Annotated in this window: 58 protein-coding genes (1 of these 58 running past the window's edge); 23 read left to right on the top strand and 35 right to left on the bottom strand. The window is 37.6% G+C overall.

Annotation, left to right across the window (positions count from 1 at the left end):
• From PSF86_RS04830 to PSF86_RS04820, 3 genes are all read right to left on the bottom strand, one after another.
• Positions 1-2,504, bottom strand: partial view of an efflux RND transporter permease subunit gene (locus PSF86_RS04830; RefSeq protein WP_277898928.1) — the 5' portion only. 646 nt of this gene lie to the left of the window's left edge; 2,504 of the gene's 3,150 nt are visible here — the first part of the coding sequence; it begins with the start codon at positions 2,502-2,504; its stop codon lies beyond the left edge, outside the window.
• Between the two features lie 160 nt (positions 2,505-2,664).
• On the bottom strand, positions 2,665-3,825 hold the full coding sequence (locus PSF86_RS04825; protein WP_277898927.1) for an efflux RND transporter periplasmic adaptor subunit: 1,161 nt from the start codon (positions 3,823-3,825) through the stop codon (positions 2,665-2,667).
• Positions 3,826-3,889: 64 nt separating this feature from the next.
• Entirely contained in the window at positions 3,890-4,486 is a 597-nt protein-coding gene (locus PSF86_RS04820) for a TetR/AcrR family transcriptional regulator (RefSeq protein ID WP_277898926.1), read from the bottom strand.
• 211 nt (positions 4,487-4,697) lie between these two features.
• On the opposite strand from PSF86_RS04820, the gene PSF86_RS04815 reads away from it, so the two are divergent.
• Positions 4,698-5,279, top strand: a complete 582-nt coding sequence (locus PSF86_RS04815; protein ID WP_277898925.1) for a DinB family protein — start codon at positions 4,698-4,700, stop codon at positions 5,277-5,279.
• Positions 5,280-5,312: 33 nt separating this feature from the next.
• The gene (locus tag PSF86_RS04810; RefSeq protein WP_277898924.1) at positions 5,313-6,599 is read left to right on the top strand and encodes a retropepsin-like aspartic protease; all 1,287 of its coding nucleotides are present in this window, start codon (positions 5,313-5,315) and stop codon (positions 6,597-6,599) included.
• A 6-nt stretch (positions 6,600-6,605) separates the two neighbouring features.
• On the opposite strand, the gene PSF86_RS04805 is transcribed toward PSF86_RS04810, so the two are convergent.
• The 3 genes from PSF86_RS04805 to PSF86_RS04795 form a co-directional block, all read right to left on the bottom strand.
• Positions 6,606-7,676 carry a hypothetical protein gene (locus PSF86_RS04805; RefSeq protein ID WP_277898923.1) on the bottom strand — a complete coding sequence of 357 codons (1,071 nt, stop codon included), beginning with the start codon at positions 7,674-7,676 and terminating at the stop codon, positions 6,606-6,608.
• Positions 7,677-7,880: 204 nt separating this feature from the next.
• Entirely contained in the window at positions 7,881-8,438 is a 558-nt protein-coding gene (locus tag PSF86_RS04800) for a DUF4251 domain-containing protein (protein WP_277898922.1), read from the bottom strand.
• Between the two features lie 124 nt (positions 8,439-8,562).
• Positions 8,563-9,021 (bottom strand): DUF4442 domain-containing protein, encoded by a 459-nt coding sequence (locus PSF86_RS04795; protein ID WP_277898921.1) that lies wholly within the window; start codon positions 9,019-9,021, stop codon positions 8,563-8,565.
• A 193-nt stretch (positions 9,022-9,214) separates the two neighbouring features.
• Between PSF86_RS04795 and PSF86_RS04790 the strand changes: the two genes are divergently transcribed.
• The 6 genes from PSF86_RS04790 (at position 9,215) to PSF86_RS04765 (ending at position 14,787) form a co-directional block, all read left to right on the top strand.
• The gene (locus PSF86_RS04790) at positions 9,215-9,685 is read left to right on the top strand and encodes a DUF4870 domain-containing protein (RefSeq protein ID WP_277898920.1); all 471 of its coding nucleotides are present in this window, start codon (positions 9,215-9,217) and stop codon (positions 9,683-9,685) included.
• Positions 9,686-9,801: 116 nt separating this feature from the next.
• A complete protein-coding gene (locus PSF86_RS04785; RefSeq protein WP_277898919.1) occupies positions 9,802-10,125 on the top strand; it encodes a PadR family transcriptional regulator in 324 nt (107 codons plus the stop codon).
• 12 nt (positions 10,126-10,137) lie between these two features.
• Positions 10,138-11,826 carry a PspC domain-containing protein gene (locus tag PSF86_RS04780; protein WP_277898918.1) on the top strand — a complete coding sequence of 563 codons (1,689 nt, stop codon included), beginning with the start codon at positions 10,138-10,140 and terminating at the stop codon, positions 11,824-11,826.
• Between the two features lie 61 nt (positions 11,827-11,887).
• The gene (locus PSF86_RS04775) at positions 11,888-12,595 is read left to right on the top strand and encodes a head GIN domain-containing protein (protein ID WP_277898917.1); all 708 of its coding nucleotides are present in this window, start codon (positions 11,888-11,890) and stop codon (positions 12,593-12,595) included.
• A gap of 119 nt (positions 12,596-12,714) precedes the next feature.
• Positions 12,715-13,725 carry a dipeptide epimerase gene (locus PSF86_RS04770; protein WP_277898916.1) on the top strand — a complete coding sequence of 337 codons (1,011 nt, stop codon included), beginning with the start codon at positions 12,715-12,717 and terminating at the stop codon, positions 13,723-13,725.
• A gap of 24 nt (positions 13,726-13,749) precedes the next feature.
• Positions 13,750-14,787, top strand: coding sequence for an aminotransferase class I/II-fold pyridoxal phosphate-dependent enzyme (locus PSF86_RS04765; protein WP_277898915.1), 1,038 nt, complete (start codon positions 13,750-13,752; stop codon positions 14,785-14,787).
• A 48-nt stretch (positions 14,788-14,835) separates the two neighbouring features.
• On the opposite strand, the gene PSF86_RS04760 is transcribed toward PSF86_RS04765, so the two are convergent.
• From PSF86_RS04760 to PSF86_RS04690, 15 genes are all read right to left on the bottom strand, one after another.
• Positions 14,836-16,359 carry a SusD/RagB family nutrient-binding outer membrane lipoprotein gene (locus PSF86_RS04760; RefSeq protein WP_277898914.1) on the bottom strand — a complete coding sequence of 508 codons (1,524 nt, stop codon included), beginning with the start codon at positions 16,357-16,359 and terminating at the stop codon, positions 14,836-14,838.
• A 12-nt stretch (positions 16,360-16,371) separates the two neighbouring features.
• Positions 16,372-19,374: a SusC/RagA family TonB-linked outer membrane protein gene (locus tag PSF86_RS04755; protein ID WP_277898913.1), complete on the bottom strand. Its 3,003-nt coding sequence runs from the start codon at positions 19,372-19,374 to the stop codon at positions 16,372-16,374.
• Between the two features lie 223 nt (positions 19,375-19,597).
• Complete coding sequence (locus tag PSF86_RS04750; protein ID WP_277898912.1) at positions 19,598-20,314, bottom strand: response regulator transcription factor; 717 nt, start codon at positions 20,312-20,314, stop codon at positions 19,598-19,600.
• 4 nt (positions 20,315-20,318) lie between these two features.
• Entirely contained in the window at positions 20,319-21,890 is a 1,572-nt protein-coding gene (locus PSF86_RS04745; RefSeq protein ID WP_277898911.1) for a sensor histidine kinase, read from the bottom strand.
• Between the two features lie 78 nt (positions 21,891-21,968).
• Entirely contained in the window at positions 21,969-22,556 is a 588-nt protein-coding gene (gene coaE, locus PSF86_RS04740) for a dephospho-CoA kinase (protein ID WP_277899597.1), read from the bottom strand.
• Positions 22,556-23,518 (bottom strand): CdaR family protein, encoded by a 963-nt coding sequence (locus tag PSF86_RS04735; protein ID WP_277898910.1) that lies wholly within the window; start codon positions 23,516-23,518, stop codon positions 22,556-22,558. The genes coaE and PSF86_RS04735 overlap by 1 nt, the downstream gene beginning before the upstream one ends.
• Entirely contained in the window at positions 23,518-24,519 is a 1,002-nt protein-coding gene (locus PSF86_RS04730) for a glycosyltransferase family 2 protein (protein ID WP_277898909.1), read from the bottom strand. The genes PSF86_RS04735 and PSF86_RS04730 overlap by 1 nt, the downstream gene beginning before the upstream one ends.
• Before the next feature lie 100 nt (positions 24,520-24,619).
• Complete coding sequence (locus PSF86_RS04725) at positions 24,620-25,438, bottom strand: enoyl-ACP reductase FabI (protein ID WP_277898908.1); 819 nt, start codon at positions 25,436-25,438, stop codon at positions 24,620-24,622.
• Between the two features lie 75 nt (positions 25,439-25,513).
• Positions 25,514-27,175, bottom strand: coding sequence for a DNA repair protein RecN (gene recN / locus PSF86_RS04720; protein ID WP_277898907.1), 1,662 nt, complete (start codon positions 27,173-27,175; stop codon positions 25,514-25,516).
• 301 nt (positions 27,176-27,476) lie between these two features.
• Positions 27,477-28,367: a type IX secretion system protein PorD gene (gene porD / locus PSF86_RS04715; RefSeq protein WP_277898906.1), complete on the bottom strand. Its 891-nt coding sequence runs from the start codon at positions 28,365-28,367 to the stop codon at positions 27,477-27,479.
• Positions 28,360-29,571 (bottom strand): bifunctional phosphopantothenoylcysteine decarboxylase/phosphopantothenate--cysteine ligase CoaBC, encoded by a 1,212-nt coding sequence (gene coaBC / locus PSF86_RS04710; RefSeq protein ID WP_277898905.1) that lies wholly within the window; start codon positions 29,569-29,571, stop codon positions 28,360-28,362. The genes porD and coaBC overlap by 8 nt, the downstream gene beginning before the upstream one ends.
• A gap of 3 nt (positions 29,572-29,574) precedes the next feature.
• Positions 29,575-29,898: a DNA-directed RNA polymerase subunit omega gene (locus PSF86_RS04705; RefSeq protein WP_277898904.1), complete on the bottom strand. Its 324-nt coding sequence runs from the start codon at positions 29,896-29,898 to the stop codon at positions 29,575-29,577.
• Between the two features lie 8 nt (positions 29,899-29,906).
• Positions 29,907-30,722, bottom strand: a complete 816-nt coding sequence (locus PSF86_RS04700; protein ID WP_277898903.1) for an outer membrane protein assembly factor BamD — start codon at positions 30,720-30,722, stop codon at positions 29,907-29,909.
• A 381-nt stretch (positions 30,723-31,103) separates the two neighbouring features.
• The gene (dapA, locus tag PSF86_RS04695; RefSeq protein WP_277898902.1) at positions 31,104-31,997 is read right to left on the bottom strand and encodes a 4-hydroxy-tetrahydrodipicolinate synthase; all 894 of its coding nucleotides are present in this window, start codon (positions 31,995-31,997) and stop codon (positions 31,104-31,106) included.
• A 1-nt stretch (position 31,998) separates the two neighbouring features.
• Positions 31,999-32,520 (bottom strand): DUF6913 domain-containing protein, encoded by a 522-nt coding sequence (locus tag PSF86_RS04690; protein WP_277898901.1) that lies wholly within the window; start codon positions 32,518-32,520, stop codon positions 31,999-32,001.
• Between the two features lie 67 nt (positions 32,521-32,587).
• On the opposite strand from PSF86_RS04690, the gene PSF86_RS04685 reads away from it, so the two are divergent.
• Both PSF86_RS04685 and PSF86_RS04680 read left to right on the top strand, forming a co-directional pair.
• Positions 32,588-33,352, top strand: a complete 765-nt coding sequence (locus PSF86_RS04685; RefSeq protein ID WP_277898900.1) for a 5'-nucleotidase C-terminal domain-containing protein — start codon at positions 32,588-32,590, stop codon at positions 33,350-33,352.
• A 4-nt stretch (positions 33,353-33,356) separates the two neighbouring features.
• The gene (locus PSF86_RS04680) at positions 33,357-34,262 is read left to right on the top strand and encodes a bifunctional metallophosphatase/5'-nucleotidase (protein WP_277898899.1); all 906 of its coding nucleotides are present in this window, start codon (positions 33,357-33,359) and stop codon (positions 34,260-34,262) included.
• On the opposite strand, the gene PSF86_RS04675 is transcribed toward PSF86_RS04680, so the two are convergent.
• Together PSF86_RS04675 and ligA are read right to left on the bottom strand one after the other, a co-directional pair.
• Complete coding sequence (locus PSF86_RS04675; protein ID WP_277898898.1) at positions 34,246-34,926, bottom strand: lysoplasmalogenase family protein; 681 nt, start codon at positions 34,924-34,926, stop codon at positions 34,246-34,248. The genes PSF86_RS04680 and PSF86_RS04675 overlap by 17 nt on opposite strands.
• Entirely contained in the window at positions 34,923-36,917 is a 1,995-nt protein-coding gene (ligA, locus tag PSF86_RS04670) for an NAD-dependent DNA ligase LigA (RefSeq protein ID WP_277898897.1), read from the bottom strand. The genes PSF86_RS04675 and ligA overlap by 4 nt, the downstream gene beginning before the upstream one ends.
• 470 nt (positions 36,918-37,387) lie before the next feature.
• Between ligA and PSF86_RS04665 the strand changes: the two genes are divergently transcribed.
• Positions 37,388-37,882 (top strand): RNA polymerase sigma factor, encoded by a 495-nt coding sequence (locus PSF86_RS04665; protein WP_277898896.1) that lies wholly within the window; start codon positions 37,388-37,390, stop codon positions 37,880-37,882.
• Positions 37,882-38,499 carry a DUF8845 family protein gene (locus PSF86_RS04660; RefSeq protein ID WP_277898895.1) on the top strand — a complete coding sequence of 206 codons (618 nt, stop codon included), beginning with the start codon at positions 37,882-37,884 and terminating at the stop codon, positions 38,497-38,499. Before PSF86_RS04665 ends, PSF86_RS04660 begins: the two co-directional genes overlap by 1 nt.
• Before the next feature lie 18 nt (positions 38,500-38,517).
• On the opposite strand, the gene PSF86_RS04655 is transcribed toward PSF86_RS04660, so the two are convergent.
• The 4 genes from PSF86_RS04655 to PSF86_RS04640 all read right to left on the bottom strand — a co-directional run bounded on the left by PSF86_RS04655 (position 38,518) and on the right by PSF86_RS04640 (position 41,080).
• Positions 38,518-38,970 (bottom strand): lipocalin-like domain-containing protein, encoded by a 453-nt coding sequence (locus tag PSF86_RS04655; protein ID WP_277898894.1) that lies wholly within the window; start codon positions 38,968-38,970, stop codon positions 38,518-38,520.
• Between the two features lie 96 nt (positions 38,971-39,066).
• Entirely contained in the window at positions 39,067-39,549 is a 483-nt protein-coding gene (locus PSF86_RS04650; RefSeq protein ID WP_277898893.1) for a YdeI/OmpD-associated family protein, read from the bottom strand.
• 27 nt (positions 39,550-39,576) lie between these two features.
• Positions 39,577-40,380 carry a lysophospholipid acyltransferase family protein gene (locus PSF86_RS04645; protein ID WP_277898892.1) on the bottom strand — a complete coding sequence of 268 codons (804 nt, stop codon included), beginning with the start codon at positions 40,378-40,380 and terminating at the stop codon, positions 39,577-39,579.
• 58 nt (positions 40,381-40,438) lie between these two features.
• Positions 40,439-41,080 carry an NUDIX hydrolase gene (locus tag PSF86_RS04640; protein WP_277898891.1) on the bottom strand — a complete coding sequence of 214 codons (642 nt, stop codon included), beginning with the start codon at positions 41,078-41,080 and terminating at the stop codon, positions 40,439-40,441.
• Between PSF86_RS04640 and PSF86_RS04635 the strand changes: the two genes are divergently transcribed.
• Positions 41,081-41,809 (top strand): peptidylprolyl isomerase, encoded by a 729-nt coding sequence (locus PSF86_RS04635; protein ID WP_277898890.1) that lies wholly within the window; start codon positions 41,081-41,083, stop codon positions 41,807-41,809.
• A gap of 309 nt (positions 41,810-42,118) precedes the next feature.
• Here PSF86_RS04635 and PSF86_RS04630 read toward each other — a convergent pair whose 3' ends face one another.
• Complete coding sequence (locus PSF86_RS04630) at positions 42,119-42,730, bottom strand: trimeric intracellular cation channel family protein (protein WP_277898889.1); 612 nt, start codon at positions 42,728-42,730, stop codon at positions 42,119-42,121.
• Positions 42,731-43,474, bottom strand: a complete 744-nt coding sequence (locus tag PSF86_RS04625) for an RDD family protein (RefSeq protein ID WP_277898888.1) — start codon at positions 43,472-43,474, stop codon at positions 42,731-42,733.
• Between the two features lie 31 nt (positions 43,475-43,505).
• Between PSF86_RS04625 and PSF86_RS04620 the strand changes: the two genes are divergently transcribed.
• The 8 genes from PSF86_RS04620 to PSF86_RS04585 all read left to right on the top strand — a co-directional run bounded on the left by PSF86_RS04620 (position 43,506) and on the right by PSF86_RS04585 (position 51,442).
• Positions 43,506-44,483 (top strand): stage II sporulation protein M, encoded by a 978-nt coding sequence (locus tag PSF86_RS04620; protein ID WP_277898887.1) that lies wholly within the window; start codon positions 43,506-43,508, stop codon positions 44,481-44,483.
• Positions 44,470-45,408 carry a hypothetical protein gene (locus PSF86_RS04615; RefSeq protein WP_277898886.1) on the top strand — a complete coding sequence of 313 codons (939 nt, stop codon included), beginning with the start codon at positions 44,470-44,472 and terminating at the stop codon, positions 45,406-45,408. Before PSF86_RS04620 ends, PSF86_RS04615 begins: the two co-directional genes overlap by 14 nt.
• Positions 45,409-45,415: 7 nt before the next feature.
• The gene (locus tag PSF86_RS04610; RefSeq protein WP_277898885.1) at positions 45,416-46,168 is read left to right on the top strand and encodes a DUF4129 domain-containing protein; all 753 of its coding nucleotides are present in this window, start codon (positions 45,416-45,418) and stop codon (positions 46,166-46,168) included.
• Positions 46,165-47,364: a DUF4350 domain-containing protein gene (locus tag PSF86_RS04605; protein WP_277898884.1), complete on the top strand. Its 1,200-nt coding sequence runs from the start codon at positions 46,165-46,167 to the stop codon at positions 47,362-47,364. Before PSF86_RS04610 ends, PSF86_RS04605 begins: the two co-directional genes overlap by 4 nt.
• A gap of 5 nt (positions 47,365-47,369) precedes the next feature.
• Positions 47,370-48,398: an AAA family ATPase gene (locus PSF86_RS04600; RefSeq protein WP_277898883.1), complete on the top strand. Its 1,029-nt coding sequence runs from the start codon at positions 47,370-47,372 to the stop codon at positions 48,396-48,398.
• Positions 48,399-48,544: 146 nt separating this feature from the next.
• A complete protein-coding gene (locus PSF86_RS04595) occupies positions 48,545-49,876 on the top strand; it encodes a DUF58 domain-containing protein (protein ID WP_277898882.1) in 1,332 nt (443 codons plus the stop codon).
• A 108-nt stretch (positions 49,877-49,984) separates the two neighbouring features.
• Positions 49,985-50,413, top strand: a complete 429-nt coding sequence (locus tag PSF86_RS04590) for a DUF2141 domain-containing protein (RefSeq protein WP_277898881.1) — start codon at positions 49,985-49,987, stop codon at positions 50,411-50,413.
• 87 nt (positions 50,414-50,500) lie between these two features.
• On the top strand, positions 50,501-51,442 hold the full coding sequence (locus PSF86_RS04585; RefSeq protein ID WP_277898880.1) for a LysR family transcriptional regulator: 942 nt from the start codon (positions 50,501-50,503) through the stop codon (positions 51,440-51,442).
• Between the two features lie 69 nt (positions 51,443-51,511).
• Here the strand turns inward: PSF86_RS04585 and PSF86_RS04580 are convergent, their stop codons facing one another.
• Both PSF86_RS04580 and PSF86_RS04575 read right to left on the bottom strand, forming a co-directional pair.
• A complete protein-coding gene (locus tag PSF86_RS04580) occupies positions 51,512-51,709 on the bottom strand; it encodes a hypothetical protein (protein WP_277898879.1) in 198 nt (65 codons plus the stop codon).
• A gap of 126 nt (positions 51,710-51,835) precedes the next feature.
• A complete protein-coding gene (locus PSF86_RS04575; RefSeq protein ID WP_277898878.1) occupies positions 51,836-52,204 on the bottom strand; it encodes a DUF805 domain-containing protein in 369 nt (122 codons plus the stop codon).
• Between the two features lie 156 nt (positions 52,205-52,360).
• Between PSF86_RS04575 and PSF86_RS04570 the strand changes: the two genes are divergently transcribed.
• On the top strand, positions 52,361-53,623 hold the full coding sequence (locus PSF86_RS04570; protein ID WP_277898877.1) for a D-alanyl-D-alanine carboxypeptidase/D-alanyl-D-alanine-endopeptidase: 1,263 nt from the start codon (positions 52,361-52,363) through the stop codon (positions 53,621-53,623).
• A gap of 2 nt (positions 53,624-53,625) precedes the next feature.
• Here the strand turns inward: PSF86_RS04570 and PSF86_RS04565 are convergent, their stop codons facing one another.
• From PSF86_RS04565 to PSF86_RS04550, 4 genes are all read right to left on the bottom strand, one after another.
• Positions 53,626-54,426: a TIGR00266 family protein gene (locus PSF86_RS04565; protein ID WP_277898876.1), complete on the bottom strand. Its 801-nt coding sequence runs from the start codon at positions 54,424-54,426 to the stop codon at positions 53,626-53,628.
• A 71-nt stretch (positions 54,427-54,497) separates the two neighbouring features.
• The gene (locus PSF86_RS04560; protein ID WP_277898875.1) at positions 54,498-55,403 is read right to left on the bottom strand and encodes a helix-turn-helix domain-containing protein; all 906 of its coding nucleotides are present in this window, start codon (positions 55,401-55,403) and stop codon (positions 54,498-54,500) included.
• A gap of 27 nt (positions 55,404-55,430) precedes the next feature.
• Entirely contained in the window at positions 55,431-55,697 is a 267-nt protein-coding gene (locus PSF86_RS04555; protein WP_277898874.1) for an Atu4866 domain-containing protein, read from the bottom strand.
• A gap of 105 nt (positions 55,698-55,802) precedes the next feature.
• Entirely contained in the window at positions 55,803-56,645 is an 843-nt protein-coding gene (locus PSF86_RS04550; RefSeq protein ID WP_277898873.1) for an SDR family oxidoreductase, read from the bottom strand.
• A 339-nt stretch (positions 56,646-56,984) separates the two neighbouring features.
• On the opposite strand from PSF86_RS04550, the gene PSF86_RS04545 reads away from it, so the two are divergent.
• Positions 56,985-57,518 carry a lipid-binding SYLF domain-containing protein gene (locus PSF86_RS04545; RefSeq protein WP_277898872.1) on the top strand — a complete coding sequence of 178 codons (534 nt, stop codon included), beginning with the start codon at positions 56,985-56,987 and terminating at the stop codon, positions 57,516-57,518.
• Positions 57,519-57,671 lie beyond the last annotated feature (153 nt).

The raw sequence follows: 57,671 nt of genomic DNA, 5'->3' as shown, positions 1-57,671 counted from the left end.
GTTAATGCAAGAGAAGGATATAAATTATACCGTGGTACCCGTGCCGGCCCCGAAATATTTTTTAGATCGCCAACGGCACTTAGCGGAATCATGTTTCCGTATTTGTTACGTACCCTAATATGCTCTAAATCCTCGGGCGTATATCTAAATTCGCCATCGGCCTGTGCCGTTACCCTAAAGGTTTTACCCTGCAAGTTAAAGTCGTTTACAAAGGCAGAGCCCAGATAAACTTCCAAGGCACTTGAAACTTCTTCAATGGGAACGCCCAATTTTTGAGCTTTTTCTTTATCAAGGTCAAAAAACAATTGTGGCGAACTGGTATTAAAAAATGTAAATACGTTTGTCATTGCGGGATCCTGGTTGGCCGCCCCCATGAGCTCGTAAGCCGATTTCAACAACTGTTCATTGCCTAATCCACCTCTATCCTGTAGCATCAGTTTAAATCCGCCGGCATTACCAATTCCCCGTACAGGAGGAGGTGGAATGACAATAACGTAAGCATCGGTCATCTTACTTAACGAACCACTTAAAGACTGTTGAATATCTTCATAAGAAACACCTTTGTCCTTACGTTCTTCAAAACTTTCCAATGCCGTAAAAATTACCCCGGCATTTGATGAATTGGTAAATGTTGCCGCATCAAAACCTGTAAATGCAACCGCATCCTTGACCCCTTCAACCTTAAGTACACTATCTATTGCCTTATTTACCACTTTGTCTGTGCGTTCAAGCGAAGATCCCGGCGGCAACTGTATTACTGCAATAAAATATCCTTGATCCTGCTCGGGAATAAACCCAGTGGGAACTTTATAAAAAGCATAAACCGTAAGTGCTATAAGCCCCAAATAAATAAGCATTACCCCATTTCTAATACCGATAAGCCTTGAGGTGAGATTTGCATATTTTACTGAAATCCAATCCATTGCCTGATTAAATTTATCAAAGAACTTGGATACAATTCCTTGAGCGGCCACATTGGTATGCCCTGCTGAATCGTCGTGCTTTTTCATTACTTTGGCAGCTATTGCCGGGCTTAATGTAAGCGACACAAAAACAGAAATCATGGTGGCTACGGCGATTGTAACGCCAAACTGGCTGTAAAACTGCCCACTTATTCCTTTTAAGAATATGGTTGGCAAAAACACGGCTACAAGTACGAGCCCCATTGCCACCAAGGCTCCACCAACCTCGTTCATTGTTTTTTGTGCGGCTTTTTTTACGCCCATGCCCTCGCTAAGGTTCCTTTCCATGTTTTCCACCACGACTATGGCATCATCTACCACAATCCCGATGGCCAATACCAATCCAAATAAGGTTAAACTATTGAGTGAATAACCCAAAGCCTGCATTACGGCAAAAGTTCCGATAAGGGAAACAGGAATTGCAAGGATCGGTATAATAGCTGCCCGCCAGGTTTGGAGGAATAATATAATTACCAAGACCACCAAAATTATGGCTTCGTAAATGGTTCCCCCGACTTCATCGATTGATTGCTGAATAAACTCCGTAGGGTTATAGGCTATACGGTACTCTATACCCTCTGGAAAATCTTTTGATGCTTCTTTCATGGTGTTGATCAAAGCATCGGCTGTTTCCAGCGCATTGGTTCCGGGACGCTGGAATACCGGTAAGGCCACGGCTGGATACTTGCTTAAATATCCTTTGGTAGCATAACTTGCAGAACCAAGCTCTACGCGGCCGATGTCTTTTATACGGACCAATTCTCCATCGTCTCCGTTTCTAATGATGATATTTTCAAATTCCTCTATTGAATTTAACCTTCCTTGAGTCTGGATATTTATTTCGAAGGCATTTTGCGTTGTTAAAGGCTGTTGGTTTAATGTACCTCCCGCAATTTGAACGTTTTGTGCCCTCAAGGCTGTTAACACCTCGTTTGGCGTCATGTCCAGGTTTGCAATCAAGTCGGGGTTTAACCATATTCTCATGGAATATTGGTCGCCCCCAAACATTCTTACCGCACCAACACCATCGATCCTTGAAAGTTTATCGATAATTTGAAAATTGGCATAATTGGCCAAATAGGTTTGATCGTATGTATTTTCGGGAGAAATTAAATGGATAACCAACATAAGGTCGGGCGCACTCTTTTGGGTGGTAATACCCAATCTCCTAACAGGTTCTGGCAACCGTGGCTCTGCAATGGCCACCCTGTTTTGTACCAGTACCTGTGCATTATCTACATCTACGCCTTGCTTAAAGGTTATGGTAAGTTCCATAACGCCATCGTTTGTTGCTTGAGATGCCATATACAGCATCCCCTCCACTCCGTTAATTTTCTGCTCCAAAGGTGTCGCCACCGTTTTGGAAATTGTTTCTGCACTCGCTCCGGGATAGGTTGCGCGAACCACAACCGTTGGCGGGGCAACTTCCGGGTACTGAGAAACCGGGAGCGAGAAATATGCCAATCCGCCAACTATCATTAAAATAATAGAGATAACGATCGACAATATTGGACGCTCTATAAAAGTATGCGTGAATTTCATGTTATTGTTTCTTTTTAATTTTTATTGGATTTTGGTAAAAAAAGAGCCTCCCTTGAATCAAAAAACATGATAAAAGGCTCTTTTATAAATAGTTGAAAAATATTCGTTGCTTTTGGGCCGAATACTTTTTAAACCATTAAATTATATGTGAACTAGAAATTTATTTATAAGCTACACTGGTAGAATCTTGTTGAACTTTAGACTTATCTTCAGACGGAGCTACCTTCATTCCCGGACGAACTTTTAAAAGGTTTCCGGTAACAATCCTATCGTCTGGGGTTAAACCTTCTTTTACAATTCTGTACTTCATTTTATAAAGTTTTCCAAGCTTGACAGGTTTTACGTGCACGGTACTATCTTCGGCAATTACATAGACTACCTTGTCTGACTGATTGGTGCTTATTGCTTCTTCGGGGATTAAAATAGCCGAGGAATTTCCTTTTATGAGCCTTAGCCTCCCGAACATCCCAGATTCTATTTTCAGGTCTGCATTGTCAAAAACAGCACGGCCTCTAATGGTTCCCGTATTCCTGTTTATTTCATTATCGACAAAGTCCATTACTCCCGTTCTACTGTATTTATCTTCTGTTGAAAGTTTTACGGTCACGGGCGTATTGCTTACACTATTTTGATTGATAAAGTCCTTTTCACTTCCTTCAAAATAAAAATGAATGGGAGCTATTTTAACAATGGTAGTTAAAGGAGTAGCATTGGCAATGCCACCGGTAACATAATTTCCTGCATCGATAAAATCGTCGCTTATTTTACCACTTATAGGCGCCTTTACTTCTGTGTAGCTTAAATTTAGCCTGGCCTGTTCCAATCGTGCGTTTGCCGCCATTAATTGTGCTTCGGCAGATTTGGCAATTTGTTTGCGCTGCTCTACTTCTTCCATGGAAACGGCACGGGAATCTTTAACCGACTCAATTCTATTGTAATCGCTTGTGGTACGGTTAAGGTCGGCTTCTGCCCTTAATTTTTCGGCCTCTGCCTGTTTTAGCTCTATGTAAAATGGTCTTTGATCGATTACAAAAAGGACCTGCCCTTTCTTAACGATATCGCCATCTTTAAAATTCACAGATTCTATATAACCATTAACACGGGAGCGCACCTCAACCCTTTCTGATGCTGCGAAACGCCCAATGTATTCATCCCAATTACCTACAGAATCCTGAATTGGATGAACAAAAGGGGTCTCCAACAAAGCCATGTTTCCATGTCCGGCCGCTTTAGAATCGCTACAGGAATGAAGCGTAAATGCTATTATTGCAAGCAAGGGAACCCCAAACATAATTTGCATTACTTTTCTTTTCTTTTTCATTTTTTGGATTTTTAGTTGTTTTTTAATTGTAATTGACCGGTCGTCTAGTAATAGTCAAAAAAAATTATTTTAAAATAAGGGTTTTCAAAAAGTATAAAAAATTGTTTAGTGGGTCTGCACATTTGTTTTCTTTCATGGAAGTAAGCATTCCTTTGTAAGCATCTTCAATAAAATCAACAATTTTACCAGCATCGATATTGGCATCAATACTGCCATCTTTTTGGGCTTCTTTAACTACATCAACAATTATTTGCCTTGTTTTTTGTTCTTCGTGTACAATGGTGGTCCTAATACTTTCGCTATGTTCTGCCATTTCGAGGCCTATGTTGCACCCCATGCATCCCAAAGAACAGTTTAACTGATCCCTAACAATAACAACTCTTTTGTTGTAATAATTAAAAAGCCTTTCTACCGCCGGAATATTTTCTTGGTTAAGAAGCTCTATGGTTGCAGCCCTTTTTAAAGAAAAATACCGTTGCAGTGCCCGAACAGTGAAATCCTCTTTTGATTTAAAATAAAAATAGAAAGACCCTTTAGGAACATCTGCGGCCGACACAATATCGTTTACGCTCGTTCCATTGTATCCTTTAGACCATAATATGTTCAGTCCTTTGTCTAAAAGATAGTCTGCCTTATCTATATTTTTAACTGTTGCTGACAACTATTTTAAATTTAAAGTGCAAATATATGACCAGTCGTCTAGTAAACCAAAATAAATGATGTTAAATTTATGTGAATTGATTATAATTAACTGACATATAGATAGTTAAAATAAATAATTGGTAAGGAATTTTAAATGCCATATTTTTATGGTGAATTTAATTTTGTGCTTCATTCTGCATAAAAACCAACATATATACAGCTATATCAAAATGAAAAATTACAGAAAAATAAACAGGGCCGAAAAGAGTGAATACCCCAGTTATTCTCAATACTATTTCGACTTGATCGCTACCAATGACAATATTTTAAACGATCTGCACGATAACTTTTTTAAAATTAAAGATTTTATTTACTCCCTTCCTACGGAAAAGCTAACATACCGTTACGATACCAATAAATGGACGATAAAGGAAATATTGGTCCATTTAATAGACGATGAGCGAATTTTTGCATACAGGGCATTGCGCTATGCCAGAAACGACGATACGCCTTTACATGGATTTGAAGAAAATGCATATGCAAGATATTCCAATGCAAACGAGCGTAGCCTGGACAATATTTTTGAAGAATATTGGAGCGTTAGGCTTTCTACCCTGTTACTTTTTGAAAACCTTCCCGAGGCATCTTTTTTAAGGGCCGGCAGTGCAATTGATATTGATGGGGTAATTAAAAACAAAAGAACGGTCAGGGCACTAGCCTACCATATTGCAGGCCACGAACTAAGCCATATAAAAATAATAAAAGAGCGTTACCTTAACCAAACCGTTGATGCCCTTCAAGTTTTATTATAATAAAATTTTAAAAATAAACACATACCACCAAATATGAAATATATATTCTTTTTATCCATAGCAATAGTTATATCCAACTGTACCAACCCCAATACAAAACAAGCAAATGCTTCAAAATTGTTTGTATCGCTAAACAAAATGGCAAAAGCCCATAACTATTTTGCACTGGAAGAAATGTATCATCAGCAAAAAAATAAATTACAAATACCCTATTCGTTGTATTTTGAAGCAATCCTGGCAAATGCATTCAACAAACCGCAGGAATCCAACAAAACAATAACCGCGTTTTTAAATGCATACCCTGAAAAAGACAGCCTTAGCAAGAAGATGCTACAAGCCGAGCTTATTAATCATATATATTTATCTGAATATGAAAAAGCGCTAAAAACCAATGAGGTTTTACAAAAAGATTATGTCACGAAATTGGATTCCCTAGAGCTGGCCGATTTAAAAAATACCCATAAAATATGGAGCGCTCTTAAAAATATAGCAAAACAAGAAGTTATTAAAAAAACAGCTGTAACGCTTCCCTTAAAAAAGGACATGGCAGGGCTTTCTACTATTTTAATAACATCCGGTGGAAAATCTATGGATTTTGTTTTTGATACCGGTGCAAACTTTTCTGTAATTCAAAAATCGGTAGCTAGGGAATTGGGTATGAAAATAATCCCGTCCAATTTCACGGTCGAAGCTGTTACCGGGCTGGAAGTTAAAAGTGACCTGGCCGTGGCAGACCAAATTAAACTTGGTGATATTCTACTAAAAAATGTAGTTTTTCTGGCTTTTAACGACACAGATCTATCTTTCCCGTCAATAGGTTACGAAATAAAGGGTATTATTGGTTTTCCGGTAATTAAAGACCTAGACGAGATTGAGATAAATAAAAATAATAACAACATTTTTATCCCAAAAAAAGCCAAGCATTATGGGTTGCACAATTTAGCCTTTGATGAATATATGCCCATTGTAAAAACCAAATACGGAGATAAGTCGCTGTATTTTAATTTTGATACCGGTGCCCAAAAAACAGCACTTTATGCGCCGTTTTACAACGAAAACAAAGCCGCAATCGAGCAAAATGCCAAAGAGACCATATTTAAAACGGGGGGTGCCGGTGGACATATAGAAACAAAAGGCTTTATTGTTAACAATGTTACGCTAGAAATAGGAAAGGCATCGGCCAGTTTGGACAGCCTCCAGTTGTTCCCAAACACAATAGGAACACAAAAAGTAGCATATGGAAACCTTGGCCAAGATTACATTCAGCAATTTAATACCATGATTATAAATTTTAAAGATGCCTCTTTGATATTTAAATAAAGGAGATTAACTCTCTTTATCTAATAAATATTTTGTATTTTTTTGATACAATTTCAAGCTTGATTCATGAAGTTTTTCTTTGGGAACCGCCAACCACCTATTGAAATCGGTAACATATGCCTCTCCAAAAATTTCTTCGGATAAATTTTTAATGATCCTGTAATTTGCATGCGGATGGGCATTTCTGGGATCGTTTTTAGCATTGTCCAGATAATAAGAAACACGGTTATAAAGCTCTTTGTCGCAATAAATCATTTCCACCAATTTACCGCGGTATTCCAGGTCTTTAGATGCTAAGCCGGGAAAGCGCTTATAGTCGTAAAAATGCTGGCCTTCGTGCTTTAAATATATCACCTTAAATTTTTCCGAGGTTTGGTCGTACCCCTTTGTTACACAATAAAGTGCTTCGTTGGTTGCCCATCCGCCGGGATAGCGTTCGCCCAGCCTTGAATATTCCATCCAGCCCAGTGATAGAAAATCCTTCATAAAATAAACCTGTACCTTTTCGGTATGATTTACCAAATCGATGGTAAAAACCTCGGGTTCCATTGTTTTCCACACTAAAAAATCATAAAATTTTCCTGCCTTTCCAAAGCCTGTACAATAATAGCCTCTATCTTCTATATATTTTTTATAAACCGGTTCTAAATTTTTTTCGGTTACTTTTCCATCGGCATAAGCATGAGATACATTTTCCTTGTTAAAAAAAGCTATCAATTCTTGCTTAAAAATACTATCGTTGTTTTCTTCCGGATGCAACAACCCATCTCTCCAATAACCCTGAAACAATTTATGCAAGGGGTTAAGCAATGTATCTTGAGTTGAAAAATAATCATCTGTACGGTCCATACCATATTTAAAACGGTCTTCAAATTTATTCTTAAACGCAATATCCTTTTCCCTGGTTACCGATAAAGAATCCAGATATGTTAATATGGCCGGCACATCGCCTTTAACGGCGGTTCCAAACAAAAACTCATAATTAATGGTGTCTTTGGCCTTTTGTGCTGTCCCTAAGCTTGGTTTAGTTGTTAAAGCAATAAAAAATATGTAGAGTGCTAAATGTTTTAATGTCATTGCGAATCCTTTTTATTAATAAAATTATATGGTCAATACAGCTTAGTATTGTTAAAAACCATTTCTATTATAAGGACTGCCTATTTTTTTAAATGTTACACTTTTACAGCCTTAAATATGCATAATGCTGTGTTTTATTAGAAGAAAAAAACGATTTTATCACCACAAGCATATTATACAAGGAGTTAATTAAAAAAGAAGTAATTATTTTTTATCAGGAAGTGGCATAATAGTACCCTGATAGCCTATCATATCCCTCTTTGAGCTGTTGACCGTAAGCGTTGTTTTTTCATTGTTGTAGACCATCAAGGTTACATTAAAAGACTCTGTATTGTTATTGGCCGAAAATTTAATCCTGTAATGTTTCTTGTTCTCGATGTATTCTATGTCCATATCTTTTACTTCCTGGTTAAATTTAATGGCCTCATCGTCGTTATAGCCACCGCCCATTTGACGTTCTCCAAAAAAAGGAAGGTATGCCTTGACCGAATCTCCTTTTACTTCCAGATAATTGGCATTTCCAGCAAGGTTTATGCGTTGGGCACTATTGCCTGGAGGCATAAGACCGCTATTGGCAATTTGCATCATACTGGAACTCATTGTAGGCATGGCCCATTGATTTTCTACCCTAAATTTCTTTTGATGGATAAGCGTATCTACCGCTGCCATTTCTGCTGAAGAAATTGCAGTATTCTGGGAACTGCCGCATCCAATAATTACAGATCCAATAACCAAAGTGCACAAAAACGATAGCGATTTCATAATAATTACATTTAATCTTGTATAACAAGATAAGGAATTTATTACAAATTTTGAAGATAAATCTTAGCTCAAACTAAAACAATATTACTATAAGGTAATTGGGATTTTGTTGTAATATGGTATGTTAACCCGGCTTCACCTTAACCGTCCATTCAAAATGAAAAGTAGAAACAATGTCGCCCATTTCATCTTTTCCAATAGATTTCATCCAGAAGGTTTGCCCCTCCCCCGTAGCCATAGTTTTTTCAATAGCCTGGTCGATTAAGTGCCCATCTTCACATATAAAAGTTATCTTTCCTTTGGCTTTTTTGGTAAAACTTGCCTTGTTATTGGCCACCAACATGGATATTTTTTTCTTTTCTTCCCTGATTTTACCAATTACAATGGCCCCGGTGGATAATTCGGCGGCCATACCCTGTACCGCCCAAAATATCGAGTTAAACGGATTTTGGTTAATCCATCGGTGCTTTACAGAGGTTACACAATTTTTATCGTCAATTTTAACTACCCTAACGCCACATAGCCATGCAGAAGGTAACTTTATCATTGTAAACTTGTTGAGTTGCGATGGTGTAATTTTCATTGGATTCTTTTTACAGGCCGTAATTTATTCATAAATATTGAAATTCCCTGCACCTTTTTAATCTTAAATTTTTGTTAAAAATTAGTACTATGTTTTGCATAATACCTTTTTTTAGATATATATTTGCAATAGAAATTAGTTGGTTATGTATAAACTGACAGAAAATTCATCAATCAAAAACTAAAAAACGAACATGGAAACATCCATAAGCAAACATGAAAAAAACGTATCGACAGTAATTCACCTGTCAACTTTTTCAAAATATTTTATCCCGTTCGGTAACTTTATAATTCCGTTACTTATATGGACATCAAATAAGGATAGGTTGAGTTTTGTTGACGAAAATGGCAAAGAAGCCATTAATTTTCAAATAAGCATTTTACTATATAGCATTGCGCTTGGAATTATTGTTATTCCCATTGTATTGTTTACAGCATGGGAATTTGTGGGCTTTGCCGATCTTTTGGAACACAACACACACGAGATAAATTTCAATTTCGAACATTTATCGGGCTTGGGCGTAAATACTCTTGTATTGATTGTTGCAGGCATGGCCGGGGTTGGACTTTTGCTTATGGACTTGTTTTGTACCATCATTGCAACTTTACGGGCTAATGATGGTATTGTATACCGGTATCCGCTGAGCATTAAATTTATAAAATAGAAAAGTATAATTTTAAATAAAAGCAACAATAAAATTCATCATCATCATCAATCCTAACGATATATATCGGGGGAAAATCAAAAAACGAACAGTTTAACAAAAAGTATCATGAAACCATGAATATAGAAAACACAAAAGCACAAATGCGCAAAGGGGTTTTGGAGTACTGCATCTTGTCTATTATTGAAAATGAAGATAAATATGCATCGGAGATTCTTGAGACCCTAAAAGACGCAAAAATGCTTGTGGTAGAAGGCACGATATACCCCCTACTCACAAGGTTAAAAAATGCGGGATTGCTAAGCTACCGCTGGGAAGAATCTACCTCTGGCCCTCCAAGAAAATATTATATGCTTACAGAGAACGGTAAACTATTTTTAAAAGAACTCGACACCACCTGGGACGAGTTAAGAAATGCAGTCAACCTGGTAACAAAATAAAAAACACTAACAATGAACAAGACTATAAATATCAATCTGGCAAACACCTTCTTCCACATAGACGAAGATGCCTATATAAAATTACAGCGCTACTTGGATGCCATAAAACGATCGTTTACCGATTCTCAGGGCAAAGCCGAAATTATAGCCGATATCGAGGCCCGTATAGCCGAACTGTTTTCTGAAAGGTTACAGCACGAAAGACAGGTAATTACCTCTAAGGAGGTCGATGAAATAATTACCATTATGGGCCAGCCCGAAGATTATTTGGTAGATGAAGAAATTTTTGATGATGCCCCAAAATCGCATAAATCGACTTCAGCAAAAAGCCATAAACAACTTTTTAGGGACATCGACCGGAAATATATTGGCGGGGTATGTGCCGGCTTAAGCTATTACCTGGGTATCGACGTGCTTTGGGTACGCTTGCTGTTTATATTGGTAACGGTACTATCGTCTGGTTTTGGAATATTTATCTACATTTTATTTTGGATATTAGTTCCAGAAGCAGCAACAACAGCTCAAAAAATAGCTATGACGGGAGAGCCCGTAAACATTAGCAACATTGAAAAAAAAATTCGTGAAGGCTTTGACGATGTTACCGAAAAGGTAAAAAGTGTTGATTATGACAAAATGGGCGCCTCGGTAAAAAAAAATTCCAAAAGTTTTTTCGATTCGCTGGTTAGCGTACTAATGTTCCTGCTAAAAGTCCTTGCAAAATTTATCGGTATTATTGTATTAATTGTTGCCGCCATTGTTTTAATAAGCCTTTTTGTGGGCCTATTTACGGCCGGAACCATAGATATTTGGGGCGCGCAACCATGGCGGGAATTTATTGACATTACCGTAAATGCACCGGTTTGGCTTATTTCGCTGCTTACATTTTTTGCCGTTGGCATACCGTTCTTTTTCTTGTTCTATTTAGGACTCAAGATTTTATTGAACAATTTAAATTCCATTGGCAATTTTGCCAAGTTTACACTGCTTGGGGTGTGGCTTTTATCTATCATCGGTTTGATTTCATTGGGAATTAAAACCGCTACGGATTATTCTTTTAATGCACTGTCGACCGAAACCGAATCCATTGCGCATTCCCCGTTGGATACCCTTGAAATTAGAACGGTAGAAGCTATCGGGTTAAAAAATAGGTATTACAGGGATTCTGATTTTGATATTGTTATAAACGACGGTGAAAAAATGATCTATCGCGAAGATATGGAGTTTAGGGTGGAGCAATCGCCCGATGAAGAAATCCGCATAGAAATTGAGAAAAAATCGCAAGGAAGGAACTACGATGATGCCTTTGAAAGGGCAGACGATATTGAATATTCGTACAAACTTGAAAATAATGTTTTATATTTAAACAATTATTTAACAACCGATTACAAAAATAAATTTAGGGACCAAGAAATAGAAATTACCATATATATTCCCGAAAATGCAATAGTGAGGTTTCATAATTCCACCTATTACAATATTGACGGACATATTAAAAACAATATGAATTATTACAGCAGCGGCCTGGCAAACCATGTATGGAAAATGGACAACCTTGGCGTTCTAAATTGCTTGGATTGCCCCGTTGAAGATTGGAACGATGAAAACGATGCTGCGAACAAAGAGGCAGATACCCTTCAAAAAACAGATAGCATCGTGAAAGATTCGGTTAAAATAGATTCCGTCACATTAAAAAATCAATAGACATTTATTTATCATAAATAGAATCAATAACTAATTAACAATCAATCAAAAAAACAAAATCATGAGTACATTAATAAAAGTAATTGTGGCATTGGTCATATCTATTTTCTTAACTTCCTGCAATTTTGACATCAATTTTTCCGGTGGAATTAAAGGCAACGGAGAAGTTGTAACCCAAAACCGGGAAGCCACGCAAACCTTCACTTCGGTTAAAGCTACGGAAGGATTGGATGTTTTTGTTACACAAGGCGACCAAACGTCTATTAAAGTAGAAGCCGATGAGAATGTTATCGACCTCATTGGGACAGAAATAAGAAACGGAAGGCTCCTTATTGAATGTAAGAAACAAATAGGAAGGGCAACCTCTAAAAAAGTATATGTTACATTGCCCACAATTGAATCTCTGGAAAGTTCCAGCGGCGCTTTATTGAGCAGTGCCGGAACAATAAAAGGCGATGCCATAAAACTGGATGCCAGCAGTGGCAGCGACATTAAGGTGGAATTACAGGTTAAAAACGTAAGTTCTCATGCCAGTAGCGGCGCAGAAATAGAGGTTTATGGAGTTACAGGCCATTTGGAAGCCCATGCAAGCAGTGGCAGCGATATTCACGCAGATAGGCTCAAGGCACGTAGTGTAGAAGCAAATGCCAGCAGTGGCGCCGATATTGATGTAAATGCATCCGAAGAAATTGCCATCCATAAAAGTTCGGGCGGGGACGTAGATTACAAAGGCTCTCCAAAAGTAGTGAGCAAAGTTAAAATCGATTAAACAACCGCTATAACCAACCTTGTAAAAGTCAGTTGAGATTCTTCCCAACTGACTTTTATTTTTTAGTGGTATTCCGCATTATGGCACAATCATTTTATATCTTCGCAAAAACATTTTCAATGCAAGTCACTTTAAAAAAATATGTACTGGAACTAAAGCACACCTTCAGTATTTCCAGGGAATCTCACGATTTTCAAGATAGTTTGGTCGTGGGCCTTACCCTAAACGGAAAAACAGGTTATGGAGAAGCTACCGCAAACCCGTATTACAAAATTACCGTTGCCTCAATGATGGAGGAAATTAAATCTATTGAATACGAAATCAATAATTTCGAGCTGGGCAATCCAGAAGATTTCCATGCCTTCTTAAAAGAAAGGGGATTGAGCAATTTTGCTATTTGTGCCCTCGATCTAGCCGCACACGACCTATACGGAAAGCTAAAAGAAAAACCGCTATATAAACTTTGGGGTACCTCAAATAAAAATTACCCTATTACAAATTACACCATTGGCATAGATACTATTGATAAAATGGTAGAAAAAGTGATTGAAAAACCATGGCCATTATATAAAATTAAACTTGGAACCAACAACGACCTTGAAATCATAAAAGAATTGAGAAAGCATACCAATGCTACCTTTAGAATAGATGCCAATAATGCATGGACGCCAGAGCAAACATTGGAGTTGGCCCCACAATTAAAAAAACTTGGGGTAGAATTTTTGGAGCAGCCCTTACATGCCGAAAACATTGAAGGCTATAAAGCCATTATTGATAAATGCCCCCTGCCCATAATTGCAGACGAAAGTTGTATTGTTGAAGATGATGTAGAAAAGTGTGCCGGCCTTTTTACGGGTATCAATATCAAGCTAACAAAGTGTGGCGGACTTACCCCTGCCCTTCGTATGATTAAAAAAGCAAAATCTTTAAACATGAAGGTCATGGTTGGCTGTATGACAGAATCTACCGTTGGCATTTCGGCCATAGCCCAATTATTGCCTCAATTGGATTACGTAGACATGGACGGGGCAATGCTTTTAAAACACGATATAGCCTCTGGCGTAAAAATATTGGAAGGAGGAGAAGTAGTATTTCCAAGCATAAATGGGAGCGGTGTAACATTGCTATAAAAGTTTATTTAAGTAATTACCCAGATGACACATTTTATTGATGATTTTCCCGGAAGAAACATAAAAACGGATAAAGACGAGTTTCTTTATTTTGGCGGTACCGCCTATTTAGGCTTACAAACAAATAAAGATTTTCAAGAGCTTTTTATTAAAAACATTCGCAAGTATGGCACCAATTATGGCGCTTCCAGAAAATCTAATGTAAGATTTTCCCTCTATGGTGAAGCTGAAAATTATTTGGCCCATTTAGTAGCTTCTGAAGCTTGCGTCACGCTTTCATCGGGGTACATGGCCTCACAATTGGTCAGCCAATTTTTTAACGGCAATAAATTTGCAGTTTATGTGGCTCCCCATACCCATGAATCCCTTTTACAAACAAACCTGTTGCCCTATAAAACATATGCCGGGATAAAAAAAGACATAGAAAAGAACACACCAAGCACAACCCCGGTAATATTGCTGGACTCAATTGATTTCATGGGAATTAATTATCCTGATTTTGAAGGGCTTAAATCCTTGCCCCTTACAAAATGTATTGTTATTGCCGACGATTCCCACGGGTTGGGGATATTAGGAAAAAAGGGCGAAGGCATTTATAAACAGCTCCAAGCTTTAAATGCCAAAGAACTTGTAGTATGCGGATCTTTGGGAAAAGGTTTTGGAGTACAATGCGGCGCCATTTTTGGCACAAAACAAAGAATTGACCAGCTTACCAAAACTGCCTTTTTTGGAGGTGCTTCGCCCGCAGGCCCGGCAACTTTGGCAACTTTAATGGAAAGTCCGCCAATTTTAAATGCCCAAAGGGAAAACTTAAACAATAACTTAATTTTTTTTAAGTCGCTTTTAGCAGACAATAATCTTTTTATGCATATTGGACAGCATCCTACATTTACTTTTATGGATGAAGGCCTGACAAAACATCTTTATGAAAACAATATTCTTGTTACGAGCTTTAATTACCCAAAAGAAGATTCCCCGCTCATGAGCCGGATAGTAATTAGCGCATTCCATACTAAAAAGGATATTGAAACCCTTGCGGAAGCTATAAATTTATATGCATAAAAAAAGACCGATTTTTTCGGTCTTTTTTTTAAAATTTATATTTCTATTTTATTCTGGGGTATTCCACCAAAGTGGTGTTGTTAAACGTATAACAGGGCTATTATCTGGCATATTTTCATAGTTTCTATCTTCCTCATTATATTCATACATCATTGCTTCAATCCAATCATTATCATTAGGAAAAATATCCAAGTTAACATTTTCCGGTCTTTGTAAGCCAGGGTAAATATCCGAACTGTAATCCATCCTTCTCATATCAACCCAAGTTTCGGGGTTTAGCATATTGGCAATATATTTTTGAACCATAATATGCGATAAAGATATGTTGTTTACTCCTATTTCTGTATCCAATATATCAAGGTATTCGTTCATGGCAGCGGCAGGTACTTCAAGTTTTTCCATGTCTGCCTGTACCCCCATCTTTAAATCTGCAAAAGCACCAGCTTTATCACCAGATCTAAATTTTGCTTCGGCCTCGATAAATTTCACTTCACTATAAGTAAACATATAAGTTGGAGAATCCGGACTTGTATAAAAACCTCCATTTCCTTTTGAATAATTATCATCATATACTTGCTTACCACCCACCGTTTTTAGTTTTAACGTATCACCTGCCCCTACCATTATACCTTGAAAACCACCATTAACGGCTTCGGGGACAATAATGGGTAATCTTGGGTCCTGATAAGCCTCATTTATATTGAGCGGATTTTTGAGCAATTCAACAAAAAACTCTGAAAAATAGTCAATTCTCGACGATCCATATCCATCTTCGCTAAAAGGCTGATTAGAATTTTCAGCTTCTCCACCAACAAATCTAACCAAAGCATTTTCTTGATTTGTTGCTATTGCCATTTCGCACAAAGCAATTATTTCATTGGCATCATATGCTAAGTCACCAGAATTTTTCTTACTTAAATGATTCATATAACGGGCTTTAATTGCATATGCAAACTTTTTCCATCTTTCTATATCTCCTTGATACAGTACATCCCCGCCTTCTTCATTTAATTTTATTTCACTTGGTTGATCCAATTCGGCAACGGCTTCATCTAATAACTGAAAAATTGTTTGGTAAACTTCTTTTTGAGTAACAAATTCCGGGGTCAAGTTCATTGAAGATTCCCCGTCATAGGTTTGGTCTGTTACAATATCACCATATTGGTCGGTTGTCATGCCTAAAATATAGGCCCTAAGAATTTTCCCGACCGCCGAATAATTTGGTGCATTGTATTCTCTACCGAGCACAATTAAATCGGCTGTATTCGGCAATGCGTATACATAAGCATTTTGCCATAAAAAATAATTCCCCGTTGTGAGCTCCTTGCTCCAAGTTTCAGAATAATAATTTTCTACATTTTGAGCCCCGTATTGTACAATGCCCAAAACTTCCCTAGAACCCCTATATTGTGCAGTTCCTGTAGTATTTTCAATAGCTCCCTGAATTCTATATTCAGGTTCTAATGAAGTTGTAGTAGGAGCTGTTTCCGAGCTGTTTACATCAAAGTAATCATCAGAGCACGAAGTACTAATAATAATTACCCCAATTCCTATATATTTTAATATTTTCATCTTTAATTGCTTTTAAAATGTGAATTTTAACCCTAAATCAAATCCTTTTGTATTTGGTGTACCCAAATTATCAATATATGTAGAACCTGCGCCAGAAATACCTGCACCGAATGTATTAACTTCGGGGTCTACTCCACTATAATCAGTGATTGTAAGCAAGTTTCTTCCGGTGGCATATAATTCTAATGCTGAAAGGGATAGTTTATCTAATATTTGCTGTGGAAATTTATAAGATAAGGTAACATATCTCAGTCTTGCAAAAGAACCATCTTCTATAAAGTTTTGAGAATTCAATGAATAATAATCTGTATAATATGCTTGATCTTTAACACGTGTTACCTCTTTTGGGTTTCCATCTGCATCAACACCTGTTAAAGTTATATTTTGTCCCCTGTCTAAGGTGTTTACACTTTGTCCGTAATATATCATTGCAGATTCCGTCGCATTATATATATCTTGCCCCTGAACTATGTCAAACAAGAATGAGAGAGACATATTCTTGTAGCTTAAATTATTGGTAATCCCCAATGTCCAGTCCGGCATTCTGTTCACATTTGTATATGTTTGGTCTGATAGAACAGGGAGATCCCTTGTGTCAATAATCATGTTTCCGTTGGCATCCCTTTCGGGTTGTTTCCCTCTTAACCCAAACAAAGAGCCATCTAGAATGGCTGCGCCCGCAGCTGAATTTCTGAATGTCCATGAATCCGACAGATATACTTCGTTTAAAAATCCCGGTAAATCTTCTACCGTACTTTCGTTCATGCCAAAATTAAAATCCATCGACCAGAATAACCCATCATTTTTGGGCCGTAAAATCTGAGCTGAAAGCAACGCTTCTATACCTTGGTTTTTAATAGAGCCCCCATTAAGCGTGGCATAAAAAGTACCTGTTGTTGGGGGAACGCGAATATCTTTTAATATTTGGTTATCAGACAAACTATAGTAATATGACATGTCTAGCGATATCCGGTTATTTAAAAAACGTACCTCTGCCCCGACCTCATAACTATCTGTAAATTCGGGTTCTAAATTTGGGTTGCCCACATTCACACCGTTCCATGCATAAGCAGAACTTGCCGCGCCATTTAAGTTTTTTCCTAAAGAGCTTTCCAAAGCCCCTATTGGCGCATCTTTTCCTACTTTAGCCCAAGTACCCCTTATTTTTAAATAATTAAGTCCACTATCCGATGAAATATCGAACAAATCGGTAAGTACCGCCGATGCCCCCACAGAAGGATAAAAGAAAGACCGCTTATCCTTTGGCAATGTAGAAGTCCAGTCGTTTCTTCCGGTTGCAGTTATAAACAAAGCATCTCTCCATCCTAATTTTAGCTCTCCAAAAAAACCGACAATACGCTTTCTTTGGATAAGCTCACTTATGCTTTGGTCTTCCATTGCCACATTTGCTATGCTGTATATTCCTGGCGCCTGAAACCCATCTCCCGTAGTGGTGGTTGTACGGATATCGAGTTCTTCAACCGAGTTACCGGCCATTGCGTCTAATGTAAAATCTTCTGTTATCTCCTTATTATACCTAAGCATAAGTGTTGAAGTAAACCGAGAGTAGTCTTTCTCGAATTGACTTATATAGCCATCTTCCCTATTGTCTACCAACGAACCATCGCCTGTTACTTTTTTATTAAATTCATTGTAATCATCTGTTCCTACCCTGTAGGTCAAATTAAAATCATTTAAAAAATTATAATTCAAGTTAATTACCCCTATTAATCTTTTTACATCGTCTGTATTGGGGCTATTTGCTATGCTCCAATATGGATTATCGAATTCCTGACCGCCATAAAAAGCTTTTTGGGAACCATTAGGGTTTAAATAATCTTTGGCATCTACCGTAACCGGATATGCCAATAAACTATTAAAACTTCCTCCAGTTGCATTTCCTTGCTTTGTACTGGAAATTTTTGTGTTGATATAATTTCCGGAAATGCCAATACTTAAATTTTTACTGAATTTTGAATTTGCATTTATTTTAAAAGATGTTTTATCATAACTTGTACTTGGAATAATTCCATCTTGAGACACATCGCCTATTGAAAAATATATATTACTTTTTTCATTTCCCGTAGAATAACTAACATTATGATTTTGTGTTATTGCCGTTTTATAAAAGTCATCTATATTTTTATAGATTGGAGTTCCAGGGCTTATTTGCTCTCCCCATGAAAAGGATGAACTTGGATTAATATCTCCTTCTGTATCCTGTTCGCCTTGACCATATGTAGTTTGTACGTCTGGTGTGCCCAATATTTTATCTACAGAAAGGGAACCTGAGTAACTTATTTTGCTAATCCCGGCTTTCCCTTTTTTGGTTGTAATAATTACCGCTCCGTTTGATGCTTGAATACCGTACAAGGCAGCAGCTGTCGGTCCTTTTAAAATTGATATATCTTCTATATCTTCCGGATTAATGTCGGAAGCCCTATTGGTACTTGCAACTTCAAGGCTTGAATTAGTTGAATTGTCTATTGGAATACCGTCTACAACAAACAAAGGTTGATTATTACCCGTAATAGAATTACCTCCCCTGATAAGTATTACTGAAGAAGAACCGGGTACACCACCTGAACTTGCTATTGTTACACCCGAAACTTTTCCCTGGAGCCCATTAACCATGTTGTTTTGGTTTCCCTCCAATAATTGCTCTGATGATACCGCTTGAACTGCATTGGCTAATGATTTCTTTTTTGCTGTTTCACCTAATGCAACCGACACTACTACCTCATCCAGACTGGTTGCATCTTCCTGCAATGTTACATCTATTGTTGTATTGCTGCCTACTTGCCTTGTTTGGGTTTTCATCCCGAGGTACGTATATGTCAGAACAGCGCTTGTAGATGCCTCTATTGTATATTTACCATCAAAGTCTGTAGTAGTTCCATTGCTTGTACCTTCTATCATTATCGATACCCCCGGCAATGGGGTTCCCTGTACATCGGTTACCGTACCACTTATATTTTGAGAAAACGCAAAGCTATACAGTAACAATAATGACATTGTTAAGAAAAGTTTTTTCATAGTTAAGTTAAATTTTAATGAAAAGTTAAAGTATTAAATAATACTTAAAAATTTAACTTTTTTAACAGTATTTGTTATATTCTGTAAATCAACACCTTACAACTGCCGATTATTAATATGTAAATTTTTTGAGATAAATTTTTGCATAAAAAAACCCCTGAAAATCAATTCAGGGGCCTTGTTATCATAATGGTTTGCTTTTTCAGTTCTCGGCTTCACTTTTTACTACCAACCTGAAACCTTCACCATGTATATTGAGTATCTCTACATCGTCGTCCTTTTTAAGGTATTTACGTAGTTTTGCTATGTACACGTCCATACTTCGGGAGGTAAAGTAATTATCGTCCCTCCATATTTTGGTAAGGGCAAGTTCCCTTGGCATTAAATCGTTTTCATGCAGTGCAAGCAAGCGCAACAACTCGTTTTCCTTTGGTGAAAGTTTTATGGGTTCTTCGTTTTTATAGGTAAGAAAACGCAATTTTGAATTTAGGTGAAACCCTCCTATTTCAAATTCAAACTGCTTGCTATCGGCTAGTGACTCCGTAGATTTTCTTTGGATTATTGCTTTAATTTTAAACAATAACACTTCAGAGTCGAACGGCTTGTTTAAATAATCATCGGCTCCTACTTTGTAACCCTTTAGCACATCTTCTTTCATGGTCTTTGCCGTTAAAAAGATAATAGGGATGTTCTCATCTTTTTCCCTTATTTCTTTTGCCAATGTAAATCCATCTTTATACGGCATCATTACATCGAGTATGCAAAGGTCGTAATGATCTTTTCTAAATTTTTCATACCCTTCCATTCCATTTTTAGCCAAAGTAACATCAAAATCGTTCATCGATAAATAATCTTTAAGAACAATTCCGAAATTGGGATCATCTTCTACTAATAAAATCTTTTTATTTACTGTTTCCATATTTTTATATTAAAGGTAACTTTACAAAAAAGGTACTTCCTTTATCTTTTTCACTTTCGGCGTAAACTTCGCCCTGGTGGTCCTCAACAATGCTCTTTACATATGCAAGGCCCAATCCGTGGCCTTTTATGTTATGAATGTTCCCTGTTGATTCCCTATAAAATTTTTCAAATATCCGTTTCAATACTGCTTTGCTCATCCCTGCACCATGGTCTGTAATTTTAACAACAATGCTGTTCTTTACCACTTCGGTATAAACATCGATTTCTGGTGCATCCGGGGAATATTTATTGGCATTATCCAGTATATTCACTAAAATATTGGTAAGGTGAAAATCGTTTCCTAATATTTCACTCCGCTCTGCATCCAGATGGGCTTTTATATAGCCGCCCCTGTTTTCTACCATTAATTCCACATGGGCTATTGCCTCATCAATTAAATCGTGTACATCTACTTTGTCCTTGCTTATATCCAACTGGTTTTTTTCCAATTTTGATATCCGCAATACATTTTCAACTTGTGCGTGCATCCTTTTATTTTCGTCCCTGATCATTTGCAAATAGCGTTTTACCCTATCTTTATCTTCAAAAGCCTTGGGATTTTTCATTGCGTCCAATGCCAAGTTGATGGTTGCTATCGGAGTTTTAAACTCGTGCGTCATGTTATTGATAAAATCTGTTTTTATCTCGGATATCTGCTTTTGTTTTATCAATTGATACAGAGCACTTGAATAGGCTACGATAATAATTAGGGTAAACACCACCGATAACAAGGCCATTTCTATAATGGAAGAAATTAAAAATTTCTTTTTCTCGGGAAAACTTACAATTAAATCGTAGTTACTGTGCCCGTCGCTATCTATAAATAATGGTGTTTTGTACCTTGATGCCGCCAATTGAACGGTATTTCCTGAATGTACCCGCGTGGCGAGGCCCTTGCTAAATACCCCGTACTCGAAATTTAAGTTAACACCCCGATTTTTTAGCTCTTTTTGCATGAGCAGTTCTATTTCTTGGGGCGTTACCCTTTTATGGATGGGCACCCTATTGGCCGCTTCTTTAAAAACATCGTCGAACTGTGCTTTTTCCAGTGCAGAGAAACCTCCAATTTTCTCGATACGCTCTACGGGAGAATACACCTTACCATCTATACCGTATTCTTCTTTAAAAATTTGAGTTGTTCTCTTGCTCGTATAATTTTTTATGGTTGAAGAATCGGCATTAGTGTTATCAAAGAACGTTGAAGATATACCATAATCTTCCTCTAAAATTCCATGAGAATATATATATGTCTCATTGCTATTCCTATCTTTCTCAACAAAGAAGAATTCTTTGAGGTTCGACTCTTTTAGTGTACCAATACTGTCCCTTAGCGATATGTACTTATCAAAATAATCCCGAATCTCCCTATCCTGTATTTTTCTTGAAACAGAATGTAATACTTGGGAGATGGTATTGGAAAACTGTTCTTCTTTATCTTCTACTGCTGTTTTAATCCAATAACCTTGAACGAATATAATCCCCATTAAGGACAAACTCATCAAAATTACCAGAAGTACAAATAAGCGTCTACTCATTTGGTCAAAATTAAGGCTTTGTAATTAGGTATGTTAAGCATTTAACCTAACGTTAACAAAAATGTTAAATTTTTTGGTTCAATTAGTTTTTTTGACTAAAAGAGAATGTATTCTTTCAACCAATTGGCGGGTGGTCTCTATATGTATATTTTCAATAACATAATCGGATTGCTTTACTTTTTCGCTTTCACTCCATTGGTGCTTCATTCTTTCTTGAACGGCTTCCATAGTTGTATTGTCGCGCTCTACAACCCTTTTTATTCTCACGTTTAAAGGTGCCGTAACGGTAATAATTACATCGCAGTCCTTATTGCTACCGCTTTCAAAAAGGATTGCTGCCTCTTTTATTACATATGGGGCGTCTTGCTTTGCTGCCCATTCCTTAAAATAGGTGGCTACCGCAGGATGTATAATTTGATTAAGTGCTTGTAGTTTTGCTGGGTCGGGAAAAACCTGTGCGGCCAGGTATTTGGTATTGGGCTCGTTATTTATATATGCCTCATTGCCAAAAGCACCTATAATTGCTTTTTTTACATTGCCGTTTGTTTGCATTAATTGTTTAGCTTCGGTATCGGCAATAAAAACGGGGATCCCATGTTTTTTAAACATGGAGGCTACTGTAGATTTACCACTGCCAATTCCGCCGGTTAGCCCAACTATCATTATTATTGTTTTTTAATCAAAAACTCTACTTTTCTATCTAAAATCGTTGCAGAACTTATAAAGCCCGGTTTTTCCGAAATTTCGGGAATGAGGTATGTACTGCTATCTGAAACGTTTTTATAATCGCATATTATTTTAAAAGTGCTTTCATTGACTTTTTTTAATTCAGAGATCGGGGCTTTACAGAGTACTTTTACTTTATCGGGATATAATTTCAGGTTTATTTTATTGGGCAGGTTTTTAACCTGTACCGGAACGAGCACTATTTTTTCGGTGTACCGTTCTACTTTTCCCAGAACGTTTACCTGTTTGGTTTCCAGCTCCAAATCTGCCACGGAATCGGGAACCATTAATTTTAGTTCATACTCAAAATCTTCCTGGATGTTTTTGTATTCTTTTTCTTCGGTTTCTATAAGCTTTACTTTATCCACCACATCTTCCGGCCCCATTACCCAAACGCTGTCTGGTTCAACTAAAAGCGAATCCCTTAATTGGTGGTCTTCTGCAAAGTCCAATTCTATATTTGCGATCACTTTTACCTGTTTCTTTTTGTTGACCCCTAAATTTAAAATCAGGGAATCGGCGGTTATTCTTCTTACAATAATCGATTTATATTGCGTTGCAATTGCTTCTTCTATATCCTGGGGAAGCATGTAGTATTTGTTTTTCTGCTGCGTAAAGTCGGAAAGTGGCAAATATAAATCCCGCTTAAAGATTCTGTAATTTAATATTTTAAATCCGGAAGTTTCAATATTTACTTCTAAATTTTTCTTTGGCGTTCCTAAAATTAGCTTATCCTCGGGTAGCCCGCTGTAATTCAACTTAAAATTTACATGCGAAATATAAGTGTCTGATAGCGATATTAAAAACCAAATAAAAATCGACACCACCAAGAACATCAAAAAAATAGATGCTTTTGGTTTGCGTAATACTCCTTTTATATATTGATAAAATTTCTTTGCCATTAATTAAAAAAAAGCTTCGGAAAAATAGCTTCCGGTTTGCTATTGGAAAAGGTAACTAAAAAAGTAGATTTAACAAAAGCCAAACCATAGCCAAAAAATTGAATCATTACTGCATATAAAGATAACGTTGCAATTTTAATGCTATTGTTCTTTATGGCGGCTTCTATAAAAACGGCCACAAAATAACAACCGTAAAGAAGGATAAACAGGTTAATGCCCGCACACCATAAAAGTATGGACGCCAAGAACCCAATTACAAAAAGAGAAGGGAACCAATACGTTATTTTTTTTGTTTCCGGGTGCCATTTATTAAGTATCGGGCGGGTCAAACCAAACTTTTTTACCTGCAAATAAAATTTTTCCCATGAAATCCTGCGTTTATGGTATACAAAGGCTTTTGGAAACAAAGCCGTTTCGAAACCGTTTTTCCATAGCCTAATTGTTAGATCGGGGTCTTCCCCCGGATGTATTTTGCCAAATCCTCCTGTAACGCTGAAAGCTTTTTTTGAAAGCCCCATATTGAAGCTCCGTGGTTGAAATTTGTCCACGGCCTTTTTCCCGCCCCTTATGCCTCCAGTTGTTAAAAAGGAAGTCATACTGTAATTTATGGCTTTTTGAATGTTTGAAAAAGATGCATGTGCCGCATCTGGCCCTCCAAAACAATCTACATACTTTTTTTTTAGTGCTTTTTGTGCTTCTGTTAAATATTGTGGAGGCAATATGCAATCGGAGTCTAAAATGATAAAGTAATTTCCCTTGGCTACTTTCATCCCGTAATTACGGGAATCCCCCGGTCCTGAATTTTCCTTGAAATAATAAGAAACCTTCATTTTAGTAGCAAATTGTTTCACTATTTCTTCTGAAGAAACGGTCGATCCATCTTCAACGATTACCACTTCAAAAGGAATGTTCCCGGTTAGTAACTGCATACTTTCCAGCAACTCTTTTATTTCATCGGGCCTATTGTAAACCGGAATTATAAAGGAAAAATCAAGCTCCATATCTTATCTTTCTAAATTAAAAAGCTGTCTAAAAAGTGTAATCCGGTTTAATACAGTTTATCACTTTTTAGACAGCTTATATACGGTTTTCTATTTAGGTTTAGTCTTCCTTCATGAATTTTTCCATCACTTCGTTGCTCACCCCGGTATTAGAGAAGCCTCCGTCATGATATAGGTTCTGCATGGTTACTTTCCTTGTAAGGTCAGAAAACAAACTTACTGTATAGTCTGCACAATCTTGTGCGGTTGCATTACCGAGCGGCGACATCATATCTGCATAGGCTATAAATCCGTCAAAGCCTTTTACGCCCTGCCCCGCCGTTGTAGGGGTTGGGGACTGAGAAATGGTATTTATGCGCACATTTTTTTCTCTTCCATAGAAATACCCAAAACTTCTGGCTATGGACTCTAGATATGCCTTGTTATCGGCCATGTCGTTATAATCGGGAAATACACGTTGTGCTGCCATATACGTAAGGGCCACAATGCTTCCCCACTCGTTCATGGCGTCTTTTTTGTAAAGGGTTTGGCAAACTTTATGGAAAGACAATGCCGAAACGTCCCATCCTTTGTTGGTAAAATCGTAGTTTTCATCGGTGTAATGTTTTCCTTTTCTTACGTTTACAGACATTCCAATGGAATGCAAAACAAAGTCAATTTTACCCCCAAGGATTTCCATCGATTTTTCAACCAGATTTTCCAATTCCTCGATATTGGTAGCATCAGCAGGAACAATCTCCGATCCTGTTTTTTCGGCCAATTCTTTAATCTGCCCCATACGCATGGCAATGGGCGCATTGGTTAAAACAAACTCTGCTCCTTCTTCATGAGCTTTAACTGCTGTTTTCCAAGCAATTGAATTTTCATCTAATGCTCCAAATATTATTCCTTTTTTTCCTTTTAATAAATTGTATGACATATACTTTTGGTTAATTGCTTCTTCAAAACTTTTCTGCTTCAAAAGTATTCAATTTATTTATAAAAAACCTCTTTTTTAAGCTTTCTTTAGCAGCAGCTCTTTGGCATGGGCCATAGCCGAAGCCGAGATATCTTTGCCCCCCAACATTTCGGCAATTTCATGGATGCGCTCTTGTGGCGTAAGCAGTTTCATTTGCGATGAAGTAACCCCATGGCTATCTTCTTTGAAAACTTTAAACTGTGCATCGCCTTTGGCAGCAACCTGAGGCAAGTGGGTTATGGTAAACACCTGCATGGTTTTACTCATTTGGTGCATAATATCGCCCATTTTATTGGAAACTTCCCCAGAAACACCTGTATCAATCTCATCAAACATAATTGTAGGCAAATGCATGTATTGAGCCAACAACGACTTAATTGCCAACATGATACGCGACAATTCGCCTCCCGAAGCTACTTTTTTAAGTTCGTTAAAGCTACTTCCCTTGTTTGCGGAAAACAAAAAGTGCAGCTCGTCTTTTCCGTTCGAAAAGTATGTGCCGGTCATATTTACCGAAATTTTAAACTGTGCGTCTGGCATGCCCAATTCTGCCAAAACAGCTTCCAGATGCGCAGTCAATGTTGGTATTGCCGCTTCTCTGGCCTTGTGTATTTTTTGGGCCAATGCATCGAGCGCTTCTTCCTGGCGCATAACATCCAGTTGCTTCTCTTTTATTTCGTTTTCGAGGTTTTCGGTTTTGGAAACGCTTTGGGCCAATTCGTCCTGAACCAACAACAAATCTTTTATTTCCAAGACATTGTGCTTTTTCTGAAGCGCATAAATTTGCTGTAACTTGGCATTGACCTCCTCCAACAATTGTGGGTCTGCTTCAAGGTTTTCCTCCATGCGCTGTATTTCGGCATGGATATCGTCCAGTTCTATCAATGCAGACTGTATACGGGTATGCAATTCTTTATAAGAAGGTCCGAAATTAGAAAGTTTATAAAAAATTGTTTTCAACTCGCTCAATCCGGCAAGGGTGCCCACTTGCTCCTCGCCCAATATTTGAAGTACATGCGATACACTTCCGCCAATTTCTTCAACATTGTTTAACCGCTCATAAGTTTCTTCCAGCTCCTCCATCATCCCCACTTGTAAGTTTGCCGATTGCAGTTCTTGCAGTAAAAATGAATTGTAATCGTATTCTTTATCGGCTTCCTGTTGAAAATTGATAAGGTTTTTTAATTCTTTTTTTGTTTGAAGGTAATGCGAAAGCTTTTCGGCATAATCGTTCAAAAAGTTTGTGTTTTCGGCCACCCCGTCTATTACCTGAAACTGAAAACTATTATCGGTAAGCCGTAAGGTCTGGTGTTGGGAATGAATATCTATAAGGCGCTCGCCCAACGACGAAAGCACATCTAAAGTAACTGGGGTATCGTTTATAAAGGCCCGGGATTTCCCACTTGGCAAGATTTCCCTTCGAATAATGGTATGCGGTTCGTAATCAAGGTCGGTTTCAATAAAAAAAGGTTGCAACTGATAGTTTTCAATGGCAAAACCCGCCTCGATAATACATTTTTCCTCGCTGTTTTTAATACTGTTCAAATCGGCCCGTTTCCCCAAAACCAAGGAAAGCCCACCTAAAAGGATTGACTTTCCAGCGCCTGTTTCTCCGGTAATGGCCGTTAAACCATTGTTGAAGGTAACCTGCAAGTTATCTATTAATGCGTAATTCTTTATTGTAAGAGTTCTTAACAAGGCTTTTCGGTTTAATTATGCCAAAGATAAATTTTATTTCAAGTTGAATAAAACATTGTTTGTTATTTCTTAACATCAAGATATTTATTGAAGCGACAACTACTTTTTATGAATTTTACTCACTAAATAAGATTTAAGATGCTCCAATGCTTATGCCGAAACGTTATATATTTTCCACTTAATACCGCATGTGCATGCATCAAGGAGGTTTATTTGAAGTTTTTCCTTCTCTATTTTACAACCGCCTATAAAACTGACGGAATAAAAAAACTTTGCTCGTCAATAGGTTTTTATGTGAAGCTTAATATTTAATCCTCGACCAAGTATCTGAATAAAGTGGGGCAATTTCGTTTAGGGTTTCGGTAAGTTTAACGATATCTACTTTGGGTCCGCCCGAGAATACATTGGCTATTTCTTCCGACTTGGCATCGAAAAAGGCCTGTAAAACAAAAGAGTTCGGACGCACATTGTTAAGCCTGTCAAACAATTTCATGGATCCCGCAATAGATTGTTTGGCAAGTGTTGCATTGTCCACAATATTGTCCATCCCCAAACGGTGGTAATTGTACAGCGCCAAGCGGTATTCCTTAAAGGTATTCGAAAGCAAATTGTCTACCAGTTCAAAACGTGTACGGTTTCCATCGGTTTGCTGCCATCCGCTATACCCACTCCCCTGTGCCAAGCCAACAATATTCTGTGCTTGTTTAAAATAAGGGGTTCCTCCTTCTTTTGAAAAAGTATCGGCATCTATTCCCAAAATAATATATACGTAATAGGTAATCACGGCAGTCAAATTAGAATCGAAGGAATTGGGGTTGAAGTATAAAGGCGCATATTCCACATAGGCGAAGCTAAAACGCTTATCCTGATAATTAAATACCGGGGACTGGTACGTGGAGTTATAAACCGGCCTGTTGGACTGTACCTGTATGGTTCCATGAAATGCGCTGTTTTCATACCTGTTAATGGTAATCATCATACTACATTCTATGCGTTCTTTAGGAGACACGTTCCTGTTTGTCCATTTGGTTTGGTTTACATAATCGTTTAGCGATTTTTCCAGTGTCTTGAATATCTGTTTATTGGTCTGGTTTACCTGATCGGAATTGACAATAACAGTACAGCTCAATTCCTGAGCGAAAGAAAATTGCAAGGCGCATAATAATGCAACATATAAAAGCTTCTTAATCATCCAGACGTTTCAGTATTTCGTTAAAGATATCGGCAGCTACTTCCTGTTTTGGTTTTAAGGAAAACGCTACTTCAGTTAAATTCTTATCTATAAAAGTAACTTTATTTGTTGGTTTTCCAAAACCTGCTCCTTTATCGTTTAACGAATTTAACACAATTGCGTCTAAATTCTTACTTGATAGTTTATTTTTTGCATTTTCCAGTTCGTTGTTGGTCTCTAATGCAAAGCCCACCAAAAACTGTTTTTCCTTGATTTCGCCCAACGAAGCAAGAATATCTTTTGTAGGCGCAAGGTCGATTTGCATGACCGCCGTTTTCTTTTTTATTTTCTGACTGGCGACGGTTGCGGGCTTGTAATCGGCTACAGCAGCCGAAAGAATGGCCATATCCACTTGGTTGTATACTTGGTGGACGGCATTGTACATTTCTTCTGCGGAAGTAATTCTGACAAGTTTTATATGCGAATGCTGGATATCCAAATGCGTGGGGCCCGAAATCAAAAATACCTCGGCACCCAAATTAACGGCTGTTGCTGCTAGGGCATAGCCCATTTTCCCACTGGAATGATTGCCAATAAAACGCACGGGGTCTATGGCTTCATATGTCGGCCCTGCTGTAATTAACACTTTTTTGCCTTTCAGCGGTAGCTTAGACACTATATCTTTTTCTATAAAAGCGATAATTTCTTCGGGTTCTGCCATTCTTCCTTGCCCAATTAAGCCACTTGCCAACTCTCCATGCCCGGCAGGAATGATAATATTCCCAAAAGATTGAAGTGTTTTAAATGATTTTTTTGTTGATGGGTGCTGGTACATGTCCAAATCCATTGCGGGAGCAAAATACACGGGGCATTTGGCCGATAAATAAGTGGCAAGCAAAAAATTATCGGAAGTTCCGGATGCCATTTTGGACAAGGTATTTGCAGTTGCAGGGGCAATTACAAAAATATCGGCCCAAAGGCCAAGGTCTACATGGTTGTTCCAGACTTCGTTTTCTTCTTCTTCATCTGTAAAAGACGTATAGACTTTATTTTTGGACAACGTAGAAAGCGTTAAAGGGGTAACGAAATCTTTTGCATTTTCCGTCATTACCACTTTAACGCTTGCTCCGGCCTTGATAAGTAGCCTTACCAAATAAGCCGATTTATAAGCGGCAATGCCACCGGTTATACCAAGTAATACTTTTTTGCCGCTAAGTATGGACATGCCCTACTCTTTTTCTGTATTTCTGTAATAAATCTTGTCGTTCAACCACTCTTCTACCGCAATAGCGTGTGGTTTTGGAAGTTTTTCGTAAAATTTAGACACCTCGATCTGTTCTTTGTTTTCAAAAATTTCTTCAAGGCTGTCCGTATACGTAGCAAACTCCTCCAGCTTCTCAATCAGCTCCTTCTTAATATCGCCATTTATCTGGTTAGCACGCTTAGAAATTATCGATATGGCCTCATAAATGTTGTTTGTGGGCGCATCAATCTCGTTTCTATCGTAAGTAACTGTAGAAACCGGTGCTTCAGAATTTCTTAATTCGCTCATAACTTTATCTATTTACTGTATTGTTCTATTAATTGTTTCAATTCTATCATTTCAGCATCCAAGTCCTTATCCATTTTTTCGGCCTTGCTTTTGTACTGTGTATTTTCGAATTCGCTTATTAACTTTTGGTAAGCTGCTTTTGCATTGTTAATACGCTCTTCTTTTTTTGAAGGGATACTATTTACCGCCAAATTGTATTTTGCAAGATAGTCGTAATACAGTGCATCTTCTTTGTAAACCGACCCGGGAAATTCTTTGAAGAATAATTCAAAAGATTTTATCGAGGCATTATAATCTGAAATTCTATTGTACTGTTTTGCAATTTCAAAAGCTTTTTTCTCCAATTTGGCCCTCATGTCGGCTGCCATTTTATTGGCCTCGTCCATGTATTCTGAGTTTGGATATGTATTGATAAAAATCTGTAGCCTATCAATGGCTTTATTCGTTTCTGTTTGGTCCAAACTATATCGTGGAGAAGTTAAATATTGGCTTTTTGCTCCTAAAAATGCTGCTTCTTCTGCCTTATCGCTTCGCGGATATGATTTTGTAAACCTTTCAAATTGATAAGCCGCTAAATAATAATCGCCTGTTTGGTAATAAGAGTTTGCAAAAAAGTATACCAACCGTTCCCCTTGTGGTTTGCCTACATATTGAGGGACAATTTGTTCAAAAAGTCTGTTGGCCCGTTTGTAATCTCCTTCATCGTAGAGTTTTTCGGCCAATTCGTACTTTTTCTTAACGTCGCTATCCTTTAATGTTTTTTGGTATTCACTACAACTGGTGAGCACAAATGCAAAAAGAACTACTAAATATGTATACTTCATATTCTTTAAAATCCCAATGGGTTTATTTCCGACCTTTGGCCGAACTTGTTATACTGCTGTTTTCCTTTACCCCGATCAACTTTTCCAAGGCAGTCGATTTATCGGGCAAAATTAGTTAAATATCTGTAATTTAAAAAACTATTTTGTGCCGTGAAAATAAGGCAGTTTCCAACAAGATAACATAGTAACTATTTTTTTTATTAAAAATTTAACGTGTACACCTTTAATTTACTTGCTTTTGGGGGATAAAACTTTGTTTACGGCAATACACGGGCAAAGGCGTGTATAATAAAAAAATCCACGAAAACTTTGCTAAAAAGAATCCGCGGATTTTACTTTTTTGTTGAGGTTATACAAGGTAACATTCAATAAATAAGATCTTTAACCATTTATTTTATTGACCTCTAAAGCAGCAAAACTGCTTATTTTTTCTTTTAGTCCGTTACTTGCCGGCACCAATGGAAGCCTTACATTTCCAGAACATAGGCCAAGGCTTTCAAAAACAGCTTTTATTCCGGCCGGGTTCCCTTCTTCAAAGATATAATCTATTATATCCATTAATTGGAAGTGCAAATGGTTGGCATCATCCAGATTTCCCCGTAATGCATAGCGCACCATTGATGAAAACTTTTTAGGAAACCCTTGACCAATTACAGAAATAACCCCGGCACCTCCGACCAAAACCATTGGCAGGGTTATCATATCGTCTCCGGATATTACCAAAAAATCTTTGGGCTTGTCTTTAATAAGCCTCATTGCCTGTACAATATCGCCGGCCGCTTCTTTGACCCCGATAATATTTTTAAAATCTTTTGCCAAGCGAATTATAGTTTTGGGCAATACGTTAGAGCCTGTCCTTCCCGGCACGTTATACAATATTATGGGTAAAGGCGACACTTGTGCAATGGCCTTAAAATGCTGGTAAATGCCTTCTTGCGTAGGTTTGTTGTAATATGGAGAAACAGACAGGATAGCATCAAAAGCACTTAAATCGGTTGTTTGTAGTTCTTCAACAATAGCTGCTGTATTGTTTCCGCCAACACCAACTACCATGGGTACCCGTCCTTTATTTGCCGTTGCCACGGTTTTCTTTACTACCTGTTTTTCTTCCTGGGTAAGCGTTGCAGATTCTGCGGTAGTCCCCAAAACTACCAAGTACTCTACCCCACCTTCTATTACATGGTTTACAATATTTGCAAGTGCCTCTACATCTACACTTAAATCTTCCCTAAAAGGAGTTACCAAGGCTACGCCCGTCCCTAAAAACTTTGACATATTATATTCTTTTTAAAATGGTAAGGTATTTAACCAGTTCGCTATTGAACTGAGAAAAATCCTTTTCATTTACTTTCAACACTAAATTGTTTATCGCTTCACTTTTTTCAGAGATTCCAACCTTGAGACTACTTTTGCTCAATACTGAAACGAGTTCTAAATAAATGTTGGGTTCTGTAAAATAATTAATCACAATATCATACTCACGCTTTAAAAAACTGCCGAGCTCATCGGTTTTTATTTTTCCGTTCATGCCAATGGAACTATCGGAAAAAACCGGAATCAAGTAGTTTACATTCTTGTACATTTTATCAACATAGCCCAGGATAAATATATTTTCGTTGCTTATATTTATTGCTTTGGCAATGTTTAAAAGTGGCTTATAATCAACCAATTTATCATAATCGATTATTATAGCCAACGAATGCAATACCCCTTCGCATTTATCCAAGCCCATAGGCTTTGAAAGCACTTTCTGTATTGTCTTTCTAATTGATTTTTCTTTAAGGCCTTTAAAAATCATTTACATTTCCCTTATTTTTGCAAATGTAAAACATTCAATACATCCTGAAATTAAAATTAAGAATCTTATGCGTAATAATTCGAAACATTTTGTTATATTTATAACAATTGTAAGTTTCATTTCATGTAACAACAGTTCCGATAGGCTAAGCAGCATTTCAGGAAAAGAAATAAATATTACAGACTCCATTAAGGGCGTGGACAGTTTAAAGAAGTTTATCGCCCCCTACCGCGAGCATATTGAAGAAGTTTTGGATGCACCTTTGGCATACAACCCCACATATTTAAACAAAAACGACGGCAAGTTAAATTCCAGTATTGGAAATTTAATGGCCGATGTTGCCTATGCAGAATCAAACCCCATTTTTAACAAGCGTACAGGAAAAAATATAGATTTTGTATTGCTTAACCATGGTGGTATCAGGGCCGTGATGTCCAAAGGCAATGTTTCCCGGAGAACTGCTTATGAAATTATGCCCTTTGAAAACCAAATCTGGATCTTGGAGCTTTCAGCAGATAAAATAAAGGAATTGGTGGCATACCTTGCTAAAAACAAAACCGCGCACCCCATTAGCAAACAGGCACAACTTGTATTGAATGCCAATGGTACGGTAAAATCTTTTACCGTTAACGGAAAACCTATCTTGGAAAGTGAAACCTACTTTGTGGCAACTTCAGATTTTTTGGCAAATGGCGGCGACCATATGGACTTTTTTAAAGACCCCATAAGCAAAACCGATATTAATTACCTGCTGCGGAACGAACTGATAGATTATTTTGAAAAAATAGACACCATTAAAGCTGGCATTGACAACAGATTTATAAAATTATAACATCATGAAAAGAAGGCAATTTATAAACCAAACTGTTGCAAGCACGGCTTTTATTACTGCAACGGGCGTATCGCTTTCGGCATGTGGTACAACGCGTAAAAAACATATTACCATCCTGCATACCAACGATGTGCATAGCCACATAGACCCCTTCCCGCCTACGCATTCACGCAACCCAAATCAGGGCGGTGTTGCCAGAAGGGCTACTTTAATTGAAAGCATACGAAAGGAAAACCCGCACACACTGCTTTTGGATGCCGGAGACATCTTTCAGGGTACGCCATATTTTAATTTTTACGGTGGGGAAATCGAGTTTAAATTAATGAGCATGCTTAAATATGATGCCGCCACATTAGGAAACCATGATTTTGACAATGGTGTAGACGGACTTTATGCCCAATTGCCCAATGCTTCTTTTGAAATACTGAACGCCAACTACGATTTTTCCAATACCATTATGGATGGCCATGCCAAACCTTATACCATTTTTATAAAAGATGGGGTTAAAATTGGGGTCTTTGGACTGGGCGTTGAACTTAACGGGCTGGTAAACAAAACGCTGTACAAAGAAACCAAGTATCTGGATCCGGTTGAAAAGGCACAAGACATTACCAGCGTCCTCAAAGAAGAAAAACAATGCGACTTGGTTATATGCCTTTCGCATTTAGGCTATAAATATCAGGACGACAAAGTTTCGGATATTGTCCTGGCAAGAAATACCCAAAATATCGATTTAATTATTGGCGGACATACACATACGTTTATGGACAAGCCCGTCGTGGAGACCAACAAGCAAGGAAAAAAGGTACTTATTAACCAAGTAGGCTGTTATGGCATTTATTTGGGGAGGATAGACTTTTACCTGGACAACACAACGGCCAATTCCAACGGGATTAGTATAAGCGTTTAAACCTGAATTTAAAAGTGGTAACAAACCGCATCAGGAAAAAGTAGCCCACTACCCTGGCCACAACCTTGGTAAGGTCGAAAATAAACATTTCCGAAACAAAATTATCGATGGCCATAATTATCTCTACCACAAGGTAACACAATGCAATAATGACCAAATAGAGGTTTACCTTTTCTTCATTATTAAAGAAATTAACCAAGGAGAAAATTGTAAAAAGGCTCAATATTACCGAATACACAATAATAAAAGGATAAAGGTCGCCCATTTGGCCGCCAAAAATATCTTTTATGGAATAGTTAAAATAAATAAACCAAAGAATAATTACCGGGATGGCCGAAAATATAAGTTTCTTTAAATCGAGGTTGTTAATTGCCGAAAAGCATACATAAATATATATTATATGGTTGATGCCAAAAACGCTCAGGAATATTTTTGCTGCGGTACTACTGTGCCAAAGCAAAAAAATATCGCCTATTAAGCCCGTAGCCAATATTGCGCACGGAATAATATGGTGCCTCGGTGAAAAAAAATAATAAAAAAGAAAAACCACAATAGGAATACTCACCCGGGCAATATTCTCTATTAGATTAAGGTCTATGACCTCTGCGATAAAATATATGGCACTGAGGCCATAAAATAAACTTAGAATTTGCTTTTTGTTCATATCATATCCAAAAACTCTTCTTCAGAAATAATGGAAACACCCAGTTTTTCTGCTTTTTCTTTTTTGCTGGGACCCATATTGTCTCCAGCCACAACATAGTTGGTTTTTGATGATATGGACGAAGATACTTTTCCGCTGTTATCCTCTATCAGTTTTTTAAGTTCGTTTCTAGATACCTTTTCAAAGACTCCGGACACCACAAATGTAAGTCCTTTTAACCTATCGGTAATATTTTCAAGTTGTTCTGCCGAAATTTCCAGTTGAACGCCATAATTACGTAACCTGTTGATTATATGCACGTTTTTTTCATTTTGAAAAAACTCCACAACACTTTCGGCTATTTTAATTCCTATTTCGTCTACCTGTACCAATTCTTCAACAGAAGCTTTCGTAATAGCATCAATAGATTTGTATTCCTTGGCCAGTTTTTTGGCAACTGTTTCGCCTACAAACCGTATTCCAAGAGCAAACAATACCCTTTCAAAAGGAATTTCTTTTGACTTTTCCACGCCTTGGATCAAATTTTCTGCCGATTTTTCCGCCATCCGTTCCAAGGGCACGATGTCTTCTTTCTTCAACGTATACAGATCGGCATAATTTTCAATAAGTCCTTCTTTAAAAAGCAACTCTACGGTTTCCCCGCCAAGGCCTTCTATGTCCATGGCCTTACGGGAGATAAAATGTTGTATGCGCCCTGTAATTTGGGGAGGGCATCCGTAGGTATTGGGGCAGTAGTGCTGCGCTTCGCCTTCTTTCCTTATCAACGGCGTACCACATTCGGGGCAATTGGAAATATATTCAACCGGGTCGGCATCGGGATCGCGTTTTGTAAAATCCACAGCCACGATCTTTGGAATAATCTCCCCACCTTTTTCCACAAAAACCTCATCGCCTATGCGCACGTCCAGTTTTTCTATCTGGTCGGCATTGTGCAACGATGCTCTTTTTACGGTAGTTCCTGCCAATAATACGGGTTTTAGGTTTGCCACCGGGGTAATTGCCCCCGTTCGCCCTACTTGGTAAGTAATACTTTCCAGCACGGTAGAAACCTGTTCGGCCTTAAATTTGTATGCCATGGCCCAGCGCGGGGCCTTGGCGGTATAGCCCAGTTCTTCCTGTTGCTCGAAACTATTTACCTTTACCACAACACCGTCTATTTCATATGGAAGTTCGTGGCGGTGCTTGTCCCAATGGTTTACAAAATCCATTACCTCGGCGGTAGTTTTGCACAATTTGGCCACTTCGGGCACTTTAAAGCCCCATTCTTTGGCCTTTTTTAAGCTTTCAAACTGACTTTCTATACCTAAGTTTTCGCCAGTGATATTGTACAACAAACAGTCCAACGGGCGTTTGGCAACTTCTGTGCTGTCTTGAAGCTTCAAGCTTCCGCTGGCCGTATTCCTGGGGTTCATATACGGTTCTTCACCGGTTTCTATACGGTCTTGGTTCATTTTTGCAAAACCTTCCAGGGGCAGGACAATCTCCCCACGTATATCAAACTTTTTAGGGTATTTACCCCTTAACCGCAGTGGCACAGAACGAATTGTTTTTACATTGTTGGTTACATCGTCGCCCTGAAAGCCATCGCCCCGCGTTACCGCGCGCACCAAAATACCATCTTCATACGTTAGGCTCATCGAGGCCCCGTCATATTTTAATTCGCAGGTAAACTCCACCTTAACATTTCCTAAAATACGTTGCATGCGCTTTTCCCAGTCTTCCAGGTCTTCTTTAGAATAAGAATTGTCCAAAGAATACATCCGGTAGGTATGCTGTACCGTTTTAAAATTTTTAGTAACCATACCGCCAACGCGCACGGTGGGCGAATTGGCATCGAAATATTCGGGGTGCTCGGCCTCCAACGCCTGTAGTTCCTTGAGCTTCACATCAAACTCATAATCAGATATTTCGGGGGTATCCAATACATAATAATTATAGTTGTGCTGTGTAAGTTCCTTGCGCAATAAGGCTATTTTTTCTGCTACGTCCACGTTGAAGTTAAATTAAAATGGTTATGAAGAATCATCTAAAAAACAAATATAAGGTTCCCGGACTAATTTTTACAATTTATAATGGCCATCTGTATGGGTGTTTTTTAAAAATTTCCTTCGGAAGAAAATAAAAGAAGTATTATTTCAATAATTACTTTTATATAGTGGCAATGTTTTGATGCAATGCCCAAAAAACTGAAAAAATATACAAAAGACAAACAATTAGCCATACAGATAGTCTAAAGCAATACACAAGAATACCAGAGTAGTGCACGAGAATGCAAAAGCAGTGCATGAGAATAGCAGAGCAATGCACAGGAATGCCAGAGCAATGCACGGGAATACCAGAGCAGTGCACGGGAATGTCAGAGCAGTGCATGAGCATACAATTTAATAAGAAGCCATATTAAAGTTGTAACAATCTTGTACCTTTAGCTACTAATAAAATAAAAAACACTTAAACCCTATTTGTGACACAAGAACTGGAACATAAGTTTGTGAGTGAATTGGAAGAAAACCAGAATATCGTACATAAAATATGTAAGATATATACCGATGACCCAGAGGCCCACAACGACCTGTTCCAAGAGATTACCATACAACTGTGGAAGGCCTACCCAAAGTTTAGAGGCGATGCCAAGTTTAGCACATGGATGTACCGAATAGCTTTAAACACTGCCATTACCCTCTACCGGAAGTCGAAACGGCAGGTAAAGACACAAGATTTCGACACTGTACTTAACAAGGTAAAAGCAAAGGAATACGACGATACCGAGGAAAAGCAGCTCCAACTGATGTATGATGCCATTAAACAGCTTAACGATATAGAAAAAGCACTTGTTTTTCTATACCTGGAAGATAAAAATTACAAAGAAATAGCCGATACGATAGGTATAACCGAAGTAAATGCCCGCGTAAAGATGAATAGGATAAAAACAAAACTTAAAAATATATTGAACCCCTGATGGACGAGTTAGATTTTTTAAAGAAAGACTGGCAAGAAAGGGAAAAGGAACTCCCCAAGCTATCTTATAACGATATTTACATGATGATGTGGAAAAAGTCTTCCTCATCGGTTAAATGGATATTCTACATTAGTGTAATAGAGCTTACATTTGGTGTTTTATTGGGCATATTTTACCACCCCTCTTTTGAGAAAGAGCTGAACCTGCCCCCTGCATACAATTACCTAACATATGCATCCAGCTTAATCATTATCTATTTTATAATTCGGTTTTTTAGAAATTACAAGCGTATTTCCACAACTTCATCGGTTAAAGGGCTTTTGGAAAATATCATTAAGGCCCGTAGGACCGTGCGGCAATATATTATTTTCAACCTTTCCTTTGCGGGTATTGTTTCTATTGGCAGTATTATCTATGTTTATATACAACAAAGCGGCGGCTGGAACAGCTTTGCGGCCCAGGCCACGCCCAAGGACTACCTTGTTATTTTTGTCATATCGGTTTTGGCCACTGCCATTATCATTGGTTTCTTTTTAGGGATATATTACCTTCTTTATGGCATATTAATGCGGAAACTTAAAAGAAATTACAACGAAATCAAGAAAATGGAGCTTTAAAAGCACCGGGGACAGCTTCTATTTATCCCCGTTTGTTGTAATGAGGGTTTTTTCAAACCTATAGCCGCAGCCCTCCACGCAGGCAGGCTCTATAGGGGTAAGTTCCAAGATGGATTCATTATACTTTATTTTGGCCACCAGTTTTCCATCGGCAATCTTTAGGGGCTCATCAAGGGTATCGCATGCATAGTTGAGCGTTAACTGGTTTTCATTTAAAACATACGTGCCCGTATCGCATTTAGAGAATTGAGAAGACGTAAACGTGCCATTTTTTAAAAAAGTATATGTATAAATCCCTTCGGCGGTTTCCCAATCTCCGGTTCCGTCTCCCGTATCCATATAGCTTTCAGTCAACTGCCATGTTCCAAGAATCGAGCTGCCGTTTATGGTGGCATTGTCGTCATCGTCACTGCAACTTTTCAACAATATTGCATACACTATAATAACGGATAACTTTAATATACGTTCCATCCCTTTTATTTAGATGAAGTTTTTATGTTTTGGTTGCGTGGTATACTACCAGGAATTATAAACTTTCTTTCAACCACACGGCATAATATGAAGCATTTAGGGTTTATCCCTGCCAATAAACCTTTCTTTACCGTTTAGGAAGTTTATGGCACGTTTTATATTTCTTTGGATGATCTCCTCGGTTTTTAGGGATGCTATATAACGTACAATTTCTTTTTGCAATGAAGGGGGAAGGCCCGTAAATACTTTTTGGGCATTTTTGTCTTTGTTCAAGGCCTCCAATAGTTTTGGGTGCGGCTTGATGGTCCTGTCGCTGGGATCGTATTCAATAGTTATTTCAACGGTTTCGCCAATACGTTTCGGAGAATTTTTCAACATGGCCGTGTTGACATAAAACCGCCAGTCGCCTTTATATTTCACCAATGTCTGCACATACTTTTTTCTGTTAATGGTACCACGAATGGGAACAGGGCCTTTGTTTTTCCCGGCTTGTTTAAAAATTTCCGTCAATATAGCTTCAGGAACATGCACAAATGGGTTAATCCCGATAATTTCTATGGTCGCTTTAAATACAAGCATGGAAGTTGTTTAAATACGGGCAATCCATCAATACTTCCATTTTCTGGTTTTGTTAAGATCTTCCATTTCTGCAATGGCCTGTTCGGGGATAACTTTTAGAAAAGATGGGTGCTGCTCTATGGCGTATTCTATTTTTTCTACAATCTCATTAATGGATTCGTTCTCGTAGTCTATTTCCAAGGGTTCTTTTATTACCATGGACTGAAGGATGCCTTTTTTCTTTATACGGAGCCCCTTCCTGTCGAAAGAGCGTCTAAAACCATCTATAACCACCGGGATTACAATAGGTTTGTATTGTTTAATAATGTGTGCAGTCCCTTTCCTGATGGGCTTCCAAGGTCTTGTTGTGCCTTGCGGAAAAGTTATTACCCAACCGTCTTCCAGTGCCTTTTTTATATTAGAGATATCGCTCATTTTAACCTGCCTGTTTATATCCTGCCCTCCGGCGCGCCAAGTGCGTTCTATACTTATGGAACCGGCATAGGCAAGTATTTTGGGGAGCAGTCCCGATTTCATGGTTTCCTTGGCCGCCACATAATAAATATTAAGTTTTGGCTGCCATAAATAGGTTACATCCTTAATGGAGTCACCGCGTCCGCTTAAGCTGGCATTAAACACATGGAACATGGCCACTACATCGGCAAAATAAGTTTGGTGGTTGGAAACAAAAAGGACCCCGCTTTCCGGAAGGTTTTTTATAACCTCCGAGCCTTCAATCTGCAATTCGTTAAAACCGCGGTAACGCCTGTGCGTCATAAGTCCGGCAATACGGATAAGCCATTTTTTTAAAAATAATATGTGTCCGAAAGGATTTCGTTTAAACAACCCCATTGAGTTATAGTTAATAGTTTGCGTGTTAAAAAAACATCAAAAATACAAAAACTTAGCCTTACAATAGCTTTTTAAACATTTCTTTAACCTCGCTTAGCATCATGGCGGTGGCTCCCCACACTGTATAATCGTTAAGTTTAAAAGCGGGCACTTCTATGTTTGTTGCATAAGATGTGGTTAAGCTTTCCTCGAAGACCACGGTATCATCCATAAAATCGGTAAAGAGTACTTCTATAATTTCTTCAACCTCATCGTCTTGTTTTGTAAATACGAGATTATTGGTAGAAACCCCTATAAACGGCTGTACCAAAAAGTTGCTTGGCGGGATGTACACCGAAGACATTTGTTTTACCAGCTCGATTTTTTTGGGCGATACGCCCACTTCTTCCCATGTTTCCCTAAGTGCCGTTTCTTCTATGTTTTTATCAGATAGCTCTACCTTTCCGCCGGGAAAACCTACTTGGTTGGAATGTACCCCGTTGTAGGTCTTCCTTAAAATTAACAACAACCGGGTCTGTAGGGCTTCATCTGGATAAAAAAGGCTTATTACACCTGCTTTTCGTGGGTTTTTATTTTCTAGCTTTAACTTTTCCAGTTCCTGTACCCGGATGGCAGGGGCCATTTTATTGTGCGATTCTTGCCCGGGTAGCGGCATATTTTTTATTTTTGGAATCAAATCGTAAAAATCAGTAAACTTCATATGCAATATTATACCGTTAGAGCATTTACAATATTACTACTATTTATTTTATCCGCTTGCGGCAATTCCTCTAAAAAAGAAAAGGGAACCAGTAGAGAAAAAACAAAAGATACCGTTAAAATAGATTCGGCCGCCATTAAAAAGGCCCAAAAGGAAAAAGAAGAAGAAAAAAGGTTTGTACTGACCGAAGATAATGCCATTCCGTTTTTATTTGAATATCAAAAAGAACACAAGGAACACAAGGTGCGCATACGTACTTCTAAAGGCAGTTTTGTAATAGATTTATATGAAAAAACGCCGTACCACCGGGCCAACTTTATTTATTTGACAAAGAAAGAATATTTTAACGGTACCTATTTTCACCGGGTGGTAAAGGACTTTATCATTCAAGGAGGAAATACCGATATGGTTTCTACCGCAAAGCGGAGGGACAGCATTGGGTTTTATTTATTGCCCCCAGATACCCGAAAAGGCTATACACACAGCAGGGGAACGGTTTCCATGCCAAGTAGCGACGATGTGGCAAACCCGCATAAACTGGCTTCTCCTTATGAGTTTTTTATTGTTACGGCAAAAAATGGAGCGCATCATTTGGATGGGAAATATACGGCGTTTGGTAAAGTTGTTTCTGGAATGGATGTGGTTGACAAAATAAACAATGTGCCCACCGGGGACGATGAATGGCCACTAACGAACGTTGTAATAAAATCGGTCGAGATTATTGAATAATATTACGGGTGCTGGTTTCAGTTTTTTTTAGTTGTTACACTGTTATGTTGTTGAGATTTGAGGGTTTAGAGTTCAAAGGTTAAAATTGATCTAACAACAATCAACGAGTAAAGTTCATCACTTCGAGTCGCTTTTTCGATGTTCACATTACTTGGCCTATTAACTAATAACAATTAACCTTTTCCCTAGTCACTTTCCCCTTTTCCCTTATCACTATTCGAGGTTTGAGTTTTTTCGTTGGACTATTAACTAATAACAGTTAACATTTCTCCGAACCTTTGAAACTTTGAACCTTTGAATTCCGAACCTCTACTCCTCTTTTCCATAAACCGAGGGGAGCTGCAATTTGTATTTAACGGCCAGCAACCGCACTAGAATAACAACGATTATGGGAATTGCAAACACAATATTGCTTTTAATATTAAACAGTGTTAAAACAAAATAACTTATCCCGCCCAAGATACAGGCCGTTGCATAGATTTCTTTTCTAAATATCACGGGGATTTCATTACACAGGATATCCCTCAATACCCCGCCAAAACACGCACTTATGGTGCCCAATGCAATGCACATAATGGGGTGCAGTCCTGCCGCTATCCCCTTTTCTACGCCCACAACGGTATATAGCCCAATACCAATGGTATCGAAAAGGAACAGCGATATATTAAGGTATTTTAATTTACTTCTGAAAAAAACGGCAAAGAGCACGGTCCCGATTACCACATACATATAAGTAGAATTTATTAACCAAGTAACCGGTTTTACGCCCAAAAGTATATCGCGCACGGTTCCCCCGCCCAAAGCAGTTACAAAGCCAATAATAAAAATGCCAAAAGCATCAAGGCGTTTGTTCATGGCAACCATAACTCCCGAAATGGTAAAGGCCACCGTACCCAATAAATCAATGATATAATAAAACATTTACATATGTTGTGTATAGTAATTATAATCTTTTAAAACAATTCTCACAAAGGTATGTGTTTCGTTATGAACGGGAGTGATTCCCGTAACTTCCACTATTTTCTTTTTTAGTTTTAGCATCATTTTATGGTCGGATGCCAATCGGGCCCTTTCAAATGTTTCCTTGATAATCCTTGCGTCGTTGTCCGACAGTTTTATTACCTGCGGATAGGTGGGCTTGTAATCTTCCTTTAAATTTTCAAGAATGGTATGGTCTATGGTTACCTTGTCTTTTAGGCTAATTACAGAAGTCCCGGCAGTAATATCGCCCAGGCGCTGGTTTTTGTCGCTAATTATAATGGAGACCAAACCTATAATTCCGCTCATCATATTAATATCTATAATCCTAAAAAACCACCTTACAATATAATCGGGAAACGACGCTTGGTAACCATCTATTTTTACTACTTTTATTTTTACTACTTTTTTCCCGATGGTCTGCCCTTCTAAAACCGATTCAAAAATTAGGGTATAAAAAATTATGGGCAGTAAAAAAACAATAATAATAGCCGCTTGCGACCACTGGTCCATTTGTTTCATTATGTCCCACAACCCCAACACGTTAAATATTACATAACCTATTGTCGATGCATAGGCTATTTTGATAAGAAAATCAATCCCGTATGCCAGAATCCGCTCTCCTACCGAAGCCGCTGTAAACATTATGTTTACATTTTGTGTTGTGTTAATTTGTAACTCTGACATTTTCTTGCTTATTTTAGACTTTTTATTCTACATGAGAGAAGTCGCATTTATCAAGCAAAATAAAGAAAAATGGCTCAGTTTTGAAAAGGCTATTTTCAATAATAGATTTAAAGATCCCGACGATCTCGCTTCCCAGTACGTACATTTAATCAATGATTTGGCATATGCGCAAACATATTATCCTAAAAGTAAGGTAATTAAATATTTAAACCAGTTGGCCGCCAAAGCTTTTCAGAAAATTTACAGGACCAAAAGGCAGGACACCAATAGGTTTGTAACTTTTTGGAAAGTTGAAGTCCCGCTTATTGTTTATCAATATAGACGTTACGTGGCCTATGCGTTTATTTTATTTTTATCGTTTGTTGCCATAGGTGTTATTTCGGCCGCCAACGACGATGCTTTCATCAGGTTGATATTGGGCGACGATTATGTGAATAAGACCTTGGAAAACATTCAAAACGGGGATCCAGTGGCCATTTATAAAAGTGGTAGCAATTGGGGAAGTTTTATAGGCATTACCCTTAACAACCTTTATGTAGGCATCCGTTCTTTTATTTATGGGGTTTTTGGCGGTTTGGGAACCGCTTGGGTTTTATTGCAAAACGGTATTATGCTGGGCGCTTTTCAATATATGTTCCAGGCCGAAGGAGTTTTATGGGAAAGCATACGCGGTATCTGGATTCATGGGGCAATGGAAATTTTTGCCATTGTAGTAGAAGGCGCTGCGGGGCTTGTGCTCGGGGCAAGTATTTTGTTTCCAAAAACACTGTCCAGAAAAGAATCGTTTAAAATTGGTGTAAAAGATGGGGTTAAAATATTAATAAGCACCTTCCCCTTTACTTTTGCGGCAGGTTTCCTGGAAGGGTTTGTTACGCGTTATTCCAATGCCATGCCCCATTTCTTGTCTGTCGGCATTATTTTGCTTACGCTGGGCATCATTTCATATTACTATTTAATTTACCCAAAAACTGTATACAAAAAACTACAAAAAGCATATGCAACTCTATAAATCCAGAACTTTTGGCGATTATTTTTCTGATACGTTTTCTTTTTTAAAACAAAACGGAAAACATTTCTATAAAAATTATTTCATTGTAAACGGCGTTTTTATCTTAACGCTGCTGGTGGTCGTTTTTATTTTTTCAAAATTGTATACTTCCTATTTAACTTTTGACTCGTACAGCACACAAAACGGAGTTTTTTCTCCCAGCTTTATAGATAACAACCCCATATTGTTTTTATTGCTGTTTCTTGCCTTTTTTGGACTTTTATTGCTTGTTGGAATAATAAACTATGCCTACACCCCTATCTATTTTATTTTATACGAAAAACATACAGGGTACAATTTTACAAAGCAGGAAATTATAAAAGCCCTGAAAGCAAATGCCGGGAAATTTTTTATATACCTTCTCGCCGGACTGCTTTTGGCCATTCCGGTTTTTATTTTTGCCTTTATTGCATGTACCGTACTTATTGTTACCATAATTGGCATACCGTTGGTATTAATTGTTCTATCATGGCTGGCACAGTTTTATTTTATTGCCTTTATAGAATACCTAAAAACCGATAAAGGGGTTTTTGACTGTTTTTCTTACAGCTTTTCCATGGCCTTTAAAAAGTTTTGGGCAACAAACGGCTGTGTTTCCCTGTTTTATATTATCGTTCAGGCCGTACAGACCATTATAACCATGATTCCCTATTTAATTGCCATGGGGGCCATTGTGGTTGGCGCAGATAGCTATACAGACACTTCTCAACAAACCACCGTTCCGTTTGTAACCATTATAACGGCAATTTATGTGCTCTCTTTTTTTCTGAATTTATTCCTCATTACCGTTCTTCAAATGAATCAGGGGATAATTTATTTCAGCTTAAAAGAAGATACAGAAAGTATTAATGCCAAAAGCATAATTGACGAAATAGGAACCTCTTAAAATAGATATGAAGCTTAAACCACTATTTTTATTTTTACTAATAGTATACGGAGCCATTTATTCGGGCTTTTCGCAGGAAACCCAGCAAAAGGTTTCCCGGGATACGTTGCAGATAGATGAGGCTGCCCCGTTGTCACGGCGTCATTATTCGGAAGATTTTAAAGAGGCCTACAATTCAGATGCGTATCAATACGAAACCACAAGCAAGCCAAACGGATGGTTTGCCCGGTTCAAGGCATGGCTTATAGACCTTGTTGGCAGGTTATTTGCCATTGAAAACCAAGTAGAGGCCGGAAGGCTTACCACTATTATTAGCCGTGTTTTTTACTTTCTGGTTGTCCTTGCGGTTATCTATTTTATTGTAAAAGCCGTTCTCAATAAAGAAGGACGATGGGTTTTCGGGAAGCGTTCCGATAAAAAAACAATCCAGTTTGAAGATGTGGAAAGCAACATATATAAAACCGATTTTAATACATTGATTGCAGAGGCGACCGCTACTAAAAATTACAGGCTTGCCATTCGGTATTATTATTTATGGCTTTTAAAGGAACTCTCTGAAAAAGAATTTATTGAATACGACGTAGAAAAAACCAACAGCGACTACTTTAACGAACTACAAAACGAAGAGCTGAAATCGAAATTCTCTTACGCATCATATCTATACAATTATATTTGGTACGGCGAGTTTTCCATCCAGGCCGAACAGTACAATACAGCATCAAACCGATTTGAAAACTTTATCAAAAATATTAAAAAATGAGCAAGACCCTAAAAATATATATCGGTATATTGGTCCTGCTGTTTTCGGTGGCCATTATTTTTGAAATGAACAGGCCAAAACCCATTGACTGGAGCCCTACTTTTAACGAAAAACACACCATTCCATATGGATTAAAAGTTTTTTATCAAGAATTGCCCGCTATTTTTTCAGGCGACAGCATTACGAACATAAAAGTAACCGCTTTTGAGTTTTTTGACAATTATTACAATTGGGCAGATTCTACATACACCATCAATGGGAATTATTTAAAAATAGACCAGTCGCTTGACATTGACAATACTTCTTATGATGAAATTTTAAGTTTTGTGGCAAAGGGAAATACGGCATTTATTTCAACTGAAACATTTCCGCAACTATTAAAAGACAGCCTTCATTTTAAAACAGCAAATAAATTCGATTTCAAGGGAGATGCTCTTTTTACCTTGTCCAACAATGCTTTTAAAAACGACTCCTTAAAAACAGAAAAAGGGTTGAGCAATATTTATTTTGAAGAATTGGACAGTGCCAATACTACCGTTTTAGGCTACCAGCACTTTAAGAAAGACCATATAAATTTTGTAAAAATAAAGTATAAAAAAGGTACCGTACTCTTGCATACACAACCCTATTTGTTTACCAATTATTACCTATTGAGAAAAAATAACTACAAATACGTAGAAGACCTTTTATCGTATATACCAGAAGGCACGGTATATTTTGACACGCAGAACAAATATGGCGCAGAAACAATATCTTCATCGTCATTGCGGTATGTTTTTAGTCAAAAATCCTTAAAATGGGCCTGGTTGCTGGCGCTTTTGTTCGTAACCACTTTTATGCTCTTTAATGCCAAAAGAAGGCAACGGATTATTAAAATTATAAAACCATTGTCCAATACCACCGTGCAGTTTACCAAAACAGTGGCCAACTTGTATTACGAAACCAAGGACCACAGCAATATAATAGATAAAAAAATAACGTATTTTTTAGAAAAAATAAGGAGCGATTATCATTTGGATACACAAGTACTCAACGATGTATTTATAAAACAGCTATCAAAAAAATCGGGAACCGATATTACAAAAATAAAGCAATTAACAAACTTCATTGTATTTTTAAAATCCAAAGACACGCATACGCCTCAAAATGTAATCGACCTAAATAAACATATTGAAGAATTTTATCAGAAAAAATAAAAAACATGGATATATCAATGGATAATCAACCGGAAAACCAAGACCCGCAAAAGAGCAGCGACGACCTGTCTTTTCAAAACAGGGTCGACCTAAGCGAGCTTCAACAGTCTGTAGACCAAATAAAAAAGGAACTTGGAAAAGTAATCGTTGGCCAAAAAAACATGATAGACATGTTGTTGACCGCCCTTTTGGCAAACGGACATGTTTTAATTGAAGGGGTGCCCGGAATAGCAAAAACCATTACGGCAAAATTATTGGCAAAAACACTTACTGTAGATTTTGGCAGGATTCAATTTACACCAGACCTTATGCCTTCGGATATATTGGGGACTTCTATTTTTGATTTAAAAAAATCGGAATTCGAATTTAAAAAAGGACCCGTTTTTACCAATATGTTGCTTATAGACGAGATTAACCGGGCCCCGGCAAAAACACAGGCCGCCCTTTTTGAAGTAATGGAAGAAAAACAAATTACCATTGACGGGCAACGTTACCTGTTACCGCCGCCATTTATGGTATTGGCTACGCAAAACCCAATAGAACAAGAAGGTACCTACCGTTTGCCAGAAGCCCAATTGGACCGTTTTTTGTTTAAAATAGATATTGATTATCCTTCTTTGGAAGAAGAAATTGAAATTATCGAGAGGGAGCACGAACTAAAGGAAAATAAAAAAATCGATAAGGTTACCCCTTTTCTTTCTTCGGAAGCCGTGGTTAAATATCAAAAAATTGTAAACGATATTATTGTTGAACCGCATTTAATAAAATACATTGCACAGCTTGTCAACAATACCCGGAACAATGAATTTTTATACATGGGGGCCTCGCCAAGAGCATCAATTGCCATTTTAAAAGCTTCTAAAGCTTATGCCGCCATAAACGGAAGGGATTTTGTTACCCCAGAGGACATTAAGGCCGTTGCGCTTTCTGTAATTCAGCATAGAATTATTATTACCCCCGAAAAGGAAATGGAAGGGATTACGGCCAAGCAAATTGTAGGGCAGATTATTCAAGCAATTGAAATCCCGAGGTAATCTCGTTAATTGATGAATAGTTAAGTGTTATTAGTAAAAATGGAAGAGAGAAAAAGGAAAAGAAAATCGTTAATTATTAATTGTTAATTGATGTTAGTGAAGCTAGCCTTAAACTCTCAACTCTCAACTCTAAAACAAACAAAACATTGAAATTTATAAAATCCCTATACATAGAAAACCGGTTTTATTATCTCGCAAGTGCTATTGTGGTGATGTTTATATTGAGTTTTGTTGTGCCATGGCTTTTCTTTATTTCGCAAATTGCACTGTTTGCATTAGGAGCTTTCTTTTTGTTGGATATATTGATTCTTTTCTTTGTTAAAAAAGGGCTGGTAGCACACAGGGAAACCCCGGACAAGTTTTCAAACGGAGATGAGAACGTTATTTTAGTCCATCTGGAAAACCGGTATAATTTTCTTATAAAAACAATTATTATTGATGAGATCCCCGAACAATTTCAGCTTAGGAATTTTAAACTATCCAAGAGCTTAAAGCCACACGAATTACAAACTTTTCAATATAAATTAAGGCCTACACAACGTGGCGAATACCATTTTGGGTACTTAAATGTGTATGTAATGAGTTTTATGATGCTGGTGAGCAAGCGTTATAAATACAACAATAAGGCTATGGTACCCACTTATCCGGCCTTTCTTCAACTTAAAAAATACGATTTGTTGGCCATTTCCAACAACCTGCATATGTACGGTATTAAAAAAATGCGCAGGATCGGGCATACCATGGAGTTTGAGCAAATTAAGGAATATGTTCAGGGAGACGATATTAGGACCATAAACTGGAAGGCCACCGCTAAGAAAAACCAGTTAATGGTTAACCAGTTCCAAGACGAAAAATCGCAGCCCGTCTATTCCGTTATCGATAAAGGACGGGTCATGAAAATGCCCTTTAACGGCCTAAGCCTACTGGATTATGCCATTAACGCCACCCTTATAATTAGCAATGTTGTATTAAAAAAACATGACAAGGCTGGCATGTTTACATTTTCGAAAAAAGTGGAGAACACAGTGGTTGCAGAACGCCGTAATAGCCAAATGACACTCATTCTGGAAACGCTTTACAATGTTGAAACAGATTTTTTTGAAAGTGATTTTGGCAGACTTTATGCAGATGTAAAAACTCACATCAACCAAAGAAGCTTAATGTTTCTATATACCAATTTTGAAACACTGGACGCCCTTCACCGGCAACTTCCTTATTTAAAAGCTATAGCCAAAAACCATTTGTTGGTGGTTGTTTTCTTTAAAAATACTGAACTCGACCAGCTCATTAATAAAAAAACGCATATTATTGAAGAAATTTACGACAAAGTAATTGCCGAAAAGTTTGCTTTTGAAAAGAGGTTAATTGTAAACGAGCTAAAAAAATACGGTATCTACTCCATTCTCACCACTCCAGAAAACCTTACCATAGACACCATTAATAAATACCTGGAAATAAAAGCCCGCGGACTTATCTAAAAATATACAGCTCATCATAAAAAAATAACAACTCGGTAATTAAAAATAGCATCAAGGCTTTTCATTTAAGTTCTTTGAGACATCAATTAATCTAAAAAGAATTACATTATGAAAACACTCGCTTTATTTTTTGCGTTCATCACTTTACATACATTGAACGCCCAACAAACTCCAAAGGATACCTCTGGAATTACTATAGATGTGGTAATAGAAAACATAACCAATAACAACGGTAAAGTGCTTTTATCATTAAACACCAAAGATACGTTCATGAAAGGTATGGGCATTATGAACCTCCAAAGTGATATTAAAGACGGAAAGATCCATGTTCAGTTTACAAATGTACAGCCCGGAGAATATGCAATTGTGGCGTTACACGATGAAAATAACAACAAACGTATGGATTTTGACACCGGGGGAATGCCCATGGAAAGTTATGGCATGTCCAACAATGAAATGACATACGGACCGCCACAATTTAGCGATGCTAAGTTTATTGTTGAAAATAAGGACCTTGCGTTAAACATCCGTTTCTAAGTTTATAATTAGGTTTTTAAATGATTTACAACTGCAACTATAAAATTTTCTAATAGTTTTGTACTTTTGTGCCCAAAATTATAAAGAATGACCATTACCCAATTACAGTACGTTCTTGCAGTTGCAGAACATCAAAACTTTACACATGCCGCAGAAAAAAGCTTTGTTACACAGCCTACGCTTAGTATGCAAATACAAAAGCTTGAGGACGAATTGGACATATTGATTTTCGACCGGGGCAAAAAACCCATCCAATTAACGGCTGTTGGCCAAAAAATAGTTGAGCAGGCCAGAAATATTGTTAATGAATCTTATAGAATTCAAGACATTGTAGACCAAGAAAAAGGGTATATTGGCGGCGAATACCGCTTAGGCATTATACCAACGGTGATGCCAACAATTTTACCATTGTTTTTAAAGAATTTTGTAAAAAAATACCCAAAGGTAAATCTTAAAATAGAGGAACAAAACACGCAAACCCTTATTGAAAAACTAGAAGACGGGCATTTGGATGCGGCCATAGCAGCCACCCCTCTGGACAATGAAAACATTAAGGAACGGGTACTATATTACGAACCCTTTGTTGCTTATGTTCCTGATAACCATAGGCTGAACCAATTAAAAAAGGTAAAAGTTGGAGATCTGGACATTGATGATATTTTACTGCTTGAAGACGGACATTGCTTTAGGGACGGCGTCATTAACCTTTGCAAGTCTAAAAAAGGTTTCAAGGAAGATAAATTTCAATTGGAGAGCGGCAGTTTTGAAACCATGATGAAGTTAGCCGATGAAGGCTTGGGAATGACATTGTTGCCCTATTTACATACGCTTGATATAAGTGAAACCCAAAAAATGCACCTGCGTTATTTTGAAGAGCCCAACCCCGCAAGGGAAGTAAGTTTAATTTACCACAAAAGTGAATTAAAAATGCATATTACCGAGGCATTAAAAGATATTATTTCAGGCGTTGTAAGAGGAGCTATTGCTTTTCAAAATGTAAAAATTATCAGTCCGATACATAAAAAGTAATGGAAATTGAAAAATGAGCCCGTATACGAAAAAGAGGCTGTCTTACTTAGACAGCCTCTTTTATTTTTTTTATTGTTTGAAATAAATTAAACATTTAGAAAGTTCGGGTTTTCCCTGAATGTAAAAATTAAGCCAAATTCTTAATTCATCCAATTCGTAAGGTAGTAACCTTTTGGCGGCTTTTTCCAGTTCTCTACAAAAAAGTTTAGGATCGAAACTCACCTTTTGCAACACCGTTTTGGTGTACTCAAACATAGCTCTTGCCATTTTAATTCAAGTTTAAATTTTTAGGTTGGTTTAAAGTTAACGCTATAATTTAAGCAAAATTGTTGGATAAGCGTTAAAATAAATTTTCATTTGTTAAATTTACTCACTCGCAATCTCAAGTACAGGTTAGGCATTCCCAATCTCAGATAGTTCTTCATAATTGCCAATAGTCTTAGGGTTGGGGCCATATTCATTTCCGCCGGGGTTTCCTTCGGCAAATAAAAGCCAAAAACCATACAGAGGTATTAATTGGTACCATCCACTGTTTCCGAGGTCATGGCAGCGTTTTGTGTTTTGCGCTATATTAAACCATGCTACCGGAATGTAGAAAACCCAAAACAATAAACTTATGCCTGTAGCATCTGTTTTAATTAAGGTGACTAATAAAGAGGTTATAAAAATTGACAAGAAATAGCCAAAGACAGCTATTATTACACTTAATCCATATTCGGTCCTGCGAATTCTTCCATGGAAGGAAAAGGGGTTTTTAAACATTAGTAATAAGATTTAGGTTGATACCAAATATAAAAAAATATATTACATACCGAATATTTTTCCGACGAATGGTTAGTATTTTTCCTGCAAATTAAAAATATCGTTACATTATCCTCATTTTTTTATTAATTTTCATTTTTAAACTATTTGCATCAAATGAAAAAAAACCTCCTTCTCTTTCTTAGCATTGTTACAATTGGTTGCGCTTCCCATAAAAAACTTGTTAAAACGACCACCGATAAGCTTGAAACCGACTTTTTTAAAAATCAGTTTACTGGCTTTTTTGTTTATAACCCTAAGTCTGGCGATACTATTTTTAATTACAATGGCGAAAAGTATTTTACCCCGGCCAGCAATACCAAAATATTTACACTCTATACGGCCCATACTTTATTGCCAGAAAATCTTCCTGTATTAAAATACATAGTAAAAAATGGGCAACTATATATCGAGGGACTCGGAAACCCCACCACTTTACACCCTTATGTAAAGGACAGTTCGCTAGTTAAGTTTTTAAAAAACCAGAACAATATCAAGCTTTATTACAATAATATTACCGACCACCGCTACGGACCGGGATGGTCCTGGGACGACTTTGATGCTTATTATGCCCCAGAAAGAAACCCTTTGCCACTATATGGCAATGTAGTTACCTTGGCACAGACCGACTCGCTATATGCCTCGCCGTTACTATTTAAGGATAGCGTAACCCTAGCCAAGACCAAGTACCAAAGAGCTATGAAAAACAACCATTTTTATATTGACCCAGAAGAAAAAGACACTATTGAGATTCCCTTTATAACCGACAACCTTACCACGAAACATATATTGGAAAACATTGTTGAAAAGCCTATAGCTATTACAAACGAATTTCCTAAAGGGGGAAAAACCACTTTATACGGTATAAAAGCAGATACGGTTTATAAAAGAATGATGCACATAAGCGATAACTTTATTGCCGAACAATTGTTAATTCTTTCATCTTCTATGCTAAGCGATACTTTAAGCAGCAATAAGGCAAGAGATTATATATTGGATAATGAACTTTCGGGCATACCACAAAATCCAAGGTGGGTAGATGGTTCTGGCTTGTCAAGGTATAATTTGTTTACACCGCAATCCATGGTATTTGTACTTAATAAACTATACAAAGAAATACCGACCGACATTTTATTTGATATTTTTCCAACGGGAGGGGAAACCGGAACGATTAAAAATTATTTTAAGGGAAACCCAACACCATATATCCATGCAAAAACGGGCACGTTGAGCAATAATTATTGTTTAAGCGGTTATTTAAAAACCAAATCGGGAGAAACGCTTATTTTTAGTTTTATGAACAATCATTACAGAGGCGGCAGTACCGATGTAAAAAAACATATGACCCCTTTATTGGAATGGATTCGCGACAATTATTAAAATTAAAATCTATTATCGCCATCCAGCATATCTCCCAGACCTCCTAAAATACTGCCTTCTCCTTTATTTTTGCCTCTTTGTTGTGGTGCGGCTGCAAAAACACGACTTGCCAGCCTACTAAATGGCAACGATTGGATATAAACCACTCCCGGGCCGCGTAAAGTTGCATAAAACAGCCCTTCGCCACCGAACACCGTATTTTTAATGCCCCCAACAAATTCTATGTTATAATCCACGTCTTTTGTAAAGCCAACAATACAACCCGTATCTACTTTTAAAACCTCGCCTGGAGCCAGTTCTTTTCTGGCCAATGTACCACCAGCATGAACAAAAGCCATTCCGTCCCCTTCCAATTTTTGCATTATAAAGCCTTCGCCACCAAAAAAACCGCGCCCTAATCTTCTTGAAAATTCTACCCCGATGGAGACTCCTTTTGCAGCACATAAAAAAGCATCTTTTTGGCAAATAAATTTACCTTGGTACCTCGTAAGGTCTATAGGCACTATTTTTCCTGGGTATGGAGAGGCAAAACTCACCTTTCGTTTGGCAATATCGGTATTCAAAAAAGCGGTCATAAAAAGACTTTCCCCTGTCAACAAGCGCTTTCCCGCAGAGAACAGTTTACCCAAAACCCCGCGCTCTTGGTTAGAGCCATCACCAAAAATAGTATCCATTTGCAAACCACTGTCCATCATCATAAAACTTCCTGCTTCTGCAACAACGGCTTCTTGTGGATCCAATTCTATTTCCACATATTGCATTTCTTCGCCATATATTTGGTAATCTATTTCATGTGCTATCATAATAAAATATGTATTAATTGATTTATTGGGTTAGTAGTACAATTTATTAAAATGTTACATAAAAAAATAAATCAATTGTACAGTTTTCTAAAAGCTAGGGGCGAAAGTTTTGTCTTGCTCTTAAAAAGCCTGCTAAACGATTGAGAATGCTCAAAGCCCAAGGTATAAGCTATTTCACTAACCGACAAACCCGTTGTTGAAAGTTTTTCCTTGGCCTTTTCTATTAATTTTTCATGGATATGTTGTTGAGCATTCAACCCGGTAAGGGTTTTTAACATGCTACTTAAATAATTTGGCGACATGTGCAATTGTTCGGCGGCATCATGCACGGTTGGAAGTCCTTTTTCCATAATTTCTTCCTTGTCAAAATAACCCGACAATAAATCTTCCATTTGACTTAAAACCCTGTTATTGGAAATGTTACGCGTTATAAACTGCCGTTGGTAATAACGCTCGGCATAATTCAACAAGACTTCAATTTGGGAAACAATAATGTTCTGGCTGAATTTATCTATGCTCGATCTATATTCTCTTTGGATGTTCTTGAGAATGCCAATCATCATATGTTCTTCCTTTTCTGACATAAACAGTGCCTCATTTACAGCATAACCAAAAAAATCATAGTTTTTAATCTTTCTGGCCAAAGAGGTATTCCATAAAAAATCAGGGTGGATCAATAAAAGCCATCCCGTTGCCTTAACCGGAGAGCTTTGGTCGAGTTCTACATGTAATACCTGTTGTGGAGCTATAAACGACAGGATTCCTTCATCAAAATCGTACTCCTGTTGCCCATACCTTAGTTTTCCCCTTACATTTCTTTTTAGCCCGATGGAATAATAATTTTGAGTCCACCGTATTTCCCGAAGATCCAAAGGGTAGCGTAAGTTGCCATAATTCACCAAGCTCACCAACGGATGCTCCGGTTTTGGCAAGCTTACAAACTGATGATAGTTGCTAATGGTTTTGAATTTATACATTTTCATCTTCTTTTGTAAATTTAACAATCAATTTGCTTTCAGAAAAGCCATAAACCCGTGAAATAACATTCCGTTTTTAATTTCCCCCTCGGCCGTAAAACCAGAGTCGTCAATATAATCTATTCTATTCCCGGTAACGCGGTATGTGCCTTGAAATACTTTTTTTTCTGTTCCCCTTGCCTGCTCATAGCGGTAATTGGGAAATAATTCGTGTAAGATATCACCTTCCCTGGTAATCCAGGTTCCAATATAATCTTTTGTTTCTTCTATGGTCTTTGTTTGAAATTTGTTCATAATGTTAATTTTTAAATATGGTTGATCTAAAAAATTAATGTGATGCATTAAAAAAGATACCCTAAATAGAAAAGGCCATTTGAACATGGGTTCAAACATACTTTTTTAACGATCGTAAGCTGTGGCTGTTGCCAAAGCCTGATATGCCGTCATGTCTTTTTGGACCTGCTCCAGTTTTGCATGAGCCATATCATAAGAATCCTGCCCTAAAAACAAATGTTGTGGCGGATTTCCATTCTCTGCCACCTCAATAAGTACAGTGGCAGCCTTTTCGGGGTCTCCTAACTGGTTCCCTTGTATTTCGTTTATATGTTTTAACTCCAATTCTCTGGCCTCTGTATAATCGCTTATCGGTTTTTTAGGGCGACTTAAAGAATTCTTTTGCAGAAAATTTGTCCTAAAATATCCGGGATAAACAATGGTTGCACTAATCCCAAAAGATTTAACCTCTGCCGCCAAAGCTTCTGTAAAACCTACAACGGCATATTTTGTGGCACAATAAATTCCCCAGCCCGGAAACGTCCCTATAAATCCAGCTATGGAAGAAATATTAAATATGCTGCCGCCTTTATTGGCACGTAAATGTGGCATGGCATTGCGTATAACGTTTAAGCAACCAAATACGTTTACCTCGAAATTTTGTCGTACCTCGCGGTCGGTTAATTCTTCCAATGTGCCTATTTGCCCATAACCGGCATTGTTTACAATTACGTCTATCTTCCCAAATTTTTGGACAATATTATTAATTGCCGATAAAACACTTTGCTCGCTCAATAAATCTACCTGAAGAGGTAAAAAGTTATTGTCCTCCCCTACTGCACTTAGCAGGGCTTCTTTATTTCTTGAAGTAGCCGCTACCTTATAGCCCTTGTTCAGTAATTTTTGCACTAGGACCAACCCCAATCCTTTTGATGCCCCGGTTACTAACCATACTTTTTCGTTGTTCATAGCTCTATATTTTTAATTTTTTAAAAAATGATACACTACAAAGTTCTATGGATTCTTGCATCCATATGTAACCAAATCAATGATTGTTGTAACAGAATTTATGTTTTGCTTTTTTTAAGGTGAAGTTGGAGCCTCTGTCCATTCCATAAACTAAACAATAATACTTGATGACGATTGCATTAAAAAAAACATCGAAAGCGTTAATAATGACCAATCTTAAACTATAAATTGTTAATAAATATGGAAATTTTGTTATATCTTTAAAACACTGAATTTAAACGATTTACAATTCCATAAAAATTAAAATAAAAAGAGTATTAATATAAAAACTTTTTTATTATGCAGACATTAAAATTGTATTCAACAATAATTTGTTTATTTATAACATTTATAGGCTTTTCGCAAAGCGAGAAAGACCAAAAAATTATATCTGATGCCGAAACGGCTAGGCAAGACCTACAAAAAACAGATAGTGGCCTTGAACATTTTTTTGACAATGCCTCTGGGTACGTTATCTTCCCAAATGTTGGCGAAGGAGCCTTTATTGTAGGGGGAGCCTCTGGAAATGGTGTAGTTTATGAAAATGGTGCCGCCGTGGGAATGGCGAGCCTTAAAAAAATAGATGTGGGGCTTCAGGCCGGTGGCCAGGAGATTACCGAGATTATATTTTTTGAAACCGAAGATGCCCTTAACGAATTTAAACAAGGGGTTTATAAGTTTTCTGCTGAAGCTTCGGCAATAGCTGTAAAAAAAGGAGCTGCCAAAAATGCCAATTACAACGACGGGGTTGCTGTATTTACAAAACCTAAAAAAGGGCTAATGGCAGATTTATCGGTAGGTGGCCAGAAATTCAAGTATAAGCCATTTGAATGATAAACAGCGTACAAATAAATTGATATCTAATAGAAGCCGTCTCATTTCACAGAATGGGGCGGTTTTTTAATTTGGTGTCTTTGACCTCTTAATTTTCTATTTTGGTGAAGGGATAAATTTTCCAAGTGGCCCTATGCCGCTTTTTTGCGCATA

The sequence above is a fragment of the Galbibacter pacificus genome, from assembly GCF_029603165.1.
Taxonomy (GTDB): domain Bacteria; phylum Bacteroidota; class Bacteroidia; order Flavobacteriales; family Flavobacteriaceae; genus Galbibacter; species Galbibacter pacificus.
The sequence above is the reverse complement of the archived record's forward strand: the minus strand, read 5'-3'. Positions and strand labels throughout refer to the sequence as shown.

Excerpts from the sequence above, each read along its gene's own strand:
- PSF86_RS04825 (WP_277898927.1), bottom strand. The coding sequence starts at position 3,825 with ATGAAAAAGAAAAGAAAAGTAATGCAAATTATGTTTGGGGTTCCCTTG.
- PSF86_RS04815 (WP_277898925.1), top strand. The coding sequence starts at position 4,698 with ATGAAAAATTACAGAAAAATAAACAGGGCCGAAAAGAGTGAATACCCC.
- PSF86_RS04810 (WP_277898924.1), top strand. The coding sequence starts at position 5,313 with ATGAAATATATATTCTTTTTATCCATAGCAATAGTTATATCCAACTGT.
- PSF86_RS04805 (WP_277898923.1), bottom strand. The coding sequence starts at position 7,676 with ATGACATTAAAACATTTAGCACTCTACATATTTTTTATTGCTTTAACA.
- PSF86_RS04800 (WP_277898922.1), bottom strand. The coding sequence starts at position 8,438 with ATGAAATCGCTATCGTTTTTGTGCACTTTGGTTATTGGATCTGTAATT.
- PSF86_RS04795 (WP_277898921.1), bottom strand. The coding sequence starts at position 9,021 with ATGAAAATTACACCATCGCAACTCAACAAGTTTACAATGATAAAGTTA.
- PSF86_RS04790 (WP_277898920.1), top strand. The coding sequence starts at position 9,215 with ATGGAAACATCCATAAGCAAACATGAAAAAAACGTATCGACAGTAATT.
- PSF86_RS04785 (WP_277898919.1), top strand. The coding sequence starts at position 9,802 with ATGAATATAGAAAACACAAAAGCACAAATGCGCAAAGGGGTTTTGGAG.
- PSF86_RS04780 (WP_277898918.1), top strand. The coding sequence starts at position 10,138 with ATGAACAAGACTATAAATATCAATCTGGCAAACACCTTCTTCCACATA.
- PSF86_RS04775 (WP_277898917.1), top strand. The coding sequence starts at position 11,888 with ATGAGTACATTAATAAAAGTAATTGTGGCATTGGTCATATCTATTTTC.
- PSF86_RS04770 (WP_277898916.1), top strand. The coding sequence starts at position 12,715 with ATGCAAGTCACTTTAAAAAAATATGTACTGGAACTAAAGCACACCTTC.
- PSF86_RS04765 (WP_277898915.1), top strand. The coding sequence starts at position 13,750 with ATGACACATTTTATTGATGATTTTCCCGGAAGAAACATAAAAACGGAT.
- PSF86_RS04760 (WP_277898914.1), bottom strand. The coding sequence starts at position 16,359 with ATGAAAATATTAAAATATATAGGAATTGGGGTAATTATTATTAGTACT.
- PSF86_RS04755 (WP_277898913.1), bottom strand. The coding sequence starts at position 19,374 with ATGTCATTATTGTTACTGTATAGCTTTGCGTTTTCTCAAAATATAAGT.
- PSF86_RS04750 (WP_277898912.1), bottom strand. The coding sequence starts at position 20,314 with ATGGAAACAGTAAATAAAAAGATTTTATTAGTAGAAGATGATCCCAAT.
- PSF86_RS04745 (WP_277898911.1), bottom strand. The coding sequence starts at position 21,890 with ATGAGTAGACGCTTATTTGTACTTCTGGTAATTTTGATGAGTTTGTCC.
- PSF86_RS04735 (WP_277898910.1), bottom strand. The coding sequence starts at position 23,518 with ATGGCAAAGAAATTTTATCAATATATAAAAGGAGTATTACGCAAACCA.
- PSF86_RS04730 (WP_277898909.1), bottom strand. The coding sequence starts at position 24,519 with ATGGAGCTTGATTTTTCCTTTATAATTCCGGTTTACAATAGGCCCGAT.
- PSF86_RS04725 (WP_277898908.1), bottom strand. The coding sequence starts at position 25,438 with ATGTCATACAATTTATTAAAAGGAAAAAAAGGAATAATATTTGGAGCA.
- porD (WP_277898906.1), bottom strand. The coding sequence starts at position 28,367 with ATGATTAAGAAGCTTTTATATGTTGCATTATTATGCGCCTTGCAATTT.
- coaBC (WP_277898905.1), bottom strand. The coding sequence starts at position 29,571 with ATGTCCATACTTAGCGGCAAAAAAGTATTACTTGGTATAACCGGTGGC.
- PSF86_RS04705 (WP_277898904.1), bottom strand. The coding sequence starts at position 29,898 with ATGAGCGAATTAAGAAATTCTGAAGCACCGGTTTCTACAGTTACTTAC.
- PSF86_RS04700 (WP_277898903.1), bottom strand. The coding sequence starts at position 30,722 with ATGAAGTATACATATTTAGTAGTTCTTTTTGCATTTGTGCTCACCAGT.
- dapA (WP_277898902.1), bottom strand. The coding sequence starts at position 31,997 with ATGTCAAAGTTTTTAGGGACGGGCGTAGCCTTGGTAACTCCTTTTAGG.
- PSF86_RS04690 (WP_277898901.1), bottom strand. The coding sequence starts at position 32,520 with ATGATTTTTAAAGGCCTTAAAGAAAAATCAATTAGAAAGACAATACAG.
- PSF86_RS04685 (WP_277898900.1), top strand. The coding sequence starts at position 32,588 with ATGCGTAATAATTCGAAACATTTTGTTATATTTATAACAATTGTAAGT.
- PSF86_RS04680 (WP_277898899.1), top strand. The coding sequence starts at position 33,357 with ATGAAAAGAAGGCAATTTATAAACCAAACTGTTGCAAGCACGGCTTTT.
- PSF86_RS04675 (WP_277898898.1), bottom strand. The coding sequence starts at position 34,926 with ATGAACAAAAAGCAAATTCTAAGTTTATTTTATGGCCTCAGTGCCATA.
- PSF86_RS04660 (WP_277898895.1), top strand. The coding sequence starts at position 37,882 with ATGGACGAGTTAGATTTTTTAAAGAAAGACTGGCAAGAAAGGGAAAAG.
- PSF86_RS04655 (WP_277898894.1), bottom strand. The coding sequence starts at position 38,970 with ATGGAACGTATATTAAAGTTATCCGTTATTATAGTGTATGCAATATTG.
- PSF86_RS04650 (WP_277898893.1), bottom strand. The coding sequence starts at position 39,549 with ATGCTTGTATTTAAAGCGACCATAGAAATTATCGGGATTAACCCATTT.
- PSF86_RS04645 (WP_277898892.1), bottom strand. The coding sequence starts at position 40,380 with ATGGGGTTGTTTAAACGAAATCCTTTCGGACACATATTATTTTTAAAA.
- PSF86_RS04640 (WP_277898891.1), bottom strand. The coding sequence starts at position 41,080 with ATGAAGTTTACTGATTTTTACGATTTGATTCCAAAAATAAAAAATATG.
- PSF86_RS04635 (WP_277898890.1), top strand. The coding sequence starts at position 41,081 with ATGCAATATTATACCGTTAGAGCATTTACAATATTACTACTATTTATT.
- PSF86_RS04630 (WP_277898889.1), bottom strand. The coding sequence starts at position 42,730 with ATGTTTTATTATATCATTGATTTATTGGGTACGGTGGCCTTTACCATT.
- PSF86_RS04625 (WP_277898888.1), bottom strand. The coding sequence starts at position 43,474 with ATGTCAGAGTTACAAATTAACACAACACAAAATGTAAACATAATGTTT.
- PSF86_RS04620 (WP_277898887.1), top strand. The coding sequence starts at position 43,506 with ATGAGAGAAGTCGCATTTATCAAGCAAAATAAAGAAAAATGGCTCAGT.
- PSF86_RS04615 (WP_277898886.1), top strand. The coding sequence starts at position 44,470 with ATGCAACTCTATAAATCCAGAACTTTTGGCGATTATTTTTCTGATACG.
- PSF86_RS04610 (WP_277898885.1), top strand. The coding sequence starts at position 45,416 with ATGAAGCTTAAACCACTATTTTTATTTTTACTAATAGTATACGGAGCC.
- PSF86_RS04605 (WP_277898884.1), top strand. The coding sequence starts at position 46,165 with ATGAGCAAGACCCTAAAAATATATATCGGTATATTGGTCCTGCTGTTT.
- PSF86_RS04600 (WP_277898883.1), top strand. The coding sequence starts at position 47,370 with ATGGATATATCAATGGATAATCAACCGGAAAACCAAGACCCGCAAAAG.
- PSF86_RS04590 (WP_277898881.1), top strand. The coding sequence starts at position 49,985 with ATGAAAACACTCGCTTTATTTTTTGCGTTCATCACTTTACATACATTG.
- PSF86_RS04585 (WP_277898880.1), top strand. The coding sequence starts at position 50,501 with ATGACCATTACCCAATTACAGTACGTTCTTGCAGTTGCAGAACATCAA.
- PSF86_RS04580 (WP_277898879.1), bottom strand. The coding sequence starts at position 51,709 with ATGGCAAGAGCTATGTTTGAGTACACCAAAACGGTGTTGCAAAAGGTG.
- PSF86_RS04575 (WP_277898878.1), bottom strand. The coding sequence starts at position 52,204 with ATGTTTAAAAACCCCTTTTCCTTCCATGGAAGAATTCGCAGGACCGAA.
- PSF86_RS04570 (WP_277898877.1), top strand. The coding sequence starts at position 52,361 with ATGAAAAAAAACCTCCTTCTCTTTCTTAGCATTGTTACAATTGGTTGC.
- PSF86_RS04565 (WP_277898876.1), bottom strand. The coding sequence starts at position 54,426 with ATGATAGCACATGAAATAGATTACCAAATATATGGCGAAGAAATGCAA.
- PSF86_RS04560 (WP_277898875.1), bottom strand. The coding sequence starts at position 55,403 with ATGTATAAATTCAAAACCATTAGCAACTATCATCAGTTTGTAAGCTTG.
- PSF86_RS04555 (WP_277898874.1), bottom strand. The coding sequence starts at position 55,697 with ATGAACAAATTTCAAACAAAGACCATAGAAGAAACAAAAGATTATATT.
- PSF86_RS04550 (WP_277898873.1), bottom strand. The coding sequence starts at position 56,645 with ATGAACAACGAAAAAGTATGGTTAGTAACCGGGGCATCAAAAGGATTG.
- PSF86_RS04545 (WP_277898872.1), top strand. The coding sequence starts at position 56,985 with ATGCAGACATTAAAATTGTATTCAACAATAATTTGTTTATTTATAACA.